The following is a 54,861-nucleotide window of genomic DNA, read 5'->3' as shown; positions in this document are numbered from 1 at the left end:
GCGGCGGGGCGGATGTCGATGGCTTGACCGGGCGTGGCATGCGGGATGGCCATGGCAGCGAGTATGCGCCTCGTGCGAATTCAGGCTGACAGCGAGTCGCGCAGCCAGGCCAGGTACTCGGGCGTCGCGCCGACCACAGGCAGCGCAAAGAGCGCTGGCAGCTCGTAAGGGTGCTGCTCAAGTAGCAGCGCCTCAAGTGCCGGATAGCGTGCGCGGCTGGTCTTGAACATCAGTCGGACCTCGGGCTCACAGGTGACCTCGTCATGCCAGCGGTAGGTGCTGCGGACGGCTTCCGTCTGCACACAGGCAGCGAGGCGCTGCTCGATGGCCGCACGGGCCAGTGTGTCGGCCTGGTCTTGATTGGCCACGGTCGTGAAGACGGCCAGCATGTCCATGCGCTTCAGTGCTCCGGCAGGGTCTCGTGCTCGGTAAGCGGAGTCGCCAGTTTGGCCCATGGCGGGCGCTGACCGGCGAACAGCACGGCCGTGGGCGAGAACAGGGCGGGATCGTCGAGGCTGCCGACATAGATGGTGACCATCTCGGGTGCCGACTCTGGCGTGCCGAAAAGCAGGCTGCCGCAGTCCGAGCAGAAGTTGCGCACCGCGGCCAAGCCGCTGCCGCCGGTGATGCGCGACTGCTTCACGACGCCGGTGTACGAGAAGGACGGCTTGGGGACACCCAGCACCGGCACGCCGCCACTGCCGGAGGCACGCTGGCAGTCGCGGCAGTGGCAGACGACCGAGAACAGGACAGGGCCGGTGGATTCGTAACGGACGCCACCACAGAGGCAGCGGCCGGTCAGCTGGACACTTTCCATCACTTCTTCTGCGCCGGCCGGTGGATCATCGTCCGCTGGAACCATGCTTCGTTCATCCGCGCCAGGAATTGCGCATTGATCGGAAAGCCGCAGCCATCACCCAGCACGGCTTCGGAGCCGCAATGCGGGCACATGGCTGTCTGTTCGCTGATGGCCTTGGGATCGTCGATGTTCTGCACCGTCAGGCCGGTCCAGCCGACGATGTCATCGGGCTTGAAGATCCCGACGCAGTTGCAGCAACCGCAGACCTTGCTGGCCTCGATCTGGGCGTAGTTGTTGGTCGTGTAGCGGTAGGCGGCGAGCAGTTCGTTCATGGCAGGTCCGAGGACAGGTTTGAGCTGGAGTGTGGCGCCGCAGCGCCTGATTCGCCATCGCGCTTGTGTGGATCCGCTTTCAAAGATCGGCCGCCGGCGCCACTGATGGGTGCGGCGCGCTTTGCAGCGCCACCAGCGAAGCGTGGATGGCCTCGGCGACCCAGGGTGTCTCGGCCATGGCTGCCTCGTCGATGCCCGATCCGAGCAAGGAAATGCTGATTGACGCCGCCTCGACGATGACGGCCGACATCGTCCTCAGTGCCTCCTTCAGCGCCGCGTCGGCGTGATGCGCCCGTGGCGACGCATTGAGCACGGCGACCGGCTTGCCCACAAAGGGCTCGAAGCTGACCAGCCAGTCCAGCAGGTTCTTGATGGCGCCGGTGACGCCGTGGGCGTACTCCGGGCTGGCGATCAGCAGCGCATCCGCCGCGGCGACCTGGGCACGCAGCTGGGCGACGCTGGGCGGCAGGTTCGCCTCCAGGTCCGGGTTGAAGAGCGGAAGCTCGCCCACCAATGTGCACACGCTGACCTCCATATCTGGCGGCGCCAGGCGCTGGGCCGTGCGCAGCAGCGCGGCGTTGATGGAGGCGGTGCGCAGGCTGCCGCAAACCGCCAGAATTCTCACGACGCGCTGTCGCGCTTCTTCATGGCGCGCCGACCGGCCATGACAGCGAGCACGGCCAAGGCGAGGGCGTAGCCGGCCACTTCGAGCTTGGCGAACTGCCGGGTTGCCACGAGCGTGCCCACCACGAACACGGCGCAGGCGAAGAACAGGGCCGCGATGACAAACCACAGCCCGGGCGTCAACAGCGAGCCGTGTCGATTGGGCCGATTGAAGCTCATGCGAACGCCCACCGAGACAAAGAAGGCCGACAGGGTTCCGATGACCGCGCAGAAGATCAAGGCCGGGGTCAGCGTCGCGCCGCCGCGCGCCACCAGCGTGAATGTGCTGAAGGCAAGGAGCACCGCGAGCGTGAGGCCCAGGAACAGGGTCACGGCACCGATGGCGCGCTGAACCCACAGGCCGCCGGGTTGATCGGCGATCGGGATTAGGGGGTTGTGGGATGCACGCATTCAATGCTCGCAGCTGTGGTGGAAGGACTATGCCAACAAAGTCAGGGTCGGCCGGATGTTGCCGAGGTGAAAACTCGTCTTGTCGGGCCGCGCCCGGGCCGTGCTGTCCGTCAATGGCGCTGACTTGCAAGCCATGTCGCCGCCGCCCGCTGCTGCTCGACGTCGAACAGGTGCCCACCGGGCGTGGCGCGCGTCTGCAAGCCGGCCCCTCGTCCCCAAGCCTGACCCAACCGTCGCCAAGCCTGCTGCACCGCATCCCACGGAAACAGCTTGTCGTCCGGCGATCCGAACAGCATCAACGGCCTCGGCGCAATCAGCGCTGCCACATCCGGATGATCCAGCTCCGCCGCCAGTCCCGCATGGGCCATGCTGAAGGCGGACTGCCCCACCAGGGTGTGCTCGCCCGGCCGTAGCAGCCCTTCGCGCGTACACATCCAGTGCGCGGCGACGCAGGCCGAGACTTCATCGCAGACGGCCGCCAGCTGCCAGGCGCGCAACGCCCCCATCGAGAAGCCCAGCACCGCGACGCGTTTGCCATCCACTTCGGGCCGCTCGCGCAGCCAGCGGTGCGAGCGCAGGTCGTCGCTGGCGATGAGGCCGGCCCAGCTGTGGCCGAGCTGCATCAGGTGGCTGGCCAGCGCCTGCTGGTCGTCGCGCGCCAGGCCGGGGCGGCTGCGGTCGCCCCAGCCCAATGCGTCAATGGCCAGCACGGCAAAGCCGGCTTCAACCAATGTGTCGCCGACGAAGCTGGCGCCGTAATAGCGCCGTACCCAGGCTTCGGCCGACGGGTTGGGCTGGAGCGGTCGGATCAGCTTTTCCTTGCCGATGTCGAAACGCGCACCGTGGTCGTGCATGACGACGACGGCGGGATGTGGGCCGGCGCCCTTGGGGCGCAGATAGAGCGCCGGTACGCGGTCGCCGAGTGCGCCGCGCAGCGTCAGCGCCTGGGCCGTGTGGCTGCCGCGGTCTTGCTCGCCGAGCACTTCAGTCGCGAAGTCGTTTCCGTTGTCACCCGGCTGCAGGATCAGCCGACGGGCGTTGGCCAGGGCTTCGTCGCGCCAGCCGGGGCCGGGGCGCCAGGCCAGGCGCGGGCGCCAGCGGCGCTGCAGGCCCGCCAGCGTCTCGTCGAGGGCTTCTGCACGGGCGAACACCGGCCACGTGGCCAGTGCAGCAAACAGTTGGCGACGTGCAAGGTTCATGGTCGCCAGGGGCTGCCAAGCAGGCGGCGCTGTGAGAGAGTCGGGCGATGCACCTGCGCCGCCGCGATGCCTGTCTGCTGCTCCTGACCCTGCCTGATGCGATGGCGTGGGCCGACGACAGGGCGCCGCTGCGGATCGGCTGGAGTGACTACCCGCCCTTCCAGAGCAAGGGCGCTTCCGGCAACCCGCAGGGCCTGGACGTGGAACTGCTGGAGTTGATGGCCCAGGCTTGCGGCGAGCATCTGCAATGGTCGCGCCGGCCCTGGGCGCGGCAGGTCCCGGACATCGCCCAGGGCGAACTGGATCTGATGTCTTCGGCCACGCACACCCCGGAGCGGCTGGCGTTTGGCGACTTCACGCTGGCCTATCGCAACGAACGCGTGGCGCTGATGGGCTTGGCGGGTGCAGCGAATCGGCCGCGCCGGCTGGCCGACCTGAAGGGCCGCGCGGTCAAGATCGGCATGATCCGCGGCGTGTCCTTTCCGCTGGCCGTGCGCCGCGAGCTGGAGGACCCGGAGCTGGCGGGCCAGCTGGTGCCGCTGCATGCCAATGACCTGACGCTGTCGGCCCTGCGCGGGCGGCGCGTGGACTACGTCATCGACGACCCCGCCACGCTGCTCTACCGCGCCGCGCGTGAGCCCGGCGAGGCGGTGGAGGTGGTGCTGGAGTTGGCCGTGAGCCCGGTCCATGTCTACGTCAGCCGGCGCACGCTGGAGCGGCGGCCGGACCTGATGCAGCGCCTCAACCTGGGCCTGCAGCGGGCGCGCCAGCAGCCCGAATGGAACCGCGTGCTGGCGCGCTACCCAGGCTATTAGCCGACCCATCCTGGCAGCGCCATCGACAGCGCGGGGATGTAGGTGACGGCCAGCAGTGTGGCCAGCAGCGCGCCGTAAAAGGGTGCGATCGAGCGCATGACCTGGCCGACGCTGACGCCACCGATCGCGCAGCCGACGAACTGTGTGCTGCCCACCGGCGGCGTGTTCAAGCCCAGCGCGCAGTTCAGCAGCATGACGACGCCGAACTGCGTCGGGTCCATGCCGGCCTTCATGCAGATGGGCAGGAAGATGGGTGTGCAGATCAGGATGGTGGCCGCCATGTCCAGGAAGGTGCCGAGCACGAAGAGCAGCACGTTCACCCACAGGAAGATCGCCCATGGTCGGTTGCCGCTGAGTTGCTCCAGCCATTCACCGGTCTTCTGCGGCACCTCATACAACGCCATGAAGTAGCCGAAGGCGGCCGAGATGCCGATCAGGAGCAGCACGACGCCCGTCGTCTTGCAGGCCTTGGCGCAAGCCTCCAGGAAGCCGCGGCGGCTCAAGGATTTGTAGGCCAACCCAGTGACGATCAGCGCCCAGCAGACGGCCGTGGCGGCCGACTCGGTGGCCGTGAACACGCCGCTGAGGATGCCGCCGAGGATGATGACGATGACCAGCAGGCCCGGCAGTGCCGCGACAAAGGCCGAGAACACGGCTCCCCAGCCGGGAAAGGCGCCGTGCGTCGGGTAGCCGCGCTTCACCGCGACGCCATAGGCCGCGGCCAGGTTGGACAGCGTCAGCAGCACCGCCGGGATCAGGCAGGCGAGGATGAGGTTGAAGACGCTGACCGCCGCAATGCCGGCCGTGGCCAGCACATAGATGATGAGGTTGTGCGAGGTGGGCATCAGCGCACCGACCAGGGCGGCGTGCGTGGTCACGTTGACCGCGTAGTCGGCGTCATAGCCCTCGCGCTTCATCAGCGGGATCATCACCGAGCCCATCGCCGACACGTCGGCCAGCGGCGAGCCGGCCACGCCGCCGAACAGCGTGCAGCCCAGCACATTGCTCATGCCCAGGCCGCCACGTACATGGCCCACCAGCCGGTTGGCGAAGTTGACGATGCGCTCGGCGATGCCGCCGTGCAACATCAGCTCGCCGGCAAAGATGAAGAACGGGATGGCGAGGAAAGAGAAAACCTGCATGCCGCCCACCATCTTCTGAAAGACGATGGCCATGGGCAGGTCGGCCGCGAGCGCCGTCGCCACGGACGACAGCCCGATGGCAAAGGCCACCGGCACGCCCAGGAGCAGCAGCAGCACGAAGCTGCCGCACATGATCCAAAGTTCCATGCCCTCCATGTCAGACCCCGGCTTCTTCGACGCTGTGACCGCGCCAAAGCGCGATCAGGTGCTCGATGCAGAACAGCACGATGAGCACGCCCGAGATGACCAGCGGCAGATAGTCCAGCCCCTCGGAGACGCCGAGCATGGGCTTGGGCTCGGCCCATTTCAGCGTCAGCCACTCCCAACCCGCGACGGCCATCAGCACGGCGAAGACGATCACGCAGAGGTGGATGAGCGCCTCGGCCACGCGCTGCGCGCCCTTGGGCAGCAGCACCACGATGGACTCCATGCCCAGGTGGCCGGCATCGCGCACGCCCACCGCCACCGCCAGGGCCGTGATGTAGAGCACCAGCAGCAGCGCAAAGGGCTCGGTCCAGGTGGGCGAGTCGTTCAGCAGATAGCGGCCCACGACCTGCCATTGCACGCAGACGACGAGGACGACGAGCCCCAGCACGGCCGCGCGCAGTGACCAGCGCGACAGCGCCGCGCAGAGCTTGGTGTAGGCGTTCATTTGGTGTCTTGAATCGCTTTGACGAGGGCTTGGAGTTCCGGCGTGTTGACGAACTTGGCGATGACTGGCTGGACGGCCTGGCGGAAGGCTTCGCGGTCCGGCTCGACGATCTGCGCGCCGGCGGCCTTCACGGCGGCCAGGGCCTTGGCTTCCTGCGCGTCCCAGCGTTCGCGCTCGACGGCGACCGAGGCCTTGGCGGCCTCGCGCAGCTGCTTCTGCTGGTCGGGTGTCAGCTTGTCCCAGATGCGCTTGCTGATGAACAGCCCCTCGGGCGTCATCGAATGCTCGGTGCGGCTGTAGAACTTGGCCGCCTCGAAGTGGCGGAAGCCCTCGTAGCTCGGCACGTTGTTCTCGGCCGCATCGATAAGGCCGGTCTTGAGCCCCGTGTAGACCTCGCCGATGGGCATGGGCGAGGGGTTGGCGCTCAGCGCCGTCATGGCGGCCACCCACAGGTCGGTCTGCTGCACGCGGATCTTCAGGCCCTTCATGTCGGCCAGTGCCTTGATGGGCTTGCGGGCATAGACCGAGCGGGCGCCGGAGTCGTACAGCGCCAGGCCCACCAGCCCCGAGTGCTCGCAGGCCTTGAGGATCTCCTCGCCGGCCGGGCCGTCGAAGGCATGGCGCATGTGGGCCGTGTCGCGGAACAGGAAGGGCAGGGAAGGCACCAGCGTCTTGGGGCACATGGCCGTCAGCGGCGCGAGGTTGACTCGTGTCATCGCCAATGCGCCGAGCTTGACCTGGTCGATGGTCTCCTTCTCGCTGCCGAGCGCGCCCTTGTTGAAGACCTTGACCGTCAGCGCGCCGCCGCTGCTCTTGGCGAGCAACTGGCCCAGGTGCTTGACGGCGACGACGGTGGGGTAGTCGTCGCTGTTGTGCACGTCGGCGGACTTCAGCTCCAGGGCCCAGGCTGCGGGGCTGAGCAGCGCCGCAGCGATCAGCGTGGTTTGGATCTTCATGAGGTCTCCTTAGTCGAGAGCGCGATAGCGCAAGTTCGAGAAGCGTGCTTCGCCTTGACCCGCCGCGTAGATCGCCGGGCGCAGGCTGGCGAAGCCGCCCGCTGTGTTGTGGTGGTAGCCGCTGACGTCCATCTGCACCGGGAACTTGGCCCAGGGCTGGCCGGCGTCGGCACGCGAGTAAAGCGTCAGCACATGGCGCACGCAGCGCAACCTCAACTGCATGCGGCGCGAGATGCCAGCGGGCTTGGGCACGGCCCGGATGTCCTGCCCGTAGCGGTGCAACTGCAAGCTCTTCGCATTGGCGCCGATGCCGGCGTACAGGCGCGGGCTGTAGAACATGACGAGGCCGGCTTGCACGCCTTCGTCGAAGTCGAGATCGAACTCCAGCTCGAACGCCGGGTCGCCCTGGATGAAGCCCAGCGGTGGGCTGTCGGCCGGGCCTTTGCCGGTGGCGGTGAGGCGCAGCTTGCCCTCCGCAACGCGGGCGCGCTGCGCCTGGCTGCTGCCGCTGAGGAATTGCCAGTGGGTTTTCAGCGCCGTGCCGGAGAAATCGTCCGACAGCGCCAGGCCATGCGGTACGGCGTCGCCGCCCTTGGGTTTGGGCAGCGGCGCGCCGTCGTCGGCATCGACATGGAACCAGCCATCGGCACTGAAGCGCGCCGGTGCCAGCAGCATCTGTCGGCCCAGCGTGTGGAAGCTGTTCTCGTAGCCGTGATACAGCATCCACCAATCGCCCGCGGGGCCTTGGACCAGGCTGCCATGGCCGCGCGACCACCAGCGCTCTCGCGATGAGCGGGTGCGCATCAGCGGGTTGTGCGGCGCCTGCTCCCAGGGGCCTTCGAGCGTGCGGCTGCGCGCGGCGATGACCATGTGCCCGGTCGGTGGCCCGGCCGTGCCGCCCACCGCCAGCAGCATGTGCCACCAGCCGCCATGGCGCAGCATCTTGGGCCCCTCGGGTGAGAAGCTCTCGACGTCCCAGTCTTCGGGATAGCGCCAGGGGTCGTAGACATGCTCGATGGAGCCGGCGAGCTTGAGCCCGTCCTCACTGAGGCGCACGCGGTCGCCACTACTGAGAAAGAGCCAGCGTCGGCCGTCTTCGCCGACGACATGCGTCGGGTCGATGTGCTTGCTCAGCCCGAGCGGCACAGGCTGGGACCACGGCCCCTCGATGCGATCGGCCCAGCTGACGAGGATGTCGTTGGGCGAGGCCTTGACGGGCAGATAGAGGTAGTAGCGATCGCCGTGCTTGCACAGGTCCGGCGCCCAGACGCTGCCCACCGCCTCGTGCAGCGCGTTGGCCACCGGCCGCCAGTTGACCAGGTCGCGTGAATGCCAGATCAAGAGGCCCGGCACGGCCTCGAAGCTGGAGTGGGTCAGGTAGTAGTCGCTGCCGTCCTTCAGCACCGTCGGGTCGGGCCTGTCGCCGGCCAGCACAGGGTTCAGGAAACGACCATCACCCAGGTCGGCCTTGCGCTGGCCCTCAATGCCCTTGGGCCAGGGCTGGCAAGGCGGCAGGTAGGGCTGGCCGGGCGCGTCGGAGCAGTCGGCGGCGCCCCAGGCCGGTGGGACCGCCAGCAGTGCCAGCAAGCCGCGGCGGTCCAGGCTCACTTCGAGACCTGCGTGAACAGCGATTGCCAGCCCGCCTTCGGCGCCATGTCGGCGAGATTCCAGTCGGCCTCGACAAAGGTGCGCTGCGTCGGCTTGCGCTTGGGCAGGCCCTCGGGGTTGTTCTGGGTCTCGTCGTCGATGAGCTGGCCGCGGTCCTCGGCGATGTCGGACAGCTGCTTGAAGTCCAGCGGATCGCGCGCCCAGGGCCGCGAGCCGACGTACAGCGGCAGCAGCTTCTCCAGCTCGCGCGGCGGCAGCCAGTTCAGGCCGGCAGGCAGATAGGGCTGGCGCACGGGAATGATCTCGGCGCTGGTCGTGTAGCGGCCCGTCATCGGCAGGGGTTGGCCCTGGCGGTCGACGGCGAGGTTGTCCTGTTCGTAGAGCTGCACGTCGCCGACGCCGCCCAGTGTGAAGAAGGGCAGGTTGAGCGCCGTGCCAGGGCCGGCGCGGTAGACGTTGCCGGCCAGCGTGATCTTGCCGACCTGGTAAGGCCGGCCCACCCATTCGTGGGCGATCAGGTTGTAGTGCACCGCCCGCCAGCCGGGGTTGTAGATCAGGTTGTTGACCATGGCGCCCCACACGCCGCCCTTGAACAGCGCGTTGCGCTCGCGGTTGGACGCATAGACGTTGCCCAGCAGCAGGATCTGCGTGGCGTTGTCGTGGATCAGCGAGCCCTTGCTGTGCTCGCCCTTGATGTGCACGGCCTCGTTCAGCCCCTCGTAGATGAGGTTGTGGCTGTAGGTGATGGCATGCGAGGTGTGGGCGCGCCAGTCGTCGGGGGTGGCGCCCTCGAAGCGATGGCCGCCGACGGAGAGGTTTTCGTCCGTTGCCCAGGAGAAGCTGCAATGGTCGACGATGACGCGCTCGGCGCCGTCACCGGTGGAGAAGCCGTCATGGTCGTTGCCGCTGCGCTTGGCCCGCCCGAAGGCGCCGGGGCGGATGCTGATGTGCTGCAGGATGACGTCCTTGGCAAACACTTCCAGTTCGCCCTTGACCAGCGTGATGCCGGGGTCGGGCGCCGTCTGGCCGGCGATGGTGATCTTTCCTTCGCGCAGCTTCCAGCTCTTGCCCGCCAGGTCGATGACGCCGCCCACCTCGAAGACGACGATGCGCGGCCCGGGCGTATCCAGGGCCGCCTTCAGGCTGCCCGGGCCTTCGCCGGCGAGTGTCGTCACGCGAATGATCTTGCCGCCCTGGCCGCCGGTGGTCTGCGCCCAGCCGGCGTGCACATAGGTGGCCGGATGCAGAGGTGCCGTGTTGGTCTGCGCATGGCAGAGCCCGGCCGCCAGGGCCAGCGTCCAAAGAATTCGCATATCGCTTCTTTATCCCATCAGGTCTTGCATCGCCTCGCGCGGGATCAGCGCGCCCGGATGCTGGATGACACGGGCCGCCACTCGGTTGCCGAATGCCGCGCCTGCTGCCGGCGTGGCACCGCGCAGGCGCTGGCTCAGGTAGCCGGCCGCGAAGGAGTCGCCGGCCGCGGTGGTGTCGACGACGCGCGGCACCGCTTCGGTGGCCACGTCCTGCCAGACATGGTTGAGGCCGACGCGGGTCGACAGTGCGCCGCGCTTGATCGCGATCTCGGCCACGGGCAGCGCCTGGGCTGCGGCCACGGCGGTGTCCAGGTCGGCCAGGCCGTGCAGGGCCTGGTGGTCGTCGGCGGTGATGAGGGCGACGCTGGCGGCCGCGAAGGCGCGTTGGTACCAGTAGCGCGCATCGGCCAGCGAATCCCACAGCCGCGGGCGGAAGTTGTTGTCGAAGGCGACCAGCTTGCCCGCGGCACGCATGCGCGCCATCAGCGCCAGTGCACGCTCGCGTCCGGCCTGCGGCAGGATGGCCAGGCTGATGCCCGACAGGTAGAGGGCGTCCAGCCCGTCGGCCTGCTCCTCCAGCGCCGTCGTCGCGGTATCGAAATAGGCGCGGGCTGCGGCCTGGCCGCGCCAATAGTGGAAGCGTCGCTCACCGGCCTCGTCCAGCTCGATCAGGTACAGGCCCGGCAGCCGGCCGGGCAGGCGCTGCACGAGACCGGTCTGCACGCCTTCGGCGGCCCAGCGCTCGAGCAGGCCGGCGCTCAGGGAGTCATCCCCCAGGGCGGTTGCGTAGTGCACGCGCAGGTTCGCCCCGCCGCAACGGGCCAGGTAGACGGCGGTATTCAGCGTGTCGCCGCCAAAGTTCTGGCGCAGCTGGCAGAAGGCCTGGCCCTGCAGTTCGAGCATGCATTCGCCCAGGGCGGCGATGGACACCGGCCGGGAGGCGGGCGAGGAAAAAGTGTTCACGGATAAAAATGAAACAGCGGTTCAATAAAGATAGCTTACCCAGTTCATTCCGGGCCACATGGTTTACCCCGGCTGGCGCTGAGGTCGCCCGGCCTGCCTTAGAGTGCGCGCCGCGCGCTCTAAGGCGTGCCAGATCATGAAGCCAGGGAGAGCAGATGAAGATGAACCAAGTGCGCGCCGCATGGGCGCTGCTGGCCGCGGCCTTGATCGCCGCGCCGGCCTGGGGTGACTGCAAGCTCAGCCAGCTGGAGATCCCGGTCCGCATCGTCAACCATCGCCCGGTCGGCACGCTGAACCTGAACGGCACCGAAGTGCCCATGCTGATCGACAGCGGCGCCTTCTTCAGCTTCCTGACGCCGTCGGTGGCGGCCCAGCTCAATCTGCGGCTGAGGAGCCTGCCCGCCGGCCTGCGCATCTGGGGCTATACCGGCTCCGTCGAAGCGCGGGCGACGCGCGTGGAGAAGGTGATTTTCCAGGGCACCACACTCAACAACGTCGAGTTCATCGTCGGCGGCAACGAGCTGGGTTCGGGCATCCAGGGCGTCCTGGGGCGCAATTTCCTGTCCATGGCCGACGCTGAATATGACCTGGCCCACGGCGTCGTGAGGCTGATGTTCCCCAAGGGCGATTGCGACAAGACCAACTTTGCCTACTGGGCCGGCGAGGCACCCATCATCGTGCTGCCGCTGGAGGGGGGCTCGCGCGGCCATGACACGTCCATCCAGGTGACCGCCCGGGTCAACGATCGCGACGTGAGGGCGCTGCTGGACACCGGCGCACCGCGCACCTCGCTGAAGCTGCGCACGGCCAAGCGTGCCGGCGTGAAGGAGTCCGACCTCACGGAAATCGGCCGCGTCGGCGGCGCCGGTTCGGGCAAGGCAAAGGCGTGGACCGGGCCGATCGAGACCTTCGAGTTCGGGGGCGAGAAGATCCACAACAGCCAGTTCGTCATCGATGAGGCCAGCGGGGCCGACCAGGACATGCTGCTGGGTCTGGACTATTTCCTGTCGCACCGCATCTATGTGTCGCAGCTGCAGCGCAAGCTCTACGCGACCTGGAATGGCGGTGCGGTGTTTGCTCGCACCACGCCCGGACAGTACGACCCGCGCTATGCGGCGCGGCCTGATGACATCTCGCCCGACGACGCGGCCGCCCTGGCGCGGCGCGGCGAGGCTTCGGCGGCCCGCGGTGAGTATGAGCGCGCGCTGGAGGACCTGAACCGCGCCTGCGAACTCGAGCCCCTTGCCGAGGCTCACTTCCTGGCGCGGGCGCGGGTGCATCTCTCCATGCGCCAGTTCGCCAAGGCCCAGGCCGACCTCGACGAAGCCCTGCGGCTGCACCCTGCGCTGGACGAGGCTCTGGCCCTGCGCGCCGCACTGCGGGTGTCCAAGGGCGAACGCGACGGCGCGCTGGCCGACTTGCAGGCTCTGGACGCGGCACTGCCGCCGTCCTCGCATCTGCGTGCCGGCATGGCTGACGTCTACGCCAGGCTGGAGCTGGTGCCCGCGGCCCTGCGCCAGTGGGAGCTGTGGATGCCCAGCCATCGCTCGGACAGCGGCATGGCCCGCGTGTTGAACAACCGCTGCTGGTTGCGCGTGCGCCTGGCACTGGACCTGAAGCTGGCCCTGGACGATTGCAAGGAGTCCGTGAGCCTGGACGGCGGTGCCGTGTCGGCCCGCGACAGCCTGGGCTGGGCCTATCTGCGTCTGGACGACGCGTCGCGCGCCCTCAAGGCCTTCGATGCGGCCATCGAGATCAAGCCCCTGCCCATGGCCCTCTACGGCCGCGCGCTGGCGCAACGCCGCCTGGGCAACGAGGACGCCGCCAGGCGCGACCTCGAGGCGGCGCGCAAACAGCGTCGCCACATCGACGACGAGGTCCGCAAGCAGGGCCTGCCCGTCGCCGAGGACGCGCCGGCCTCGGCGAGCGCGGCAACACCCTAGGCTGATATACCCCGCCAGGCCGCCTCGGCCAGCAGCCCCGCATAGGCCGCCGGCTTGGCCTCGCGCCGCCCGGCCAGCCAGCCGCGGCAGTAGGACTCCGCACCGCCCAGCACCAGGGCCGGGATCAGCTCGGCCGGCAGCTCGGCGAGGAGGCCGGCGCGCACACTCTCGGCCAGGCGGGCATCGATGGGGGCATAGCGCGCCTCCAGCCGCTCGCGCAGTGCATCGCCATGCGGCCCCTGGGCCACGGTCTCGCGGGCCATGAAGAGAAAGGCCGCCAGCTCGGGCAGGGCGGTCACCCAGTCCACGTAGGCGGTCACCAGCTCAACAACCACGGCATGTGCATCGGCGACGGCCTCGGTGCGTGTGGCGATGGCGCGGCTCTGATCATCGAAGCCGGCGAAGAACAGGGCCGCCGCCACGCCTTCCTTGTTGCCGAAGTGGTGGTAGATCGTGCCCACGCTCTGGCCGCTGCGCTGGCGCAGGTCCTCGATGGTGGCGGCCTCGATGCCGCGGGCGTTGAAGCAGGGCAGGGCGTGCGCGAGCACCGCGCGCCGGCTGGCGCCGCGCTCGCCGGGCGAAGCCAGCTTGAAAACCTGGTGCAGGCGGCTGGTGGAACCACGGGGCTTGCTCATTAGAACAATATTCTAGAATCGTTCGGCGTTCACGCGAAGAGGATGACAGGCGATGCAACTGCCGAATCTGCTGGCGTCCCGACGGGGGCGTATCGCGGCGTTCTTCCTGATGTACCTGACCGAGGGCCTGCCCATCGGCTTCGCGTCGACCACCGTTGCGACCCAGCTGCGCCGCCAGGGCGCCAGTGCGGGCGAGATCGGCGCCTTCATCGGCTTCGTGCTGCTGCCCTGGGCCTTCAAATGGGCCTATGGCCCCTTCGTCGACCTGATCGCGTCCAGGCGCCTGGGCCCGCGCCGTGGCTGGATCCTTGGCGCGCAGCTGATGATGGTGCTGACGCTGCTGGCCCTGACCGGGCTGGACCTGACCACCCAGCTCGGCCTCTTCACGGCAGTGCTGGTCGTGCACAACCTGTTTGGCGCCGTGCAGGACGTGGCCGTCGATGCGCTGGCCGTGACGACGCTGCCCGAGCATGAGCGTGCTTTCGCCAGCGGCATGATGTTCGGCGGGCAGTCGCTGGGCGTGCTGATCGGCGGCGGCGGGGCGTTGCTGCTGATCGGGCGCATCGGCTTCCACACCTGCATCGTCGTGCTGGCCCTGGCGATCCTGGCGGTGATGACGCTGGTGGTGTGGCCGATGCGCGAGGAGGTGCCGGCGTCCGCCGCGCGCGGCTCGTTGGCCGCGGCGGGCCGCGAGGTCCACACCTTCCTGCGCGAGGCGCTGCAGGCCCTGCTGGGTTCGCGCCTGGCCTTTGCCGGCCTGCTGTTCGGCCTGCTGCCCATCGCGGCCATGGCTCTGTCGCGTGGGCTGCAGGCCAACCTGGCTGTGGACCTGGGCCTGTCCAACGAGCGCATCGGCTGGCTGGCCACGGTCTCGCAGGCGGCCACCGCCGTGACCTGCATTGCCGGGGGCTGGTTGTCCGACCGCGTGAACCTGCGCCGCGCGATGGCCGTCTACGTGGCGCTGCTGAGCCTGCCGGGCCTGTACCTGATGGCCGAGCTGCAGCGCCACGGCTGGGGGCCGGGCCAGGCCGCACCCGCTGCGCTGGTGACGACCTTCTTCGCCACCGTCGTCATCTACCACCTGCTGTTCGGCTTCATCTACGGCGCGCGGGTGGCCCTCTTCATGGGCATCACCCAGCCCGCCGTGGCGGCCACGCAGTTCGCGGCCTACATGGCGCTGACCAATCTCTCCATCACCTACAGCGTCGTCTGGCAGGGCTATGCCGTCCAGCATTGGGGTTATGCCGCCACGCTGGGCCTGGATGCCCTGGTCGGCCTGAGCTGCCTGCTGCTGTTGCCATTTCTAAGGCCGAAGTCTTTATGAATCTCGTCATCAACGCCCTGGGCGTCCTCGACAACCCCAACATCCGCATCCAGCCCAGCGCCGGCGACCGCAGCGCCATGGCCTACACCAGCACCGGCCAGAGCGTCGACGAGCGCTCCCTGGGTGACGCTCGCGCGGCCGGCCTCACGGCCGTCAACATCACGTTGGGCCATGTGGCCGGCAGCGCCGAACCCTTCGAGGCGACGGTGGCCGACATCGCCGGCTGGGACGCCTTCATCCGCGCTAGGCCTGCGGTGCTGCGCAAGGTACATACGGCGGCAGACATCGACGCGGCACGCGCGGGCGGCCAGATCGGCGTCATCTACGGCTTCCAGAACACCGAGATGCTGGGCGACAAGGCCGAGCGCATCGCGCTGTTCGCCAAACTCGGCGTGCGCGTCATCCAGCTGACCTACAACGGCCGCAACGCCGTCGGCTGCGGTGCGACGGTGCCCGACGACACCGGCCTGAGCGGCTTTGGCGCCGAGGTCGTCGAGCGCCTGCAGGCCGAGAGTGTGCTGGTGGACCTCAGCCACAGCAGCGAGCAGACCTGCCTGGACGCGCTGCGTGTCGCGCGCCGGCCGCTGGCCATCACCCACAGCGGCTGCCGCGCCGTGGCCGACCACCCGCGCAACAAGAGCGATGCCGAGCTGCGCTTGCTGGCCGACAAGGGCGGCGTCGTCGGGCTGTACTTCATGCCCTATCTGCGCCTGGCCGGCCAGCCCATGGCATCGGATCTCATCAATCATCTGGAGCACGCCATCGACGTCTGCGGCGAGGATCATGTGGGCCTCGGTACCGACGGCGGCGCCACGGCCATCGACGACCTGGACGCCTACCGCGCCATGCTCGCCGCCGAGACCGAGCTCAGGCGCAGCATGGGCATTGGCGCGCCGGGCGAGACGCCCGATGTCAGCCTCTTCCTGCCCGACCTGTGCGGGCCGATGCAGTTCATCGAGCTGGCGCAATTGCTGGCCGCACGTGGACACCCGGCGAGCCGCATCGACAAGATCCTGGGCGGCAACTTCCGCCGCCTGATGGGCGAGGCCTGGCAATGAAGTGGTTCGCCGTCGCGCTTGTCTTCATCGCCGCGTCGGTCAGCGCACGTGACGACCAGGTCCAGATCCACGGCAACCCGGCCGGCACGCAGACGCTGACCCAGCCTGAGCCCGGCGTCACCGCGGCTGACTACCGCTTCAACGACCGCGGTCGCGGCGACGCCATCCAGGCGCGCTGGCGGCTCGACGCCGTTGGCCTGCCGACACGCTACGAGGCCAGCGGCAACGACTACTGGAAGGTCGAGTTCAGCGAGCATTTCGAGCGCGATGCGGCCGGCCTGGCGCGCTGGAAGAACCGCATCGAAACCGGTGAAACGCGCTCGGCCGGTTTCTACCTGCCGGCCAATCCACCACCCGAATTCATGGGCGTGCTGACCCGCGCGCTGCTGAAGGCGCCGGGGCGTCGGCTGAAGCTGCTGCCCGCCGGCGAGGCCTGGCTGGAAGGCGGCGCCGACGTCGACGTGGTGGGGCGCAAGCTGACGCTCTATCGCATCGGCGGCATCGAGTTCACGCCGGTGCCTGTCTGGCTGGACGACAAGGGCGATACGGCCGGCGTCATCGATGACTGGTTCGAGGTGCTGGAGACCCCGCTGCTACCGGCGCTGGCGGAACTGCAACGCGCCCAGCAGGCCGCCGACCAGGCCTGGCATGCGGCGCTGGCGCGGGCGCACACGCACAAGCCGCCGGGCGCGCTGCTGATCCGCGGTGCACGCCTGTTCGATCCCGTCACGGGCGGCGTGCGCCCCGGCATGAGTGTCCTCGTGCGCGGCGAGCGCATCGTGCGTGTTGAGCCCGATGCCGATCTCGACGTGCCGCCCGGTGCCGAAGTGATCGCCGCGAATGGCCGCTTCCTGATGCCCGGGCTGTGGGATGTGCACCAGCACTTCGGCAATGTCGATGGCGTCTTCGACCTGATCGCCGGCGTGACCAGCGCACGCGACATGGCCAACGACAACCTGCCGATGCTGGCCCGCGTCAAGCGCTTCGACGCCGGCACGGAGCTGGGCCCGCGCGTGACCCTGGCCGGCATCATCGAAGGCATCGGTCCGCTGGCCGGCCCGACTGACGTGAAGGTCGACACGCCCGAGAAGGCGCGGGCTGCGGTCGACTGGTACGCCGACCACGGCTATGCCCAGGTCAAGATCTATTCGTCCTTCAGCCCGGCGCTGGTGGCGACGGTGGCTGACCGCGCCCACGAGCGTGGCCTGCGTGTCAGCGGCCATGTGCCGGCCTTCACCTTTGCACGCGCCTTCGTCGAGGCCGGGGCCGACGAGATCCAGCACCTGAACTTCATCCTGCTGAACTTCTTCCCCGATGTGAAGGACACGCGCACGCGGGACCGCTACACGGTGCTGGCCGACCGCCTCGCGCAGTTCGACTTCAACGACGGCCGCTTCACGGATTTCGTCGCCTTCCTGCGCCAGCACCAGACCGTGCTGGACCCGACCATGGTCGTACTGGAGGGCCTGTTCTCCGGCGAACCCGCGCGCGCAGCGCCGGCGCTGCGGCCCGTGGTGCAGCGCTTCCCGACGGTGGTGAAGCGCCGCCAGCTGTCGGGTGCCGTCGCCGTGCCAGCGGGCAAGGAGGCCGTCTATGCCCAGGCGCTGCCGGGCCTGCTGCGTATGCTCAAGCGCCTGCACGACGGTGGCGTGACCATCATGCCGGGCAGCGACGGCTTTGCCGGCTACAGCCTGCACCGCGAGTTGGAGCTGTACTCGCAGGCCGGCATCGCCAACGCCGAGGTGCTGCGCATCGCCACGCTGGTGCCGGCGCGCGTGCTCGGCGTCGAGAAGGAGCGCGGCAGCATCACGCCGGGCAAGCTGGCCGACATGATCCTGGTCGACGGTGATCCGCTTGCCAACATGAGCGACATCCGGCGTGTCTACCGCACCGTCAAAGGTGGCCAGGTCTATGACCCGGCTGCACTGGAGCAAGCAATGGGAATGACGCCACGATGAAGATCGAACGATTCAACAGCGGCCAAGTCGTGCCTGCTACCGTGCCCTTTCCCGAGGGCGTGCGCGTCGGCAACATGCTCTATCTGTCGGGCCAGCTCGGCAACGTGCCCGGCCAGCTCAAGCTCGTCGACGGCGGCCTGCGGGCCGAGGCGCGCCAGACGCTGGAGAACATCCGCACCGTGCTGCGCGGCCAGGGGCTGGACTTGCAGCACCTGGTTCGCTGCACCGTGATGCTGGCCGACATGGCCGACTGGCCGGCCTTCAACGAGGTCTACCGCGAGTTCTTCGGCAGCACGCCGCTGCCGGCGCGCAGTGCACTGGGCTGCAACGGTCTGGCCTTGGGCGCGCGTGTCGAGATCGAGTGCATCGCGGCGGACGAGTCCTGACGACTTAGGGGTCATCCTCAAGTCAGCTATTGGTCCCGGGCGGCGCCGGGTTCATGCTGAGCGGGCTGCAATGGGCAGTGACGCTCGATGGAGGCATCCATGGCAAGCAAGCCGAAAACAAACAAGTCAAAACTGGCCGCGCGCCCGGCACCCAGGCCGCTGTGCAACACGCCGCCGCGCATCAAGCCCAGCCTGCCGGCCGTCATCGCCAACGATCCGCGCCGCGCACGTGCCATATTGAATACCCGAGGCAAGTGGCTCAACGGCACGGTGCTGCACTATTGCTTCTTCAAGAGCGGCCACTACGCCGTGGCCAAGAAGCAAGCCGATGCGGTGCGCGCCGCCTTCGCCGAATGGAAAGCCGTCGGCATCGGCCTGGTGTTCCAGGAGGTCACGCAGATGAGCGAGGCCGAGGTGCGCATCGGCTACTCCGAGCCGGATGGCAGCTCGGCGTCGGCCGTCGGGCGCGACGTGCTGCATGTGCCGACGACCGAACCGACCACCGTCTATGGCTGGGACCTGACCACGCAGTATGGCCGCGGCACCGCATTGCACGAACTCGGCCATGTGCTGGGCATGGAGCACGAGCACCAGAACCCCTTTGCCGGCATCAAGTGGCATGAGGAGGCCGTCTACACCTCGCTGGGCAAGCCGCCCAACAGCTGGACGCGCGAGACGACCTTCCACAACATCCTGGAGAAGCTCGAGCCCAGCCAGGTGCAGGGCTCGAGTTGGGACCCCGACTCCATCATGGAGTACGAGTTCGAGCCTGGCCTGATCGACGAGCCCGAGCAATATGACGTCGACGGCCTGGTGCCGCCCGGCAAGCTGTCCAAGGCCGACAAGGCCTGGTTGCTGAAGTGGTACCCGGCGCAGGCGGCCCAGACGCCGACGCTGGAAGCCTTCAAGGCCGTGGCCGTGCCCCTTGCGGCCGGTCAACAGGTGGACTATCTGTTCAAGCCCACCGAGTCGCGCAGGTACACCATCGCCACCAAGGGCGCATCGGACACGCTGCTCGGCCTGTTCGAGGACGTGAACGGCACGCCGCGCAATTTGGCGGCCGACGACGACAGTGGCGAAGACCGCAATGCCAGCATCGTCTACAAGCTCTTTGCCGGTCGTCGCTACTTCGTGCGCCTGCGGCTCTACCACCCGGGCCAGACCGGCATCACTTCGTTGATGGTGTCTTAGGGCCTGTCAACGCTACGGCACTGCGGCCGTGACGACGTCCGACGCGCAACTCAGCCCTCGGTCGTCAGGCTCAGCGGGCCGTCGGCAATGAGGCGGTACTGGCCCCGGCCGGCGCGTTCGATGTGCAGGCCGAAGTCGCGCTCGGCCAAGCGGCGCTCCAGCAGCAGGAGGCGTACGCCGAGGTTGTCCTGCACCTCGGGCAGGCGCAGGTCGCCGCCGGCCAGGCGCAGCTCGCGCGTGCTGAAGGCCTCGCGGCCGCTGTCGATCTGGTCGCGCACGAGCTTGGCAATGATGGCGCCGGCAACGCCCTTGATGAGGTACTCATCGTTGATGAAAACGCTGTGGTCGCGCGGGTAGTGGCGCAAGCGCAGCGGCGTGCCGCCGGCCGCCTGTTCGGCCGCGGGGGCCGCCGCCACGGGCTCTTCCACGAGCTCCGTCGTGCGCAAAGCTGCCAGGCCTTGCGCCAGCTGAGCGCCAACGGCCGTCAGTGCGTCCTCGTCGTCATAACTGAAGAACTGGTCGTGCTCGCTTTCCACCAGCAGCGCACCGACCGTGCGGCCACGGGCGCGCAGCGGCACGGCGAGCTGGCTGCGCGGGCTGGCCAGGCCAGGCATGGGGATGGTGTCGGCCATGGCGGCCTGCAGGCCAAGCTGCTCGGCCTTGGCTCGCCAGGACATGCCGTAGCTGTACATCTGGCTCATGTGGCCAATGCGGATGGGCACGTTCTCGCGCAGCGCGACGCCGGCGAGGCCGGCTTCCGCCAGCGGCAGCTCGGCGCCGCTGCCGGCCTGTTCGTAGCCGATGCTGGCCAGCGTATAGAGGCCCTGGCGCTGCTCGTCCAGCAGCCAGATGATGGCGTGGCCGATGCACAGGTCGCGCTGCAGGCCGGTGGTGAAGGCCTGCAGCAGGCTGCGCAGGTCGGGCGCTTCGGCGAGCTGCTCGCTCAGGCGCCGCACACCGGTGGCGAGATCGCAACGCGGCGCCATGGCCGGCAGGGGGTGCACCGGGTCGAGTTTGCGCAGCGATTCGACGCGGTAGACGTCGGCGCCGCGCAGGTGGAAGACCTTCTCCATGCCCGTCTGCGCGGCGATGCCGGCGAGCTTGGCGCGCAGGCGCTCAAACACCGGGCCCTCGGTGTCCGTGCGCTCATACCGGAGCTGAAGCAGCACCGACACGCCAGTGATCGGGTCCTCGACGCTGAGCGCGACGCGGCCGGTAGCCAGGATGTTGACGCGGGCGCGGTTGAGGAACTGGTAGGTCAGCGCGACATGCTCATCGTCGATGTACTCGGCGTGCGACAGGTAGTTGACGTGCGGCATGCCGTCGGCGCCCACCGAGCACATTGCCGGCGGGATGACGCCTTCGAGCAGGCGGCGCACGTCGCGCAGCTTGAGCGCACGACGTTCCGTTTGAGGAGTGGGGGTGTCGGTCATGGCAACAGGTCGATGGCTTGGCCGGCGCCGGGGCCGGGGGTCTGGTCCCAGGCGGCCAGCGGCGTGAAGCGCACGCAGCTGAGGTCGGCCAGGGTGAGGTCGCCGAGCACGGCGTTGACCTGTCGGCGGTCGGCGCCGAAGAGTTCGATCTGTCGCAGCCAGGCCTCGAAGCAATGCGCGAACTTCGGCCCCTGCTCGGCATAGGCGGGCAGCACTTCGGCGTCCACGCCCTTCACATGCAGCACGCGGCAGGTGCTGGGCAGGCCAGCGGAGACAGCGACGCGGCCGGTGGCGCGGATCGCGTCGAGCAACTCGGCGCCCGCCTCGCTGCGTGCGAGCAGTTCGATGCGACCGTCGGCCAGGGCCCAGGCGCCGTGCGCGAAGGCCAGCTCGGGCTGCCCCTCGGGCGTGCTCGAGCCCACGCGCAGCGTGACGCCCTGCTGCAGGTGATCGATCCAGATGCCGGGAAGGCGGGCCATCAGCGCAGCAGTTCCACGGGGTTGCCGGCACCTGGGCCGGGCGTCTGGTCCCAGGCGCCGCAGGGCGTGAAGCGGATGCCGGCCAGGCGCTGCACGCCCAGGTCGTACCAGATCGCCATGATGGCTTCGCGGCTGAAGCCGTAGGGCTCGACCTGGGCGATGAATCGTTCACGGCAGCGCTCGAACAGCGGTGCATGGCCGGCCGTGGGCGTGAAGACCTCGGCGTCCAGCCCTTTCACGTGCAGCGTGCGATGGCTGCCCGGCTGCGCCGCGACGTAGGCGATGCGCCCGCTCGCCTGGACGGCGGCCAGCAGCCGGTCGGCGATGTCGGCCGCCAGCAGCACTTCGACGCGGCCGTCCGCCAGCGCTTGAGCGGCCAGGCCGCGGCAGATCTCGGGCTGGCCGTCGGCATGGCTGCCGCCGAGGCGGTGGGAGACGCCGCTTTCGAGATGAGCGGCCCAGTCGGGGGGGAGTTGCGGCAAGGTGCGGCGCGGTGGTTGGGTCGAGGTCGGAATGATAGGCAAGCAGGCCATCGCGTCGCTGTTAGCAAAGACTTAACAAACCCTTAGTGGAGAACTAGCAGCGCGAAAAGCGCTCGCCGACCACAGTACAGCCCATGCCGGACAGACCCGGCGCGAGACACGCATCCCCCAAGGCATCAACCGGCCGAAGCCCACCAGGCAGCGGCGCGGCGCAGCCTTGCCCGAAACCGCCGAATCAGGAGAGCTATCCATGAAAGCATGTTCCGACCCCTCGCTGAGCGCCCAGGCCGCCGCCGCGCTGCTCGCAGGGTTGGTGCTCGCCGCTGGCACCGCCCAGGCCGGCTGCTGGGCCGTCAACGCTGCCGAGCCGATCAGCAGCGACGGCCTGCCCATCAGCCATGCGTCGTTCAAGCCGCTGCATGCGGTGATGGATCACTTCGAGGCGCAGGCCCGGCTCAACCCCGGCCTGCTGGCCCTGCCCGAGGTGCGGCTGCGCATGACCCGTCAGGTGATGGATTCGGACGAACCCAGCCGCCGCCCGCGCGAGGCTGTCGTCCATGCCCAGGGCTTCGGCCCCAAGACCTGGATAGGCGAGCAAGGCTGCGGCATCCACGCCGAGGCCGCCCAGCGCATCGGCCCGCGCGCCGGCTTCAGTCTCTTTATCAACTCGCCGCTGACGACGCTGAACCGCTGGGCCCATGACGAGCAGCTCAGCGCCTACCTCGAAGGCGAGCGCGGCGAGGCCATGCAGGGCTGGCCGGTGTTTCGTGGCTGCGCCGTCATCGGCCCCGAGCGTCGCCTGCCCTGGGTGCCCGTGACGGTGGGCGAGATGCTTGGCTACTTCGAGCGCGAGCAGCAACGCAAGATCGAGGACTGGGACCACCGCAACGAGCGCGCGCTGCAGCCCTTTGACCTTGCCGCCGCCGAGCGCCAGGCCGAGCAGATCCGGCCGCAGAACGCCAAGGCCGCCGACGCCTTGCTGATGGCGGCCCGCCAGCGCAAGGCTGGCGAGGCGAGCTATCACGCGCAACTGGCACGTGGCCGCCAGAGCCTGGTCGACGAGCTGGAGAGCCTGCGCACCACCCGTTCCGCAATGGACGCCGGCCAGCTCGGCGAGCCCTACCGCCTGGGCAGCGGCCGCCATCGCCTGCCCGGGCCTGGCGACGCCGGACGGCCGCTGAAGCGCCTCGTCAAGCTGGACCCGGGCTTCCCCTGGGACGCCCGCCACCGCACGCGCATCCAGCTGCTGACCGTCTGCGCCAGCACCCACCCCAACAACCCCGCCTATGCGGCCCCGATGCGCGACGCCGTTGCCGCGCTGGATCTGTCGCGGCTTGCCGCACTGCTGAACTGAGAAAGACCGACATGAGTACGAACACCCTTCCCACGCCGCGCGAACTGCCAGCAGCACCCGTTGGGAACGCCGCCACCGCCTCGACCGTGTCCTCCCGCCTGGACGCCATGCTGCAGATCCGTGCCTACGAGCAGCAGCTCATCGCTGCCGCCTCGCCCAGCAACCCCGGCACCTGCACCTCGGTCGGCCAGGAGGCCTGCGCCGCCGGCGTCGTCGCCGCCCTGGGCCCGCAGGACAAACTGCTCACCAACCATCGCAGCGCCGGCCACCTGCTGGCGCGCGGCGCCGACCCCGAGCGCCTGTTCGCCGAGGTGCTGGGCCGCGCCAGCGGCTATTGCGGTGGCCACTCGGGCTCGTTGCACATCTCGGTCAAGGCACTGGGTGTGGTGCTGACGTCCACCATCGTCGGCGGCGGGTTGTCGCTGGCGCCGGGCGTGGCGCTGGCGCAGAAGCTCGGCGCCCAGCCCGAGGGCATCACAGCCGTGTTCTTCGGCGACGGCGCGGCCTGCCAGGGCATCTTCCACGAGGCCATCAACCTGGCCGCCACCTGGCGCCTGCCGATTCTCTTCGTCTGCGAGAACAACCAGTGGCAGGCCTATGTGCACCGCCGCGAGACCATGCCCGGCGAGCACGTGGCCGACTGGGTGCAGGGCCATGGCCTGGTGGCCGAGGTGGTGGACGGCAATGACGTCGAGGCCGTTCACGCCGCCGCCGTGCAGGCCGTGGCCGCCATCCGCGACAGCGGCCGCCCGCGCCTGCTCGAGCTGACGACCTACCGCCAACGCGGCCACTTCGAGCCCGACGACCAGGCCTACGTCTGTGCCACCGAGCATGCCCAGTGGCTCAAGCGCGACCCCATCCAACGCCAGGCCGAGCGGTTGATGTTGAGTGCCGATGACCTGGCCCGCCGCGAGGCCGGGGTGCGTGGCGCCATCGAGCAGGCCTATGCCGCCGCGCTTGCGGCCCCCTGGCCCCAACTGGCCTGAAGGAGTACGAGAGATGCAAACAATGACTTCCCAGCAAGCGCTGATGGCAGCGCTGCGCCGCGCGATGGCGGCCGACGAGCGCGTCATCTTCATCGGCGAGGGCGTGGCCACCAAGAGCCCCGAGCTGCTGGCTGCCTTCGGTGCCGAGCGCGTGCGCAACACGCCGCTGGCCGAGGCCAGCATCGTCGGCTGTGCCGTGGGTGCCGCGGCCATGGGCCTGCGCCCTGTCGTGGACCTGCTGTTCTCGCCCTTCCTGATGCTGGCCATGGACGCGTTGGTCAACAGCGCCGGCAAGCTCGGGGCGCTGAGCGGGGGGCAGTTCGAGTTCCCGATGGTGGTGCTGGCCCAGACCGGCGCCGGCTGGTCCATCGGCGGCCAGCACAACCACAACCTGGAGGCGCTGTTCGCCCACGTGCCCGGCCTGCAGGTGTTGATGCCCAGCACGCCGGGCGACACCGCCGGGCTGCTGACCGGTGCCTTGGGTCAGCCCCTGCCCAGCCTGCTGTTCAGCGACATCGGCCTGGCCCATGCGCCGGGCGAAGTGAATGGCGACGAACTGCTGCTGCCCGGGCGCGCCGCGGTGCGCCGGCGCGGTGACGCGCTGACGCTGGTGGGCTACGGCAAGACCGTCGGCCATTGCCTCACCGCTGCGCAGGCCTTGCAGGCGGAGGGTGTGGAGGCCGAAGTCATCGACCTGCGCAGTCTCAAGCCGCTGGACACGGCCAGCGTGCTGGCCTCGGTGCGCAAGACCGGCCGCCTGCTGTGCGTGACCGAGGCCAGCGGCCTGTGCGGCCTGGCGGCCGAGCTGTGCGCCGTCGTCGCCGAAGAGGCCTTTGCCGAACTGAAGGTCGCGCCCCGGCGCCTGACCGGTCCCGACGCCCCGGCGCTGGCCAGCTGGCCGCTGGAGCAGGCCGCCGTGCCCCGGCCCGAACAGATCGCCGCCCGCGCGCGGGCACTGATGAACACCCAACCCCTGAATGTCTGAACTTGAGACCACCATGAACAAGACCTCGATGACTCTCGCGCTGGCCCTGGCCAGCGCCACCCTGCTGACCTTCACCGCGCAAGCCGCGACGCCCAACTACGGCAGCTACGCCGGCACGACGGGCGGCACCCGCAGCGGTGGCGAGGGCAGCTTCTCTGCCATGGCCAACACGCCGTCGTATTACAAGTACTCCTATGCCTGGGGCATGGCTGCCTTGAGCGACGGCACGCTGCACGCGGCCTCCAGCGCCACACCATGCCCGGGCTGCCATGCCCAGACGGGCGCCGAATCGTTGGCCCGTTTCTGGGACACGGTGGCCTTCCACAACGGCCAGAACCTCGGCCTGGCCAACCTCAGCGTCAGCATCGACGGCACGCTGACACCCGGTGGCAATGCGCAGGCCTGGGCGCGCTTCTATGTCGGCGATCCCAAGGCCGACTTCTTCGATCGCCTGAACGACTACGCCCCGGCCATGCAGCTGAAATCCGGCACGACGGTCCTGGGCGATGAGCTGGCCATCCCCCTGGGCAACAGCAAGGTCTTCATCTATGCCGAGCTCCACACCTCGGCCGTGGCGCTGCCCTATGCCGGCAGCCCCAACACCAGCGCCGACTTCGGCAACACCCTGCACTTCAACTGGACCCTGCCCGACGGCGTCACCACGAGCTCGGCCTCGGGCCAGTTCATGACGGCGGCGGCCGTGCCCGAGCCGTCGAGCTGGATGATGGCCGGCGCCGGCCTGCTGGTGCTGGTCCGCTTGCAGCGCCGCCGCGCTGGCCCATCGACCGCCCGGTAAGGCCTGGACTCGCAGCCCGTGCCGGATTCAGCGGCAGGCGGATGCCGCCAGCCAGTCGGCCAGTTGGGGCAGCATTTCGTCCACCGCCTGGGCCATGGCGCGCACGGCGCCGGGTGCGTCGGGTGTAGCGGCGGCGCGTTCGATGCGCCAGTGGCGTTGCACTGGCGGGCTGGTGGCGCCGGCGGGCCACAACGTCGCATGCAGGCGCAGCACGACCTGGCTGCTGGCCGGGCTGGCGAACACCTGCTCGAACTCGTCCAGGTTGATGGCCAGCAGCGCCGCCGGCCGGCCCGCGCAGGCGGGCGGCGTGACGAGTTGTTCGCGCAGCCGCTGCGTCAGCAGGGCCGCGGGCGGTGCGGCCCAGAAACTGTCGCGGTAGTGCTCCAGGCGCTGGGCCTGCTGGAAGCTGAGGCGATAGGCGATGCCGTCGCCCGACAGCCAGGGCGGCGCCGTCACGTCGGCCACGCGCCAGGCCAGGGCGTCGCCTCCGGTGAGAGCGGCGGGCGCAGGGCCGAGGTCGTAGACGGCCCGGGGTGACGCCGTCGGTGCGAGGGAGCAGGCACTCAAGGCCAGCGCGACGGCCAGCAGGATCGATGCTGTTTTCATTTCTTCAGCCGTTCGGCAAAACCCGTCTCGCCGGGCCCGGGCGGCCGCGCGCTGCGGCCGAACAGCAGGCTCTGCGGCTGGTCGCCGAGGTCATTGGCGGCACGCTCGATGCTGCGGCTGGCGGCCGAGACATCGGCCAGCACAGGCCGGTTGCGCGGCGGCGTGTCGCCCACCAGCGCGAGTTCGAGGCTGCGGCTGGTGGCCTGCACCTGAGCGGCGGCCGCCTCCAGCTGGTCCAGCGCCTTGGCGCGGGCCTTCAGATCCTGGGCGAGCAACTGGCCATCGGCGGCCAGCGCCTCGATGCGGGTCAGCGCGGCCTGGGCGCGCTTGGCGGTGGCATCAGAGTCTTTCAGCAGCGCCGGCAGTTCGCGGGCGCTGGGTTGCAGGGCAGCCATCAGCTTGCTGGTGTCGCCGGCGGCCTGTTGCAGCTCGGCGAGCGTCCTGCCGAGCTGGATGCGGTTGTCGTCGCTGAGCAGGGCATTGAGCCGGGTGGCCGTCTCGGCAAAGCCGGTCACCAGGCCCGGGCCGCTCTCGGCCAGGCGATCCAGCAGCGTCGGCCGTAGCGCGAGGCGGGTGCCGGGTGCGGCGCGCTGCAGGGTTCCCTTGGTATCGGCCTCCTCCAGGCCGACAAAGGACAGGCCGGTCACGCCCTGCAGGCCGAGCTGGGCATAGGTTTGGGTCGACACGGGCGCGGCCACATCGACGGCAATGCCGACGAGGATCTGGCGCGGGTCGGCCGAGTCGAAGCCAATGGTCTCGACGTAGCCCACCTCGACACCGCGCAGCTTGACCGGTGCCTTCAGATTCAGGCCGGGAACGCCGCTGCGGGCGACGACGGTGTAGCGCACGCGCTCGGTGCGGTCGCCCTGGAACCAGGCGACGCTGGCTGCCAGCATGAGGCCGAGCAGCAGCAGAAAGAGGCCGGCGGCCAGGGCGTGGGCTTTGTTTTCCATGCGGCTTTTCAGGCGGTTTGTTCTTCGCGAAGGACGGCGGGAATGCCGCCCTCATCGCTCGTGTCGTCCAGGCTGAGGCGGAAGCGCCGCACATCCTCCTCGGCGCAGCGCTCGACATGGCCGAGGAAGAAATTGCGCACAAAGGAATGCGGCAGTCGCGCCACCTCGGACAGTGGGCCGCTGGCGATGATGCGCTGGTCGGCCAGCACGGCGACGCGGTCGACGACGGCGAACAGGGTGTCGACATCGTGCGTGACCATGACGACGGTCAGGCCCAGCTCCTGGCGCAGGCGCCGCAGCAGCTTGACGAACTGCTTGGCGCTGTCGGGGTCCAGGCCGGCGGTGGGTTCGTCCAGGAACAGCAACTGCGGGTCAAGGATCAGCGCCCGCGCCAGCGACACGCGCTTGACCATGCCGCCCGACAGCTCGGCCGGGCGCTTCAACGCGTCCTCGGGCTTGAGGCCGACCTGGGCCAGTTTCAGCATGACCAGCGGCTTGACGAGGTCGGCCGGCACGCTCTTGAGCTCGCGCAGCGGCAGGGCGACGTTGTCGTAGACGCTCAGCGCCGAGAACAGCGCGCCGGCCTGGAACAGCACGCCCCAGCGGTAGCGCACGCACTCCAGGTCGCGCACCGCGCAGCGGCCCAAGGGGTGGCCGAAGATCTTGACGCTGCCGGCCTGCGGTACCTCCAGGCCGAGCAGCAGGCGCAGCAGCGTCGTCTTGCCCGAGCCCGATCCGCCGATCAGCGCGACCACCTCGCCGCGGTGCACGGTCAGGTTGAGGTTGCGATGGATGACATGGCCGCCATAGGCCGTGGTCACGTTCTCGACTTCGATGATGGGTTCTGGGTTGTCCATTTCAGACCCCGAGGTTGGAGAAGAGAACCGCAAACACCGCGTCAACGACGATGACCAGCGTGATGGCCGTGACGACCGACTGCGTGACGCTCTGGCCCAGGCTCTCGGTGTTGGGTTTCACGCGCAGCCCGAAATGGCAGGCCAGCAGCGCGATCAGCCCGCCGAAGAGGATGGACTTGACCCAGCCCAGCCACAGGTTCACCGGCTCGACGACACTGGGCAGGATGTGCACGAACTGCATCGGGTCGAGCTTGAGCTGGGCGCTGGCCGCCGTCATGCCACCCAGTAGCATCAGCCCGCTTGTCCACAGAGCCACCAGCGGTAGCGAGATGGCCAGCGCGATGACCTTGGGCGCCACCAGGCGCACGGTGTGCGAGATGCCCATGACCGACAGCGCGTCCAGCTCCTGCGTGACTCGCATGACGCCGATCTGCGCCGTCATCGCCGAGCCCGAGCGGCCGGCCACGATGATGGCCGCCAGCAGCGGCCCCAGTTCGCGCAGTACCGCCAGGCCGAGGATGTTGATGACGAAGATGTCGGCGCCATAGGCCTTCAGCTGGCGCGAGATCAGGTAGGACAGCGTCAGCCCGACGAGAAAGCCCACCAGGGCGGTGATCGGCAGCGCCTGGGCACCGGTGCGGTAGACATTGGCCGAGATCTCGCGCCAGCCGATCAGCGAGGGGTGGCGCAGCATCTGCACGAAGTCCAGCAGCAGGCGGCCGATGAGGGCGACGATGTCGACGCCATGGCGGGCGAAGGCCAGGGTCTTCAGGCTGGCCAGTTCCAGCCCGGGGCCGAGGCTGCGCTTGCGCTTCGGGAAGGCGCCGGGCTGCATGAACTGCGAGAACAGCGTCACATGCTCGGGCAGCCACAGCAGCCGCCGCGGCGGCTTGCGGCCCCAGCCCTGCCACAGCGTCAATGCGCCGGCGGTGTCCAGCCGCCCCAGGGCACGCAGGTCCCACAGCGCATCGGGGGTCTCGGTGACGGCGGCGGCCACGCGCTGGCGGAATTCCACATAGCGCTCGCGCAGGGCCAGCACCGTCCAGTCACCGCTGACCCGCCATTCACGGCCGCTGCCGGTCTCGCCACCGCCGGATTGCAACTGCGGCTCGGCGTCGGATGCGCCGCCGGCCCAGGCCGAGGTCAGGGTGTCCAGGGGCAGGGCGCCGGCTTCGCTCATGGTGCAACGATAGCGCCTCCCAAGGCTTGATGAGGCGGCGGGGGCCGGGGCTTGATAGCGTCCGGCCGTTGATCCGCCCTGCGAAAGACCTTATGGACCGCTTCATCCGCCGCGCCGACCCCCGCACCCTGAGCGTGCGCGACCTGCTTGAAGCGCGCGACCAGTACCACGTCCACATCGCCAACCTGCCGACCGTCATCGGCACGGCCATGGGCCGCTACCGCATCCGGCTGGACGACCCCAACTACGCCGACGAGCATGCCGAGCAGACCGGCAAGGAGCTCGGCCCCCGCACGCTGGACAACAGCAATTTCCGGCCCTGGTCCTGGCCCTGCGTGCTGGTCTTCGTCACCGAATGGCTGGACCGCAAGACGCTGTCCCGCCACCCCGAGCTGGCGGTGCCGCCGGTGCTCTACCTGCCCGACGGCCGCCAGGTGCGCACCTGCCCCGTGCTCGTGCAGCGGCGCATGGCCAACCTGCCGCCGGCCGACACGGCTCTCTATGCGGCGGACAAGTTCGGCCCCAATTTCCAGGTCCATGTGGCCGACCAGGGCGCGACGCGCATGGGCGTCGCCTCGGCCATCGTCGAGGACGGCGCCTGCGCCTTCGCCCTCGTCAGCCGCCACGTGACCTCGGGCACCGAGCCCGGCGCGCCAGTCTTTGCGCTGCCGCGTGGCAAGAAGGTCGGCATTGGGCACATCACGTCGCGCAGCGTCGACGCGCTGCCGCTGGCCGACATCTACCCCGGCTTTGCCGGCCGCGATACCCGGCTGACGCTGGACGCCGCCCTCGTCAAGCTCGACAGCATCGGCTCGACCAATTCCCAGTACCTGGGCGTCGGCGGTTTCGGCCCCGTCATCGACCTGAGCTCCGACAAGATGAGCCTCAACCTGATCGGCTGCCCGCTGTTCACGGAGCTGCCGGGTGGAATCCGCACCGAGGGCTGCGTGCACGGGCTGTTCTACCGCCATGCCAGCGTGGGCGGCGTGGACGCGCTGGCGGAATTCCTCATCGGCCCGCGCCGGCCGGGCCAGACCGTGCAGACGCGCCCGGGCGACTCCGGTGCCGTGTGGTTCTGGGACGAGGTGGCCGACCGCACCGCCAAGGACCAGGGCGCCCCTGCGCCGGTGAACTTCCGGCCGCTGGCCGTGCAATGGGGCGGCCATGGCTTCGGCGCCCTGCATTCGAACCGCGCCACCGAATTCGCGCTGGCCACCGGCTTCAGCTCGCTGTGCAAGGCGCTGAATGTCGAGCTCGTCGAGGACTGGCGCAGCGGCCAGAGCCGCTACTGGGGCAAGGTCGGCCACTACAACATCGGCTATGCCGCCTGCTTCGCGCTGCAGACGGCCAAGGCCAAGGCCGTCTTCAAGGCCAATGCGACGGCCATCGGCGTCAGCGACGAGGACATCACCGCCGGCAAGCTGCCCGGCGCCACGCAGACATCGAAATTCATCGCCCTGGCCGATGTGCCCGACCTGGTCTGGCGCAGCACCCGAGGCAAGGACAAGGCCAACCACTTCGCTGACATGGACGAGCCCGGCCGCGGGCCCGCCTTCCAGGGCAGGACGCTGATCCAGCTCTGGCAGCAGGACCCGGCGTCGCGCGACCCGCAGGTGTGGGACCAGTTCTACAGCAGCATCGACCCCGCCCGCAAACCCGCGCACCGTGGCGCGCTGCCGTTTCGCGTTGCCGAGCTCTACAAGGTCATGGTGCAGGCCGCTGCCGCCAAGCAGCTCGACGCCTACGTCTGTGCCGCCGGCGTGCTGGCCCACTACATTGGCGACGCCTGCCAGCCCCTGCATGTCTCGCAGCTGCACCATGGCCAGCCGGACGACGCCGACGACGACAAGGTGCATGCCGTCTACGAGGACGACATGCTGAACCAGGCCGCCGACGAGGTGGTGGTCGGCGTCAAGCAGCGCGTGGGTGCGGCGGTGAAGCGCCCGTTGTTCACAGGCCCCATGGCGGCGGCGGACGCCGTCGTGCAGCTGATGCGCCGCACCATCGAGGAGTTGCCGCCCGAGGAGGTGCTCGAGGTCTACCGCCGGGTGCATGGCCGTGGCCAGTCGGCGGCGATGTGGGCCGCACTGGGTGAGCGCACCATGAACCGCATGGCCGACGGCGCCGTCACGCTGGCGACGGTCTGGCAGTCGGCCTGGAAGGAAGGCAAGGGCGAGCAGAACTTCACCGCGGCCACCTGCAAGCTGCCCGTACCCACCGTGCGCCTGAAGAAGCTCTATGACACCAAGGGCTTTGCCGAATCGCACTGGCTGCATGAGATGACGTTGGCCGGCCTGGCCTAGCCCCCTGAGCCGGGGGCTCGCTACCATCGCTTTGAACCTCCTGGCACCGAGCCGGGACTCATACGCAATGGAACCCCGTGTGGCGAGCATGTTGAAGTGGCCCAGCATCAGGAAAAAGCGCGATGACGCCCCGTCGGCCCCGGCTGCTTCTGCCCGCGGGCCGGCGGCCGAGGTGCTGGAACTGGCCTTGCTGGAGGGCATCAAGCGCGGGCAGCGGGCGGAATTCGACGCCCTCTATCGGGTTTACCACCCCCGGCTGTGGCGCTTTCTGTCGCATCTGATGCGCCAGCCGGAAGCCATCGAGGAGGTGCTGAACGACACCCTGATGGTCGTCTGGCAGCGCGCCGACAGCTTCGACGGGCGCAGCAAGCTGTCGACCTGGATCTTCGGCATCGGCTACCGCAAGGCGCTGAAGGCCCTGAGCCGCCAGGACCTGCCGGTGGACGGCGACAGCGTCGAGGAGCCGACCGACCCCGGGCCAGGACCCGAGCAGCGCCTGGGGCTGGAGCAGCTGCGCGGCCGGCTGCGCGCAGCGATGGCCGAGCTGTCGCCGGAGCACCGCGCCGTCGTGGAGCTGTGCTATTTCCATGACATGGCCTATGCCGAGATCGCCGATGTCGTCGGCTGCCCGCCCGAGACCGTCAAGACACGGATGTTTTATGCCCGGCGCCGGCTGCGCCTCCTGCTCGACGATCTCGCCGGGTTGGAGCAAGGAGAACTGTGATGAGTGTGGTGATTCCGATGGAACATGACGAGCATGCCGCCGTGCAGGCGCTGCTGCCCTGGTATGCGCGCGGCCAGCTGGGCGAGGATGAGACCGGCCAGGTGCAACGCCATCTGCTGCATTGCACCGCCTGCCGCAACGAGCTGGCAGCCGAGCAGCCCATGCAGACGCTGCTGAACGTGGCCGGTACGCCGCTGCAGGGCGGTGACGTCGAGGCGGGGCTGGCGAAGATGCATGCGCTGATGCAGCTTGCCAAGCCAAAACCTGCCCGTGCGGCGCGTTGGATGCCCTGGGCCCTGGGCCTGCAAGGTGCGGCCGTCGCGTTGTTGCTGGCCCTGGTGCTGGCGCCGCGCTCCGACGAGCCGGCCTACCAGGGCCTGTCCGCCAGCGGCAGCGTGCCGGTCGTGGCGGATGCCTTGGTGATGTTCAAGCCCGGCACCACCGAGAAGGCGGTGCGGGAACTGCTGCAGGCCCAGGGCGCCGGTGTCGTCGCCGGGCCCACCGAGACCGGCGCCTGGCTGCTGCGTGTCGACGCCCGGGGCCTCGCCGCCCTGCGCACGGCTCCCATCGTCGCCCTGGCCGAGCCGCTGCAACCGGGGCCGGCTCAATGAGACTCTGGCTGCGCTTGCTGGTGCTGCTGGCCTGCTGCCTGACCGGCGGTGGCGCCCATGCCCAGGCCGAGGACGCCCAGCGCCAGGTCCTCGTCATGCTGCAGTTGCCCAAGGCTCATTACCGGCCCGACGGCAGCTATGCGGGCACCTATGGCGAGGGCGTGGGCCGGCAGTCGCGCCAGCAGGTCGCCCAGTCGCTGGCCCAGGCCCACAAGCTGGAGATACGCAGCGAATGGGCCATGCCGCTGGCCGGCGTGGACTGCTTCGTCATGCGCCTGCCCGAGGGGGACACGCGCAGTTCGGCGAAGGTCGCCGAGGCTGTGGCCGAGGACAGGCGTGTCGCCTGGGCCCAGCCGGTCAGCCTCTATCGCGCCCAGAGCAGCCAACAGGAGCCCCTCTACCTCGCCCAGCCGGCCGCGCGCCAGTGGCATCTGGCCGAGTTGCACCAGTTGGCCACCGGCCGCGGCGTGCGTGTGGCCATCGTCGACAGCGGCGTGGAGGCCGGCCACCCCGACCTCGCCGGCCAGGTCGCCCTCAACGAGAACTTCGTCGACGACAAGGCGCCGCCGGCTGAAGGCCACGGCACGGCGGTGGCCGGCATCATCGCGGCGCGGGCCGACAACGGCCTGGGCATCGCCGGCATCGCGCCCCAGGCCCGGTTGCTGGCCCTGCGTGCCTGCTGGCAGGCGGCTGGCACTCAGACGCTGTGCACGAGCCTGGGCCTGGCCAAGGCCTTGTACGCGGCCATCCAGCAGGGTGCCCACATCATCAACATGAGCCTCGGCGGGCCGGACGACCGCCTGCTCGCGCTGCTGCTGGACCAGGCCCAGGCGCGCGGCGCCACCGTGGTCGCGGCGATGCCGAGCGAGAACGGGCCCTTTCCGGCCAACCATCCCGGCGTGCTCGTCGTCGGCCTCGCGCCGCCACTGCCCGCAGGCGCCGTGATCGCGCCGGGGCGTGACGTGCCCAGCACGGCCGTGGGCGGTGGCTGGTCGTTGGTATCGGGATCGTCCTTCGCGGCCGCGCATGCGACCGGCCTGCTCGCCCTGGTGCGCGAGCTCGACGGCACGCGCGGCACCCTGGCGCTGAAGACGGCCCTGGTCAACACCACCCAGGGCCGCATCGACAGCTGCGCGACGCTGGCCCGCCACGCCGGCACTCGCGGCCCAACCTGCACGATGCTGGGGCAAACTGCCGATTGATGTTTCCCCCCGCGCACCTGGCCCGACTGACGACGCTGGTCGCCACGCTGCTGGCCGGCGCGGGCGCAGCCTGGGCCGACGTGGGCGGCACGCTGTCGCTGCAGACGGATGCGCGGGAGCGCGGCATGTCCTACAGCGCCAACCGTCCCAGCGCCCAGCTTGGCCTGGCCTGGGACGGCGAGGCTGGCTGGTATGGCGGCGCACAGCTGGCGCATGCCCGCTTTTCCCAGCGGCGTGGCGCCGCGCTGCAGCTCTATGGCGGCCGGGTCATCGGCCTGGCGCCGGGCCTGGACGGCGAGGCCGGCATCGTCGCGCACGCCTACGAGAACGTGTCGCGCTACGACTACCAGGAGGTCTATGCCGGCCTGCTGGGGGAGCGTTGGAACCTGCGCGCCTATGTCTCGCCCGACTACTACGGCATCGGCCAGCGCAGCGTCTATGCCGAATTCAACCTGCGCTGGCCATTGGCGCGGGGCGTGGCGGCCTTGGGGCATGTCGGCCTGCTGCACGGCCGCGGCGGCCGGGCCTCGCCCTATGCCGAGCCGCATGGCGCGACGCGTGCGGACCTGCGCCTGGGTGCGTCCTGGCAACTCGGCGCGAGCAGCGATCTGCAGCTTGCCTGGACAGCAGCCGGCCGCGGCGGCCCCTACACCTGGACGGACGCGACACGCCGGCGCGCGCTGGTGCTCGGCCTGACGACCGCGTTCTGAATCCCTAGCTTGCCTTGAACCTGCGCTGCAGGCGCTGGCACTCACGCCGCAGTGAAGCCAGGAAAGGGCAGTGATGAGGATCTCGAAACCATGGGTGGCTGCGCTGGGCGCTGCAGCCGCTTTGATCGCGGGCTGCGGCGGCGGCAGCGGTGAAGGGCTGGACGCCAACGGCCGGCCGCTCGGCGAGGGCGACGACCCCAGCGGCCCGATGACGGCCAGCTTCAGCTCCATCCAGTCGCATGTCTTCACGCCCGTCTGCACGGCCTGCCACGCCGGCGCAGCCGCGCCCCGCGGCCTGCGGCTGGACGCGACCAACAGCTTCTCGATGCTGGTGGGTGTATCCAGCGGCGGCGTGCCGGCGCTCAAGCGCGTGGCGCCGGGCGATGCGGACAACAGCTACCTGATCCACAAGCTCGAAGGCCACCAGGCCGTCGGTGCGCGCATGCCGCTTGGCGGCCCTTATCTGGATGCCCAGACCATCGGCCTGATCCGCCAATGGATCAACAACGGAGCCCAGAAATGATGGCCGCACGACTGCTTCTCGGCCTGGCCCTCGCGCTGCTGTTCTCGGCCGTAAAGGCCGAGCCCTATCTCGCCATCCGCGCCGGCCTCAAATGCGTGGCCTGCCATGTGAACCCCTCGGGCGGCGGCCTGCGCAATGCGGTGGGCAACACCTTCGCGCAGAACGTCATCCCGGCCAACGCTTTGCCCGACGCACTGCAGGGCTGGACCGGCTCGCTGCTGGACGATCGCCTGCGTCTGGGCGGCGACCTGCGCACAGCGACAACGCGCACCTCCGTCTCGGGCCAGCCCACGCGCAGCGTCGGCGGTACCGAGCAGGTGCGCCTGTACGCCGACGTGCAGCTCATCAAGGACTACCTCGGCGCCTACCTCGATCAGCAGGTCGCGCCCGGCAAGTCCGAGCGCCAGGAGGCCTATGTGCGCCTGCAGACGCCCGGCCTGGGCTGGTATGCCAAGGCCGGCCAGTTCTACCTGCCCTTTGGCTGGCGCCTGCAGGACAGCCTGGCCTTCGTGCGCCAGCTCAGCGGGGTCAGCATGACCGTGCCCGACAAGGGCCTTGAGCTGGGGCACGAGAGCGATGACTGGTCCCTGCAGCTCGTGCGCAGCAACGGCCCAGGCAACACGGGCAATTCCAACGGCCACCAGACGACGGCCCAGGCCATCTGGATGCAGCCCTGGGGCCGCGTCGGCGCAGCGGCCGCGCAGGTCAAGTCGGCGGCAGGCAACCGCCAGGCTTACGGCCTCTTTGCCGGCACGACGACCGGGCCGGTGGCCTGGCTGGCCGAGATCGACATGGTCAGCGACGCCGGCTACCCCGAGGGCAAGCGCAAGCAATACGCGACGCTGCTGGAGGCCAACTGGCTGGTGCAGCAGGGCCACAACCTCAAGCTCACCGGTGAGTACCTCGACCCTGACCGCCGTGTGGCCCACGACAACAAGGTGCGCTACAGCCTCGTCTACGAGTACACGCCCTTCGCCTTCGCGCAGCTGCGCGCGGGCTATCGCAAGTTTGGTGGCATCCCGCAGAACGCCATCGACAACCGGCGGCAAAGCTTTGTCGAACTGCATGGAATGTTCTAGCGTCATCGGCCCAAAGACGGCGGGCGTGAGTGCCGATCCCGAGGTGCAAGCGGCGGTGGGTGTGCCGATGCATTTCTACGGGAGGCGCAAAGGCTCGTCGCCGGCGGTTGGGGGTGCCGCTGCCTCCGCCGCCGTCCCGACGCTGCGGCCTAAGCCAGCCATTCTGCTGTTTAACCCCTGGGCGACCCGCACAGGCCGCGTACCCAACAGCTTGCTGCACATTGCGGCGGCGCTGGGCGACGGCTATGACGTCGAGCTGGTCGACGGCAACCTCGAGCCAGATCCCTGGGTGGTGATCGAGAGGCTGCTGGCTTCCGGGCGATTCGGTTTTTTCGGCTGTACGGTGATGCCTGGACCGCAGTTGCGGCAGGCGGTGCCGATCACTCGCCAGGTTAGCGAGCACTTTCCCCTGGTCGTCACGATCTGGGGCGGCTACTTTCCATCCAACCATCCGCAGGCCGTCCTTCAGTCGGGCTGGGTGGACTACGTCGTGCAATCGGCCGGCGAGGGTTCACTGCCGGCATTGCTGGCGGCGTTGTGCGCGGGCCGTTCGCCCGACCAGATCCCCGGGCTGATTTTCCAGCGGAGTGGCGAAGTGGTGCGCACCGGCAAGGCCCCGCTGCCGAACCTCGACAGTCAGCCATCACTGCCGCTGAAACTGCTGGCCCGGCGTCATCCGATCAAACGCTATCTGCCGCGCACCTTCCTTGGCCGCCGGACCCATGCCATGCACACCAGCATGGGCTGTCCGTTCATGTGCGCGTTCTGCGCCGTGGTACCGCTCTACCAAGGCCGCTGGGTGGCGCGCTCGGCCGAGCTTGTCGCCGACGACGTGCTGCAGATGCGCGACATGCATGGCGTGGATGCCATCGAATTCACCGACAACAACTTCTTTGTTGCCGAGAAACGCGTGCGCGCCTTCGCCGAGCGCATGCGTGGGCAGGGCGTGACCTGGTGGGGCGAAGGTCGCATCGACACGCTGGACCGCTACAGCGACGAGACGTTGTCGCTGATGCGCGAAGCGGGCTGCCGCATGATCTTCTTCGGCGCCGAAAGCGGCGACGACGAAGTGCTGGCCATGGTCGATAAGGGTGGGCGCCAGTCAGGCGAGCAGATCCTGCGGTTCGCCGCCCGCCTGCTGTCGTTCGGCATCATTCCCGAGTATTCGTTCGTGCTGGGCTTTCCCCGGCCCACCGAGGCCGAGGTCTGGGCGCAGATCCACCGCGACATCAGCTTCATCCGGCGCCTGAAAGACCAGAGCCCGGCGACCGAAATCATCCTCTACATCTACAGCCCGGTGCCCACCGAGGGCAGCACGCTGCAGCAGCACAGCCAGGCCGCGGGATTCCGCTTCCCGAGCACGCTGGAGGAATGGGTCAGCCCGTCATGGGAGTCCTTCGACTTGCATCGCAATCCGCTGACACCGTGGCTGACGACCGCAATGGTGCGCCACATCCATGATTTCGAGACGGTGATCAACGCCCGCTACCCGACGCGCACGGATTTCACCCTGGGCGAATGGGGCCGCCGAATGATGCAGTTGGCGTCACTGCCGCGGTACTGGAGCGGCCTGTACAGGCGGCCGCTGGAATTGAAGGCGCTGCAGCGCCTGCGCCGATACACGCGTCCCGAGGTGGAGGGGTTCTATGCTGAAGCCAACTGAAGCCGTGACGGCACAGATACCCTCGCTGGATGCGGCCCAGCAAGCGGTGCTGAGGGCACTGGCATATCGCCAGGTGTTCAACAGCCCGCTGTCCGCCGATGAGGTCTGGCGATTTCTTGACACGCCGGGCGTGCCGATCAGCGAGGTGGCGAGTGCGCTGCAGCGGTTGCAAACGGCTGGCCTGGTGGCCAGCCATGACCGATGGTTTTGGATCGCCGAGATGGACGATCCGATTGCGCGCTGGTCAGCCAACCGCGACCGTGCCGACGCGGCCATGCCTCAAGCGCTGGAAGTGGGCCGTGGCCTGATGCGCCTGCCCTTCGTGGATGGCGTGGCCATTTCCGGATCCTTGTCCAAGCGGTCGCTGGCCGAGGACGGGGACTTTGACTTCTTGATCATCACGCGGCCGGGGCGGTTGTGGCTGGTCTACGTCTTGTTGCGCTTCTACCGCCAGAAGTTGCCCGCACCGCAGATGCTGTGCTCGAACTACCTGCTGGCTGGCCACAAGCTGGCACTTGAGCGGCGCGACGCCTTCACGGCGATGGAGCTGGCCACGCTGTATCCCGTGGCGGGGTGTGATTCGCTGACGCACCTGCAAAAGGCCAACTCTTGGGTGGACGACTACCTGCCGAACCGGGCAGTGCTGCAGAGGCCGGCAGAGCCAGCGCGTACGACTGGTCGCCGTTTCAGCGAGATGGCATTGGGAGGGGTGCTGGGCGCGTTGCTGGACTGGTGCGCGTGGAAGCTGATCCACCGACGGCTCCGTCGCAATATTGCGCAGCTGTCATCTCTGACGGCGCGGCGGAGCATGGAGCTCAGCCGCGATGTGGCCAAGCTCCATACCTCGGAGTGGAAGTACCGCATTCTTGAGCGCTATCAGGCGAATCTGGACCGATTGCAGCGGCAGGCGGGCGGGGCCATCACGCGCCACACCGTCGACGACACCGTATTGGTCGCCTCGGCCTACTACTACCGGCTCGATCCCAAGCAGTGGCAGGCGGGCAAGCCGTATCCGCCCCTGGGCACCTTGTACGCGGCCGGGCTGGTGCGCAGTTTGGGCTTCAAGACGCATGTGTTCGATGCGGGGCTCGCTGAAAGTGAACTGTCCTTCCTCTGTCGGTTAGAGCAGGAACGCCCGGAGTTCGTGGTGCTGCAGGAGGACGGCTTCAACTATCTGACCAAGATGTGCCTGGACCGCATGCGCGAAGCGGCCTTGCAGATGGTGCGCCTGGCGCGTGCCTTTGGGGCACGGGTCGTCGTTTGCAGTTCTGATGCCACCGACTTCCCCGAACCCTATTTGCGCGCCGGCGCGACCGTTGTGGTGCGCGGCGAAAGCGAGGCCACGCTGGCTGACGTTCTGGGGGCCTGGCGTGACGGCCGACCGTGGGCCGACATCCCAGGGCTGGCCTATCTGGAGGACGACCGTCTGGCGAGATCGCCGGTGCGCGCACCCATCACCGACCTCGATCACCTGCCTCCTCCGGCATGGGACCTGGTCGATCTGGAGCCTTACCGGGAGGTCTGGGAACGTCGGCATGGCCACTTCTCGCTGAACGTCGCCACCACACGCGGTTGCCCCTACGCGTGCAACTGGTGCGCCAAGCCGCTCTATGGAAAACGCTACACCGTCCGTTCCCCGGAGCAGGTGGTTGATGAGCTGGAGCTGCTGGTGCGACGCTACGGTGCCGACCACTTCTGGATCACCGACGATCTGTTCGGGCTGAAGCCGGGCTGGGCGCAGCGCTTCGCCGCGCTGGTGCAGGAGCGCCGCCTGAAGCTGCGCTACACCATCCAGACCCGCGCCGATCTGGTGCTGCGCGATGCCGACGACCTCCAGGCATTGTCCCGCTCTGGCTTGGAGACGGCCTGGATCGGCGCCGAGAGCGGTTCGCAGCGCATCCTCGATGCGATGGACAAGGGCATCAAGCGGCCGCAGATCGACGGCGCTGTGCATGCGCTGAAGCAGCAGGGCGTGAAGCCCGCGCTGTTCCTGCAGTTTGGCTACCTCGGCGAGACGGCCGACGACATTCAGCTAACTCACCAGATGCTGGACGATCTGCAGCCCGATCAGATTGGCATTTCGGTGTCCTACCCGCTGCCGGGCACCGTCTTCCACGACCGCGTCAAGGCCCAGATGGGACATAAGACCCACTGGCTTCACAGCAATGACCTCGCGCTGATGTTCCCCGGGACCTTTTCTCCGGCGTTCTACCGGCACTTGCATGTCTACACGTCGCGGCGCTTCCAGATCGGGCGTTGCTGGGCAGTGTTGCGCGGGCGGCTACCGGCGCCCAGCCGCGGGGGCAGGCTTCGTGCGCTGGCCTCGCTGCTGCGCGCCACGCCCGCGCTGCTTACCGCCCGAATCGGCATGGGGCGCGAACAGCGTCTGCCGGCACCTGCACCGGCGGTGGCACCATGAGTGCAGCCGCCTTCGACGTGATGGCGGTCGACTACGACCGTGATTTCACCCACAGCCTGGTGGGCGCCGCGCAGCGCCGCATGGTCTGGGAGGTTCTTGACGACTGCCTGCGCCAGCACGGTCGGCCCTGCTCGGTGCTTGAGCTGAACTCCGGCACGGGCGAGGACGCTCTGCACATGGCCCGCGCCGGTCATCGCGTGGTAGCCACCGACGTGTCGGGCGAGATGTTGCGAGTGGCCCGCGACAAGCTCGAACGTGGTGGTCTCGGTCTTCTGGTGCAGACGCGGCAGCTGGACCTGCAAGCGCTGGCGTCCGGTGAGGTGAGGGCGCAGGACCTGGGTGGCCCGTTCGACCTCGTGTTCTCCAACTTCGGCGGCCTGAACTGCGTGTCGCCCGAGGCGCTGCGGGCGCTGGCCGCGCCGCTGGCTGCCTGCCTGGCGCCACAGGGGCAGGTCATCGTCGTCGTGATGCCGCGCTTGTGCCTGTGGGAAACCGCGTGGGCCTTTTTGCACCTGCAGCCGCGCCGCGCCATGCGGCGTTGGCGCGGCGGGCCGGTGCCGGCCCAACTGGGCGCCGGCCAACCGCCGCTGTCGGTCTGGTACCACGGTGTGGGCGACATGCAGTGCGCGCTGGGTGAGCACTTCCGGCAAGAACGGGTGCGCCCGGTCGGGCTGGCGGTGCCGCCGTCCTACCTGGAGCCCCTGGCCCGCCGTGCACCGCGCTGGCTGGCGCTGATGGAACGGATCGAGCGCCGCTGGCTCACGGCGGCCTGGGGCGCCCATCTGGCAGACCACGCGTTGATCCAATGGCGCAGGCGGTGACGATGAGCCTGATCCTCACTCACGGGTATTTCATCGCCGATGACGCGATTGAGCAGCGCATCATGCGGCCTTATCCGCCGCTGGGCCTGCTTTCCATCTCGGCATGGCTGGACCGCGAAGGCGTCGACCACCATGTCGTCGACGCCACGTTTCTCGATGCCGACACCTTCGTCCAGCGTGTGCGGGCGCTGCGCCCGCGCATGATGGCCTTCTACGTGACGTTGATGACGCGGCACTCGGTGCTGCGCCTGATCGCGGCGCTGGGCGGCGCAGAAGATAGCCCGGTCATCGTGCTGGGCGGGCCCGACGTGCGCCACAACGCCGCCGACTACCTCAGCCATGGTGCTCACCTGCTGGTGGTCGGCGAGGGCGAGCAGACGATGGCCGATGTAGCACGGCTGCCTGCAGCCGCCTGCAGGGATGCCGCGGCGCTGGCGGCCATCCCCGGCCTGATCCATGCCGATGCGCAGGGGCAGCCGGTGTTCACCGGCGAACGCCGCTTCGTGCCTGAACTGGACGAACTACCCGAGCCGGCACGGCATCGCATCGATCTGCGGCCATACCTCAAGGCTTGGCGCGATGCCCATGGCCAGACCTCGCTGAACGTCAGCACCCAGCGCGGCTGTCCCTACAAGTGCGCCTGGTGCAGCCGGGCCGTGTACGGCACCAGCTACCGCCGCCGTTCGCCGCAGCATGTGGTGGCCGAGCTGCGCACGCTGGTGGATCGCTACGCACCCGATCAGTTCTGGTTCGTCGACGACGTGTTCACGATCAACCACAACTGGCTTGCCGGGTTTGCCGAAGCGCTTGATGCCGCGGGCCTGCGCATCCGCTACGAATGCATCACGCGGGCCGACCGCATGAACGAGCGCGTCGTGGAGTTGCTCTCGCGCACTGGCTGCGTGCGCGTGTGGATCGGCGCCGAGAGCGGTTCGCAGCGCATCCTGGATGCCATGCAGCGCCAGGTCCGCGTCGAGCAGGTCACCGCCATGATCCGCGCGGCCTCGGATGCGGGCATGCAGACCGGCACCTTCCTGATGCTCGGCTACCCGGGCGAGACTGAGTCGGACATCGTCGCCACCGAGCGCTATTTGCGCGATGCGCGGCCGGACCTGTTCACCGTGACGCTGGCGTATCCCATCCGCGGCACGCTGTTCCACGACCAGGTGGCAGACCAGACCACGTCGCCGCCGTTCGATCAGGGCAGCGACCGCGACCGGCGCTACCCGCGCACCTACAGCGATGACTACTACCGCCATGCCGTGCGCCTGCTCACCCACACCCATGCCGTGAGCACCGCGCCGCGCCCCTTCGGCGCCCGCGCACTGGCCCATCGCGTGGCGTGGTGCCGCTCGCGTCTGGGCATGTGGTGGCATCGTCGCAATGGGATGCAACCCGCGTGAGCGGCCCCGAAACGCGCTGGGGCCTGCCGCCCCATGGCCTGCTGGCACGCCTGCTGCGCGGCCCGGTGCGGCGGGCCGTCTCGCCGTGGCTGCGGGGCCGCATGGCGCGTGCCGGTCGCACCGCGCGGCATTGGCGCCTGGGCCGCTTGCGGCTGCGCATCGACCCGGGCGTCTTCCCACCGGGGCCGACGCTCAGCTCGGCCGTCTTCGTCCGCTGGCTGCTCTCGGACGAGGGTCCTGGCCCATGGCCGGGCCGGCGCGTGCTCGACATGGGATGCGGCAGTGGCGTCATCGGCCTGGCACTGGCGCAGGCCGGCGCTCGCGTCATCGCGTCGGACATCAATCCCGTTGCGGCGGCGAATGCCACAGCCAATGCGCAGGCCAACGGGCTGGCGCTGACGGTGGTGGTGGCCGACCTGCTGGCAGGCATCCGCACGTCCACGCTGGATTGCGTGGTGATCAACCCACCCTACTACGCACGCTCACCGCGCTCGATGCCGGAGCGCGCTTGGTTCTGCGGGGTGGGGTTCGAGTACTTTCATGCGCTGTTCGAGCAGTTGGCGGCACTGGACCTGACGCACACGGAGGTGCTGATGGTGCTGTCAGAAGATTGCCAGGAGGATGGCATTCGCCAGGCGGCCAAGGTGCATGGGCTGCAGTTGAAATTGCGGGGTAGGCGCCGGAGCTGGCTGGAATGGGCGGCCATGCTGCAAGTGGTGCCGGCGTTGGAGGACGTCCGGTGAGCGCACGCGGGCTGATCATCCAGATCCACGTGGTGTTGTCATGCGGGGCGATGCTCTGCTGGCTGGCCGCGCTAGCGGCCTATGCCGGTGCCTGGCGCCGGCATCACAGGCTGATCGGCCGCACCTTCATGGGGTTGGTCGTGGCCAGCATGGTGTTGGCCGTGGGCATTGCCGTGGACGCCCGCAACCCATTTGGCGCCGTGACCTCGTTGCAACCTCTGGTGCTGTGCCTGAGTGCCGGTGCTCAGTTCCTTCGTTCGCGCTGGGTCGTGCGCGCACTCGGCTGGGTGGGTTTGTTGGTGGCGGCCGGCGTGCTGGCAGGCACTTGGGGCCTGCTGAACTCGCACCGGCTCATTGACGTGATCGCCTTTCCCTGGTCTGCACTGACGCAAGGTGCACTTGCGGTCAACGATCTGCGCACGGCGCCGGGGCCGCGCTGGCGAGCCCACGGCCATCGCATGCTGGCGGCGGGTTGGTTCTACCTTGCGGAAGTGGGCATCTTGACCCTGGATCCGCATCCCAGCGTCATTGCCTGGATGATCGCGGCCATCGTGCCGATCGGCGGGGTGTTGTGGGTGCGCCGGCAACCGAGGAGCTTTGGACCGGCTGGGCCGGCCTTGACAGCAGGAGGGGCAAATGGAGCCTCGACTTCATCGCTCAGCGCCTAGCCCGGACCTCGTCGATGAGCTGCACCGCGCGGTGCAGACTGGTGTGATCCCGGTACACCCGCTCCAGCGCGCGACCGGCGACGCGTTCACGCGCCGGGCGATCATCCAGCCAGCGATCAAAGGCATCGCGCATCGACGTCGGTCCTCGCGGCACGGCAATGAGTTCATCCTCATCGAAATGCTGTCGGGTCAGGGGACTGAGTTCGGTGATCTGGAAGGTGGCGCTGGCCGCCGCTGCATAGACGCGCTGGGTCAAGTCTGCGGCGCTGTCGAGCAGCGGAGCAACCAAAGGGGCAAGCGACACGCGAGCCATCGCTTGGTGGCGAGCATGCTCATCGACCGGCAGCCGCGGCACGCCGAACCCCCACGTCTCGAGCTCACCGAACAGGCCGTGGTGCCGCGCGAGGATATGGCGCATCGTGTGCCACACGGCACGGACCCGCTGTGGATTGGCCACCGACAAGTGCGCGTAGTCGAACACGCGCTCGCAGGCATGTGGCCGGTCGCGGAACGGGCTGGCCGCCTGAGGCAGCCACACGAAAGGCTTGCCCAGGCGCATCCATGCAACCGCCGAACGCTGCATGAAGGGCTCGGCATGCAGCGACAGCAGCAGGTCTGCGCCGGCACCGCTGGCCGTGCGATCAAGCCGCCGCGCCTCGGCCGCACTCAGCGGTGCGCACGATTCGGCCACGTCGCGCGCGGGAATCAGCAGCCGCGTGCAACGCGACGGGTGGTCCATGCCGGTGGCCTGAAAGCGTTGATGCAGCCGGTCGGTGTCCAGCCCCAGCAGCAGCGTCGGCCGGAAGTCGGCCGCCAACGCCGGCGTCAGCCTCTGTTCATCGTCGACGCGCAGCACCACCACACCGATGTGTTGCAGCGCGCATCGCAGATCCTCGAACCACACCCACCCGGCCGGCGATGGCGGCGTCACCAGCAACACCCGTTCGCCGCAGGCGGCCCGAACCCGGCTGAAGCGGGCCAGCGTCTGCGCTTGCAGTTCAGCGCCGCGCTGATGCAGTCCGGCATCGGGATGTTCGGGTGGCCGGGGCTTGTTGCGCCATTGGCCAGCGGCGAGGCAGGCCTGGATATGGCGGCGCATGAAACGCAACTGCACTTTGCCGCCCATGTCCTGCCATCCCACTGTCTTGTCCGCCTCGCCCAGCTGTTTCCACTATGCCATCGCCGAGCCCGGCCTCGGGCCGAGATTTGATGTCCGAGCACTCCTTCAATGCGCAGACGGCGACGCCACCCGACGTCGCCTCGCTGGCTCGCCGCCCCCGGCAGGTTGCGCCGCAGCCCGCCTGGCAGCCGGGGCGGGTGGTCCGCTCGCTGTGGCGGCTATTCGCGGTGCGACCGGTGGCCTTGTGTGGTGGGCTTTTGGCCACCTTGCTGCGGGCGGGCACGCTGCTGCTGGTGTCGATCGCCATCGGCCGCGCCGTCAGCGGCAACGCAGTCGCGGTCTGGGCGGTGGTGGCCTGCCTGGCCTTGCTGGCGGCAGCAGCACTGGGCTATGTCGGGCAGCGTCTCGTCATCGATGCCGTGCAGGACGGGCTGACCCATGTGCGCGAGCGGCTGGTCGAGCGGCAATTGGACTTGCCGGTGGACATCGTGCATCAACAGGGCGTCGAGCCTTTCGTGATGGCGATGACGCGCCATGGCGAGCTGCTCGGTCAGATGGCCCGGGCCTGTTTCGGCACCCTGCTGCCCGGAGCCATGCTGGTGCTGCTGTGCCTGGGCGGCATCGCGGCGATGCTGCCGGCGCTGGCCGTGCCGCTGATCCTCGCACTGGCGCTGCTGGGGCTGACACGGCGACAGCTTTCACGTCGCCTGGCAGGCCAGATGGCTGGCGCGCACGTTGCCATCGACCAGTTGTATGAGCAGTTGGGCGGCACCGTCCTGCGCCACGAGCTGGCGGTCAGCCAGGCGAACGAACATCACGAGCGTCAAGCCTGCCGGCAGAGCGTTGCGCGCACCCATGCGTTGACGCGTGCGCTGGCCAGGATGCAGACCTTTGCAGCCGAGCTCGACGCGCTGGTGCTGGGCCTGGCGCTGCTGGGCCTCGTCGTCTGGTTGACCATGGCCGGCGGTGCCGCAGTGTCGGGCGCGCAGCTGGCGTCGGTGCTGTTCCTGCTACTGGCGCTGCGCGGCGCCTTGCAGAGCCTGTTGCGCGCGTCGCAGGAGATGGCTCAGGGCGTGCCGGCGCTGGACAGCATCGAGCAGCTGCTGGCCATGCCGCCTGGGCCGGCGCATCACGGCCGTGTGCCGCCGACGCACTGGCGCATGACGCTGGAAGGCGTGAGCCACCGCGCCGGCAAACGAATGCTGGTTCGCGACGTCGATCTTGCCCTGGAGCCCGGGCGCGTGACCGTGGTGACCGGCGCCAACGGCGCGGGCAAGACGACGCTGTTGCGTCTGCTGCTCGGTCTGGCCGAAGCCGATGGCGGCGCGATCCGCGTCGATGGTGTGCCGTGGGCGCAGATTGATCGGTCGGCGTTCCGGCGCGGCGTGGGCTACCTGCCGCAGAACGCCGTGCTGTTCGCCGGCACTGTCTACGACAACATGGCCTATGCGGCGCCCGGTGTCACGCCACAGGCCGTGCAAGGCATGGCGCATGCGCTGGGTCTGGACGCGCGGCTGAGCGCGTGGGCCGACGGTCTGCACACCCGGTTGGGCCCGGGCGGCAGCCCGCTGTCCGGTGGCGAGCGCCAGCGGGTGGCCCTGGCCAGGGTGCTGCTGCGCGCGCCGCGGCTGCTGATCCTGGACGAGCCGACCAACCACCTCGACGGCGCCAGTTCACAGGCCCTCGTCAGCCTGCTGCGCCAGGCGCCCGGCCGCCCCGTGGTGTTCATCGTCAGCCACGATCCAGCCCTCATCGCCCAGGCGGACCAAGTATTGGAGATGGTCGCCGGGCGGTTACAAGCGCGAGGTCCCGTGCCCGGCACTTCGCCAGCCGGGTAGCCCGTGCCGCAATGCATCTCCGGCTCGCCAAAGTGACGAACTTCCTTCCCGTTGTGGCGCTCTACAACGGCGCCAGCACTTCGCAGCCCCGCTGACTGCGCCGCAGCCATTCAATGTAGGTCCCGCTCATGTGGGCGAGCTGCCGCCTTGAGAGCCCGGCTTCATGCTCGATGCGAGCAATGAACAATACATGCGAGCCGATTCGCTCGACCCTCTCAACGGAGAGTTCACGAACGAGCCCTGCCTGATCCAGCACGGGAAGCCCGAATAGCGGCGACGACGAGATCGGCACGGTCAACTTGTTCAGGTCAAGCGTGGGCTGGCGGTGCCGGTTTCCGAGGGCGTAGACGGCCTCAAGCAGCTCGGCGGGCGCGCTGCTCATGGCAATGCGCTTGGAGGCTTCCATGAGCGCAACGCCCGGACTCGTTGCGCGCAGGGCCAGCAGGTACTCGCCCGACGACAGCGCGCCCACGAGGTCCATGGGGAACAGGTCCTCCCGCTCGTCGTGTCCCACGCCCACGAGAAAAACCGGCCTCGCCACGATGTAGTAGGCATTCAGCGCGCGCAGGTCTTGCGCAGACATGCGAAGCGCATCACCTCGCCGAGCAGCGGTCCGGGCGTTTTGCCAGGCCAGCAAGTACCGGAGCCACAAGGTGGGTCGCGGCAGGCAGCGGTTCATCGTGCGCGCCACTTCGAAAAGGTACAGGGCGCCCTGCTTCATCGGCAGCATTCCGACCGATTTCAATGCCAGCCGCGCCAAGGGTGTGGTTTCAGAATTCGGCGGGTAGATCTCCAGCCATGGGCACGGCGCAAGGGCACCTTGATCGACATTTTCCGCCGCCAAGCGGACCCCCAGAACGAAGGGGCGCATGGACACGGGACAGTGGTCGCCACTGACGTCAATGGGCCCGCTGGGCAGCCCTCGCAGCACCACTCGAAGCGCAAACTCCGCAGAATCGGCATACACCACAGGCGCGTAGCGCAGGCCCTTACCGCTGCGCAACAAGGACAGCAAATGCCTCATGGCCGCCTGCGGAGAACGACAAACAGGAAGTTTGAATCGAACGCCCCTAGCAGCGCGCTACGACTGGCTGCGCGAACCTCCACAAGGGCGAAATGAGGTTCCGCCGCTTCGCGTATGGCGCTGACGAAATGCCGGTAGGACGTGACCTTGCCCTTCAACTCGATCGCTCCCGTCCGGACCGAACGCAATGCGCTTCGCCACCACCAGGCGTGCCGCATGTCTTGTCGGTAGAACGGATTGAGGACACTCGCCACCAGTGCCCCTTCCGGTTTCACATGCGACGCGAGCCGTTGCAGCAGCGGCTTGAGCTCGCGCACGTGGCTCAGCACGGCAAAGTTGGCGGAAATGGCTGCAACCGGAGGGCTTCCCTGAAGCGCGGTTTCCATTGCGGCCAGCGGGCCCACCGCCGGCGTGATGCGCCCAGCCGCAATCTCGTTGATACAACGCGCTCTCAGCACATCCACCATGCCGGGCGAGACGTCGTAGGCGATGACGCGGTGCCCACGCGCGGCATACCACGCCGCATCGGTGCCAGTACCGCAACCGAAATCCAGGATCACCCCGCCCGGCCCAGCGATGGACACCACGCGCTCACAGAACGACAACCGCACCGCCACGTTGTCGTCTCGGCCATCAACCAGGGCATCGTAGCCAGCCGCCGCACCATCGTAGAAGCGGGCCGTCGCGTCGGCGGGAGCGCCGCAAGGTGATGACAAGTCGGTTTTGAGTCGCGCCATGCGGGACATTTGGAGAGGAGCGTTGGGGGCGTGGGTTCCGCCGCGTTGACCAATGGTTCAACGCCTCGTGATGGAGAAGCCGCCGCCGCGCGCAAAGGCTTCGAAGGCGCGCTGCACTTCGGCGGGCCAGCCCGCCTTGCTGCCCACGTTGTTGTAGCCAGAGGACCACATCGTCCGTTACTTGACTGGTCGGAAACGCCGGACGGGATTCCGGCGTCCACCCTTCGACGAGGCAAAGTGCTAGTGATGGTCCACCTCACGAACGCCGTGACCGACGCTTCACCAGCCACGGCAGCAGTGCTCCACCGGCCGCGAGCAGGGCCCACGAGCCGGGCTCGGGCACGGGTGAGATGCTGACGATGAAAGCCACGCTGTCGATGCTGGCACTGCCGGTCCCGTACGACAGCGCCGTGCCGTCTTCTCCCTCGACATAGCTGGCCGCGACCGTGAAGCCGGTCTGGAAGTCAGCGGCGGCCGGATCGAGTGGGACCATGGCGGTGAAGTTCTGGTCGACCCACTGGAGCGGGCCGGGCAAGGACAGTCCCCCATAGCCGTTGCCCACCAGGGAGAAGCTGCCCTTCACCACGGCCTGAAGGCCGGTGATCTGGTAGCCCGGTTCAGCAGTGAATGACAGACCGGTGAACTGCAGCGTGGCTGCGACTTCAAACAATCCCTGGATACCACTGCCACCCACGCTGGCGTACATCTGCGGCAGGAATGTGAAGCCGTCGCTGCCCGCCGTGTGCGTGACCTGCAGCGTTGGCAGGAACTGCGGGTTCACGCCGTAGTAGGCGTCCGTGCCATTCACCAAGACTGCCTCCGCGTAGTAGGACGCAGCGCCGGTTGCGAAGTTTGCCGACGCACGGCCGAGGTCGATGGTGCAGGGGTCGCTCGACCCGTCGCAGGGCGCTGCCGCTGCTGAGGACGCCACGAATTGCAAGCTCAAAAGCAGGGCGATTGAGGGCAGTCTCCAGGATCTATGCATATGAATTCCTTCGGTTGCGGCGTTACGGTCGGGCCGAGGGAATCTAGTCAAATCGCGCGCCGGGCGCGAATTCAATCGTGGTGGGTGCCATTACCCGAACAGGGTGGTTGGCGCCATCAACAGTGACGATGAGGGCCGGGCTGGCGCTAGGCGGGGCGGTGTTTCCATGCGTCAATCCGCCGCTTCAGCGACATCGGAGATTGGCATGGCCCGTTCAACCGCACTCGTTCTGGCCGCCTGCCTGTTGTCGATCGGGGCTGCCGCGCAAGCGGCGACCCCAAAATTCTCGGCCACAGCTTCGGCGGGCAGCGGCACCATCAATATTCCTGGCCCGACCGACTACCACTCCAACGCGGACGCGGTGCCCGTCAGTTTCACGGCCACGTCTTCGCAGTTCGAAGCGGCCGGCGGCGGGGCGGCGGTGTCCACGGGGCTGGGCCGTTCCAATGCCTCAGCCTCCGCCGGGCTGGGCGCCTTGCATCTGCTGGCCGAAGCCAGCGCCAACCTGACCAGCACGAACGGCGCCGCGATGTACGCGAATGGCAGCAGTTCGGCCAACGGCAGCATTGACGACGCATTCACGATCAATGCCGTCAATTGCCAGAACCTGAGTCTGTGCGGCCCCGGCGCCTTGGGGCTGCTGACCTTCTCGATCGGCGCCTCGGGGAGCATCGGCGGCAACGGCAACGTGAGTGGCAACTGGTCCGTCATCGGGCAGTGGACGGCCGACGTCACATTGAACGCGGGCTATCTGCCAGGATCGCCCCTCTCACCCAGCGCCGCCTGGCATGGTGATCATTCGATCTCCCGCAACGGCAACGGCGCCCTGTTCGAGTCCAGCAATGGAGAGTTCGGCAACCAGACGTTCGCTGTCAGCTTTGCCTTCGGCACGCCGATCGCGCTGCACTTTGCCGGCACCGTGAGCGCTTCTGCCTCAGCGGGCTATGTGTTCGGCGCCAGCTCGGCCACCGACGCCGCTTTCCGCACCGATTTGTCTCACACCGTGGCCTGGGGCGGCATATCGAGCCTGACGGATGCCAACGGCAATGCCGTCGCCTTTACTGCGCTGAGCGAAGGCAGCGGCGCCGATTTCGCCAAGTCCTTTGCCAGCCCGGTTCCTGAGCCGGGCAGCGTGGGTCTGCTGGCATTCGGGCTGGCCGTGCTGATGCTTCGGGKGCGCCGCTCACAGCGTTGACTTGGCTGGCATGCAATCCGACATCGCACCGTAAAGGGCTGGGTCTTCACCGGCTCGTCGATCGTGGTGGTTCGCATGCTGGCGCAGACCGGATTCAGGCTGTATTCGGCTGCTCCCTGCGACGCCGGGTGACTTGATTCATCGCTGCATAGCACATCAGCTGGTGCACTGACATCTGGCCAGACAGGTCGTCGGGCCCAGGCCATCCGCGGCCTCAAAAGCCGCCAGTTCCAGTCATCAGCAAGCCACCGCTGCTACCGACCACCCAACCCGTGCGGGTATCGACGAACTGGAGCTTGCTGACATATTGGCCGCTTCCCGTGACTTGGCGCTTCCAGGTCTTGCCGCCGTCCACCGTGGCGAAGATCTCGCCCTGGGAGCCTCCGATCCAGCCGTGCTGCGCGTCAATGAACTGGACGGCCAACAAGAGCGCCGACTCATCGACGACCTTTGCCGTCCAGGTTTCGCCGCCGTCCACGGACAGCAGTGCCCGCCCGGACGGCCCCAGCACCCAGACCGTGCTGGCGTCCGCATAGGAGGCCTCGCTGAAGCGGAAACCGTCCGCTGAGGTATAGCGCAGCACCCAGGTCTTGCCGCCATCGCGGGTCTCGTGGATGCGGCCGGAGCCGAGCGCAATGCCACGGGTGGCGCTCTGGAAGCGAACATCGGTCACGCCGCTCGGCAGCGGCGCCGGCTCGCCCCAGCTCACGCCGCCGTCGAGGCTCTGAGCTAGGACGCGATCGGGGTAGGCACCGTAGCGGACCGCCCAGCCCAGGCGATCGTCGATGAACTGAATGCTCGCAAAGTCGTTACCGATGGGCGTGGCGCTCCAGGAGTCACCGGCATCGGTGGTCCGGTACAGGCTGGCACCTGCCAACAACCAGCCCAGCTTGTCCGAGGCGAATTGGAAGTCCGCGTCGTAGTTGCAGTAGGGGCTGTCCATGCCCAGGTCGGTCCGCCTCGTTTCCCAGGTCTTGCCGCCGTCCGTGGAGGATTTCAAGGTGCGATCCTCGACGCGCAGTTGCCGGTTGGCACCCAGCGCCATGAAGGCGAGAAGCTTGGGCCCGCCGTTGCAGTAGCGCCCGCCATGGGTTTGCTTGTCGAGGATATCCCAGCGGCTGCCCATGTCCGTCGACACGTAGGTGGCCAGGGTGGACGGATAGCCGATGTCGGTTTCGATGCTGCCGTAGGAATAGGCACTCACGTGAATGACCACCCGGGCTGTCGGGAAGTACTGCACCGTGCTGATCGAGTAGTCGCTGTGATCGAGCCGCGCTGGCACGGGCAGCTCCATCGGGGCCCAGGTGTTGCCGTTGTCCGAACTGATCGCCGCGGTAGACCTGAAAGGCTTGACCACCAGTACCGATGCGCCCAGGCGGATCGGCGCCTCCGTGAGGGTCCAGTTCACCGCGCTCCAGGTATCGCCCGCATCGGTGCTGCGATAGTTGCTGATGAACAAGGTGTCGCTGGCGTTCACGGCGAGCAGGTTCGATGCCTGCAGGCTCGCCGGCAGCCCCTGCGGCGTCACGGCCTGCCAGCTGGCGCCGCTGTCCCGGCTGCGCAACCAATCGGTGGTCACAACACCCTGGCCATTGACCAGCGCCGTGTGGATGCGCTGGATCAGGACGCCTTCGCTGTCGAGCAGCTGCATCCGATAGCTGCTCGTGCCTTCGGTCGGGCGCAGGTCCAGGACGCGGGTCTCGTTGAGCCCGAAGTCTGCCGACCTGTAGACCTGCCCGTCACGCAGCGACCAGAGTATCTTGCCCTGGCTGACGCCGATGACCGGATAGCCGAGGGTGCGCCAGGTCTGCCCACCGTCCGTGCTGGTGAATGTCGCCGACGAACCGCCCTGGCCTTGGGCCAAGACGAGGTTGTTGGCGTCGTAAAAGAGCAGCGGCAGCGAGCTGGCAGCGGCCGGCCTTGTGGACGCCTTCCAGCTTGCGCCGCCGTCGTTCGTGCGCAGCAAGCTGTTCTCCGCGCCGAGAACATAGCCCACGTCGGCACTGGCGAAGCGCACGCTGTACAGCGACACATTCACACCGGAGTTCTGCCGGGCCCAGGCCACGCCCGCATTGACCGTCTTGAGAATCTCACCGGCCTCGCCAACCATCCAACCCAATGTGGGGTTGACGAAAAATGTGTCGTAGCGCAGGTTGCCCGTCGGTTGTGGCGAGTTCCAGCACCAGCCGGCGGCGCTCTGCTCGCCGCTGCAGATGAGGCCGGCGACGAAGGCATGGTTGCTGATGCTCAACCCGACCTTCACTTCGCGCACCACACCCGCGCCGTTGGTGACCTTCAGCGTGACCTGGTAGTCGCCGCCCTTGGCGTAGGCGTGGCTCGGACTGGGGCTGTCGCTGACCGCGCCGTCGCCGAAATTCCAGCTGTACTGGAAGTCGACCGCCGTGCCTCCCGTTTGGTTGAACTGAACGGCGCTGGCCATCTCGGCCGCGGACGGCGCGGTGATGGCGAGGCTGTCGGGGATCGGCGTGACGACCTTGGGCGTATCGTCACCGGAGCCGCCACCTCCGCCACCGCAGGCACCCAGCATCACCGCGGCCAAGAAGCCGGCCAGACAGGCGCGCATGCGCCCGCCGCACAGAAATCCGCTCATCGTATTCGCCCCTGAAAGTGCTTATTTGCTAACGAAATGATCTCACGGCGGACGTCCACAATACCACTCCGAGGCCAGCCGCTCCAGGATGTAGATCTCCTTCACCGCCGTCTTGCCCGTGCGCCGGCAGCTGAAGTCCGCCGTCTTGCGGTGGGCGTCCATCTCCACCATCTTCAGGCACTGCACCGGGTCCAGCTCCACGTTGTGCACGTGCTTGTGCCAAAGGGCGTGCGGCCGCAGGCCCGTCACCGGGTCCGGCTGCGCAAACCGCATGATCTCGGCCTCGGCCACCGAGGCATGCTCGCGCCGCACCGCAGCGCTGAGCCTCACGCCCGACCTTCGGCCGCGCCGCCCTGCTGCGCCTGGTGCTCCAGCAGCACCGGGTCCTTCGCCGCCACGGGCGGGCTTCAGCTCGTCGTCAAGCAGGCCCTGCCAGATGGTCATGGGCCGGCCACGGTACTCGGTGGCATTGCCCAGCGCCAGCGCCAACATCGAGGCTTTCGCCACGTTCAGTTGCACGTCGACGGCGAGGTACTGCAGCTCCTCGCTATGAGTCACCACGCTCACGCCGATGTCACTGCCCAGGCCGTGAGCGCGTCTGCCTCGGTGGGCTATGTGTTCGGCGCCAGCTCGGCCACCGACGCCGCTTTCCGCAGCGATCTGTCGCATACCGTGGCCTGGGGCGGCATATCGGGCCTGACGGATGCCAACGGCAATGCTGTTGCCTTTACCGCAATGAGCGAAGGCAGCGGTGCCGATTTCGCCAAGTCCTTYTGACCTGCTCCCTCCCCGCCGTACCAATCTAAACGAGAGTGAGTCCGTCCTTTTGGAGAATGACGGATATGAGAACCAGCAAGTACAGCGAGCAGCAGATCATTGGCTTCTTGAACCAGGCCACAGCCGGGATGGGCATCAAGGAGCTGTGCCGCAAGGAAGGCTTCAGCGAGGCCACCTTCTACAAGTGGCGGGCCAAGTACGGCGGCCTGCAGGTCAGCGAGGCCGTGCGGCTGCGTGAGCTCGAGG

Annotated in this window: 55 protein-coding genes (1 of these 55 only partly in view); 28 read left to right on the top strand and 27 right to left on the bottom strand. The window is 68.5% G+C overall.

Annotation, left to right across the window (positions count from 1 at the left end):
- From ACXJKM_RS20040 to ACXJKM_RS20010, 7 genes are all read right to left on the bottom strand, one after another.
- Window positions 1-53, bottom strand: the 5' portion of a protein-coding gene (locus ACXJKM_RS20040; RefSeq protein WP_457354654.1) for a cupin domain-containing protein. Its footprint begins 274 nt before the window's first position; the window shows 53 of its 327 coding nt (coding positions 1-53); its start codon is at window positions 51-53; the stop codon falls past the left edge of the window.
- A 27-nt stretch (window positions 54-80) separates the two neighbouring features.
- A complete protein-coding gene (cutA, locus tag ACXJKM_RS20035; RefSeq protein WP_457354652.1) occupies window positions 81-395 on the bottom strand; it encodes a divalent-cation tolerance protein CutA in 315 nt (104 codons plus the stop codon).
- Window positions 396-400: 5 nt separating this feature from the next.
- The gene (locus tag ACXJKM_RS20030; protein ID WP_457354650.1) at window positions 401-817 is read right to left on the bottom strand and encodes a GFA family protein; all 417 of its coding nucleotides are present in this window, start codon (window positions 815-817) and stop codon (window positions 401-403) included.
- Complete coding sequence (locus tag ACXJKM_RS20025) at window positions 817-1,131, bottom strand: hypothetical protein (RefSeq protein WP_457354648.1); 315 nt, start codon at window positions 1,129-1,131, stop codon at window positions 817-819. The genes ACXJKM_RS20030 and ACXJKM_RS20025 overlap by 1 nt, the downstream gene beginning before the upstream one ends.
- Before the next feature lie 79 nt (window positions 1,132-1,210).
- Window positions 1,211-1,756, bottom strand: a complete 546-nt coding sequence (locus ACXJKM_RS20020) for an NADPH-dependent FMN reductase (protein WP_457354646.1) — start codon at window positions 1,754-1,756, stop codon at window positions 1,211-1,213.
- On the bottom strand, window positions 1,753-2,205 hold the full coding sequence (locus ACXJKM_RS20015; protein ID WP_457354644.1) for a hypothetical protein: 453 nt from the start codon (window positions 2,203-2,205) through the stop codon (window positions 1,753-1,755). The genes ACXJKM_RS20020 and ACXJKM_RS20015 overlap by 4 nt, the downstream gene beginning before the upstream one ends.
- Window positions 2,206-2,315: 110 nt before the next feature.
- Window positions 2,316-3,404 carry a dienelactone hydrolase family protein gene (locus ACXJKM_RS20010; protein WP_457354642.1) on the bottom strand — a complete coding sequence of 363 codons (1,089 nt, stop codon included), beginning with the start codon at window positions 3,402-3,404 and terminating at the stop codon, window positions 2,316-2,318.
- A 47-nt stretch (window positions 3,405-3,451) separates the two neighbouring features.
- Here ACXJKM_RS20010 and ACXJKM_RS20005 point away from each other — a divergent pair, with 47 nt between their 5' ends.
- The gene (locus ACXJKM_RS20005) at window positions 3,452-4,219 is read left to right on the top strand and encodes a substrate-binding periplasmic protein (RefSeq protein ID WP_457325595.1); all 768 of its coding nucleotides are present in this window, start codon (window positions 3,452-3,454) and stop codon (window positions 4,217-4,219) included.
- On the opposite strand, the gene ACXJKM_RS20000 is transcribed toward ACXJKM_RS20005, so the two are convergent.
- From ACXJKM_RS20000 to ACXJKM_RS19975, 6 genes are read right to left on the bottom strand one after another with little or no spacing between them, the layout of a single operon-like run.
- Window positions 4,216-5,508 (bottom strand): TRAP transporter large permease, encoded by a 1,293-nt coding sequence (locus tag ACXJKM_RS20000; RefSeq protein WP_457354640.1) that lies wholly within the window; start codon window positions 5,506-5,508, stop codon window positions 4,216-4,218. The genes ACXJKM_RS20005 and ACXJKM_RS20000 overlap by 4 nt on opposite strands.
- A gap of 10 nt (window positions 5,509-5,518) precedes the next feature.
- Window positions 5,519-6,013, bottom strand: a complete 495-nt coding sequence (locus tag ACXJKM_RS19995) for a TRAP transporter small permease (protein ID WP_457354638.1) — start codon at window positions 6,011-6,013, stop codon at window positions 5,519-5,521.
- Window positions 6,010-6,969: a TRAP transporter substrate-binding protein gene (locus ACXJKM_RS19990; protein WP_056197347.1), complete on the bottom strand. Its 960-nt coding sequence runs from the start codon at window positions 6,967-6,969 to the stop codon at window positions 6,010-6,012. The genes ACXJKM_RS19995 and ACXJKM_RS19990 overlap by 4 nt, the downstream gene beginning before the upstream one ends.
- Before the next feature lie 9 nt (window positions 6,970-6,978).
- The gene (locus ACXJKM_RS19985; RefSeq protein WP_457354636.1) at window positions 6,979-8,577 is read right to left on the bottom strand and encodes a family 43 glycosylhydrolase; all 1,599 of its coding nucleotides are present in this window, start codon (window positions 8,575-8,577) and stop codon (window positions 6,979-6,981) included.
- Window positions 8,574-9,890 (bottom strand): pectate lyase family protein, encoded by a 1,317-nt coding sequence (locus ACXJKM_RS19980; protein WP_457354634.1) that lies wholly within the window; start codon window positions 9,888-9,890, stop codon window positions 8,574-8,576. Before ACXJKM_RS19980 ends, ACXJKM_RS19985 begins: the two co-directional genes overlap by 4 nt.
- 9 nt (window positions 9,891-9,899) lie before the next feature.
- A complete protein-coding gene (locus ACXJKM_RS19975) occupies window positions 9,900-10,853 on the bottom strand; it encodes a sugar kinase (RefSeq protein WP_457354632.1) in 954 nt (317 codons plus the stop codon).
- Between the two features lie 155 nt (window positions 10,854-11,008).
- On the opposite strand from ACXJKM_RS19975, the gene ACXJKM_RS19970 reads away from it, so the two are divergent.
- Window positions 11,009-12,796: an aspartyl protease family protein gene (locus ACXJKM_RS19970; RefSeq protein WP_457354630.1), complete on the top strand. Its 1,788-nt coding sequence runs from the start codon at window positions 11,009-11,011 to the stop codon at window positions 12,794-12,796.
- Here ACXJKM_RS19970 and ACXJKM_RS19965 read toward each other — a convergent pair.
- The gene (locus ACXJKM_RS19965) at window positions 12,793-13,431 is read right to left on the bottom strand and encodes a TetR/AcrR family transcriptional regulator (RefSeq protein ID WP_457354628.1); all 639 of its coding nucleotides are present in this window, start codon (window positions 13,429-13,431) and stop codon (window positions 12,793-12,795) included. The genes ACXJKM_RS19970 and ACXJKM_RS19965 overlap by 4 nt on opposite strands.
- Window positions 13,432-13,483: 52 nt before the next feature.
- On the opposite strand from ACXJKM_RS19965, the gene ACXJKM_RS19960 reads away from it, so the two are divergent.
- The 5 genes from ACXJKM_RS19960 to ACXJKM_RS19940 all read left to right on the top strand — a co-directional run bounded on the left by ACXJKM_RS19960 (window position 13,484) and on the right by ACXJKM_RS19940 (window position 19,348).
- Window positions 13,484-14,755 carry an MFS transporter gene (locus ACXJKM_RS19960; RefSeq protein WP_457354626.1) on the top strand — a complete coding sequence of 424 codons (1,272 nt, stop codon included), beginning with the start codon at window positions 13,484-13,486 and terminating at the stop codon, window positions 14,753-14,755.
- The gene (locus tag ACXJKM_RS19955; protein WP_457354624.1) at window positions 14,752-15,813 is read left to right on the top strand and encodes a dipeptidase; all 1,062 of its coding nucleotides are present in this window, start codon (window positions 14,752-14,754) and stop codon (window positions 15,811-15,813) included. Before ACXJKM_RS19960 ends, ACXJKM_RS19955 begins: the two co-directional genes overlap by 4 nt.
- Entirely contained in the window at window positions 15,810-17,771 is a 1,962-nt protein-coding gene (locus ACXJKM_RS19950) for an amidohydrolase family protein (RefSeq protein ID WP_457354622.1), read from the top strand. Before ACXJKM_RS19955 ends, ACXJKM_RS19950 begins: the two co-directional genes overlap by 4 nt.
- The gene (locus ACXJKM_RS19945) at window positions 17,768-18,157 is read left to right on the top strand and encodes a RidA family protein (RefSeq protein WP_082532658.1); all 390 of its coding nucleotides are present in this window, start codon (window positions 17,768-17,770) and stop codon (window positions 18,155-18,157) included. Before ACXJKM_RS19950 ends, ACXJKM_RS19945 begins: the two co-directional genes overlap by 4 nt.
- A gap of 99 nt (window positions 18,158-18,256) precedes the next feature.
- Entirely contained in the window at window positions 18,257-19,348 is a 1,092-nt protein-coding gene (locus ACXJKM_RS19940; RefSeq protein WP_457354620.1) for a hypothetical protein, read from the top strand.
- A gap of 50 nt (window positions 19,349-19,398) precedes the next feature.
- Here the strand turns inward: ACXJKM_RS19940 and ACXJKM_RS19935 are convergent, their stop codons facing one another.
- From ACXJKM_RS19935 to ACXJKM_RS19925, 3 genes are read right to left on the bottom strand one after another with little or no spacing between them, the layout of a single operon-like run.
- On the bottom strand, window positions 19,399-20,781 hold the full coding sequence (locus ACXJKM_RS19935; RefSeq protein ID WP_056197332.1) for a GAF domain-containing protein: 1,383 nt from the start codon (window positions 20,779-20,781) through the stop codon (window positions 19,399-19,401).
- The gene (locus tag ACXJKM_RS19930; protein ID WP_056197330.1) at window positions 20,778-21,260 is read right to left on the bottom strand and encodes a hypothetical protein; all 483 of its coding nucleotides are present in this window, start codon (window positions 21,258-21,260) and stop codon (window positions 20,778-20,780) included. The genes ACXJKM_RS19935 and ACXJKM_RS19930 overlap by 4 nt, the downstream gene beginning before the upstream one ends.
- Window positions 21,260-21,742 carry a hypothetical protein gene (locus ACXJKM_RS19925; RefSeq protein ID WP_457321914.1) on the bottom strand — a complete coding sequence of 161 codons (483 nt, stop codon included), beginning with the start codon at window positions 21,740-21,742 and terminating at the stop codon, window positions 21,260-21,262. Before ACXJKM_RS19925 ends, ACXJKM_RS19930 begins: the two co-directional genes overlap by 1 nt.
- 250 nt (window positions 21,743-21,992) lie before the next feature.
- On the opposite strand from ACXJKM_RS19925, the gene ACXJKM_RS19920 reads away from it, so the two are divergent.
- Genes ACXJKM_RS19920 through ACXJKM_RS19905 form a run of 4 tightly spaced genes read left to right on the top strand, consistent with a single transcriptional unit; the run spans window position 21,993 to window position 25,863 of the window.
- Window positions 21,993-23,096, top strand: coding sequence for a hypothetical protein (locus ACXJKM_RS19920; protein ID WP_457354618.1), 1,104 nt, complete (start codon window positions 21,993-21,995; stop codon window positions 23,094-23,096).
- Window positions 23,097-23,107: 11 nt separating this feature from the next.
- A complete protein-coding gene (locus tag ACXJKM_RS19915; protein ID WP_457354616.1) occupies window positions 23,108-24,082 on the top strand; it encodes a thiamine pyrophosphate-dependent dehydrogenase E1 component subunit alpha in 975 nt (324 codons plus the stop codon).
- Window positions 24,083-24,095: 13 nt separating this feature from the next.
- Window positions 24,096-25,067 (top strand): alpha-ketoacid dehydrogenase subunit beta, encoded by a 972-nt coding sequence (locus ACXJKM_RS19910; RefSeq protein WP_457354614.1) that lies wholly within the window; start codon window positions 24,096-24,098, stop codon window positions 25,065-25,067.
- A gap of 13 nt (window positions 25,068-25,080) precedes the next feature.
- A complete protein-coding gene (locus ACXJKM_RS19905; protein WP_457354612.1) occupies window positions 25,081-25,863 on the top strand; it encodes a PEP-CTERM sorting domain-containing protein in 783 nt (260 codons plus the stop codon).
- A 27-nt stretch (window positions 25,864-25,890) separates the two neighbouring features.
- Here ACXJKM_RS19905 and ACXJKM_RS19900 read toward each other — a convergent pair whose 3' ends face one another.
- The 4 genes from ACXJKM_RS19900 to ACXJKM_RS19885 are packed head-to-tail and all read right to left on the bottom strand — an operon-like array spanning window position 25,891 to window position 29,459.
- Window positions 25,891-26,469, bottom strand: coding sequence for an ABC-type transport auxiliary lipoprotein family protein (locus ACXJKM_RS19900; protein ID WP_457354611.1), 579 nt, complete (start codon window positions 26,467-26,469; stop codon window positions 25,891-25,893).
- Window positions 26,466-27,422, bottom strand: coding sequence for an MlaD family protein (locus tag ACXJKM_RS19895; protein ID WP_457354609.1), 957 nt, complete (start codon window positions 27,420-27,422; stop codon window positions 26,466-26,468). Before ACXJKM_RS19895 ends, ACXJKM_RS19900 begins: the two co-directional genes overlap by 4 nt.
- A gap of 8 nt (window positions 27,423-27,430) precedes the next feature.
- Window positions 27,431-28,279, bottom strand: a complete 849-nt coding sequence (locus tag ACXJKM_RS19890; protein ID WP_457354607.1) for an ABC transporter ATP-binding protein — start codon at window positions 28,277-28,279, stop codon at window positions 27,431-27,433.
- Between the two features lies 1 nt (window position 28,280).
- Complete coding sequence (locus ACXJKM_RS19885) at window positions 28,281-29,459, bottom strand: MlaE family ABC transporter permease (protein ID WP_457354605.1); 1,179 nt, start codon at window positions 29,457-29,459, stop codon at window positions 28,281-28,283.
- A 92-nt stretch (window positions 29,460-29,551) separates the two neighbouring features.
- Here ACXJKM_RS19885 and ACXJKM_RS19880 point away from each other — a divergent pair, with 92 nt between their 5' ends.
- The 13 genes from ACXJKM_RS19880 to ACXJKM_RS19820 all read left to right on the top strand — a co-directional run bounded on the left by ACXJKM_RS19880 (window position 29,552) and on the right by ACXJKM_RS19820 (window position 44,328).
- Window positions 29,552-31,762 carry a hypothetical protein gene (locus tag ACXJKM_RS19880; protein ID WP_457354603.1) on the top strand — a complete coding sequence of 737 codons (2,211 nt, stop codon included), beginning with the start codon at window positions 29,552-29,554 and terminating at the stop codon, window positions 31,760-31,762.
- Window positions 31,763-31,850: 88 nt separating this feature from the next.
- Window positions 31,851-32,486, top strand: coding sequence for an RNA polymerase sigma factor (locus ACXJKM_RS19875; protein ID WP_457354601.1), 636 nt, complete (start codon window positions 31,851-31,853; stop codon window positions 32,484-32,486).
- Window positions 32,486-33,097, top strand: coding sequence for a zf-HC2 domain-containing protein (locus ACXJKM_RS19870; RefSeq protein ID WP_457354599.1), 612 nt, complete (start codon window positions 32,486-32,488; stop codon window positions 33,095-33,097). Before ACXJKM_RS19875 ends, ACXJKM_RS19870 begins: the two co-directional genes overlap by 1 nt.
- Window positions 33,094-34,299, top strand: a complete 1,206-nt coding sequence (locus tag ACXJKM_RS19865) for a S8 family peptidase (RefSeq protein ID WP_457354597.1) — start codon at window positions 33,094-33,096, stop codon at window positions 34,297-34,299. Before ACXJKM_RS19870 ends, ACXJKM_RS19865 begins: the two co-directional genes overlap by 4 nt.
- Window positions 34,299-35,009, top strand: coding sequence for a TorF family putative porin (locus tag ACXJKM_RS19860; protein WP_457354595.1), 711 nt, complete (start codon window positions 34,299-34,301; stop codon window positions 35,007-35,009). The genes ACXJKM_RS19865 and ACXJKM_RS19860 overlap by 1 nt, the downstream gene beginning before the upstream one ends.
- 73 nt (window positions 35,010-35,082) lie before the next feature.
- On the top strand, window positions 35,083-35,532 hold the full coding sequence (locus ACXJKM_RS19855) for a hypothetical protein (protein WP_457354593.1): 450 nt from the start codon (window positions 35,083-35,085) through the stop codon (window positions 35,530-35,532).
- Window positions 35,529-36,611, top strand: coding sequence for a hypothetical protein (locus ACXJKM_RS19850; RefSeq protein ID WP_056197306.1), 1,083 nt, complete (start codon window positions 35,529-35,531; stop codon window positions 36,609-36,611). The genes ACXJKM_RS19855 and ACXJKM_RS19850 overlap by 4 nt, the downstream gene beginning before the upstream one ends.
- A gap of 25 nt (window positions 36,612-36,636) precedes the next feature.
- On the top strand, window positions 36,637-38,274 hold the full coding sequence (locus ACXJKM_RS19845) for a B12-binding domain-containing radical SAM protein (RefSeq protein WP_200955280.1): 1,638 nt from the start codon (window positions 36,637-36,639) through the stop codon (window positions 38,272-38,274).
- A complete protein-coding gene (locus ACXJKM_RS19840) occupies window positions 38,258-40,693 on the top strand; it encodes a radical SAM protein (protein WP_457354590.1) in 2,436 nt (811 codons plus the stop codon). Before ACXJKM_RS19845 ends, ACXJKM_RS19840 begins: the two co-directional genes overlap by 17 nt.
- A complete protein-coding gene (locus ACXJKM_RS19835) occupies window positions 40,690-41,514 on the top strand; it encodes a class I SAM-dependent methyltransferase (RefSeq protein ID WP_457354588.1) in 825 nt (274 codons plus the stop codon). Before ACXJKM_RS19840 ends, ACXJKM_RS19835 begins: the two co-directional genes overlap by 4 nt.
- Window positions 41,515-41,516: 2 nt before the next feature.
- Window positions 41,517-42,917, top strand: a complete 1,401-nt coding sequence (locus ACXJKM_RS19830; protein ID WP_457354586.1) for a B12-binding domain-containing radical SAM protein — start codon at window positions 41,517-41,519, stop codon at window positions 42,915-42,917.
- Entirely contained in the window at window positions 42,914-43,660 is a 747-nt protein-coding gene (locus tag ACXJKM_RS19825) for a methyltransferase (RefSeq protein WP_457354584.1), read from the top strand. The genes ACXJKM_RS19830 and ACXJKM_RS19825 overlap by 4 nt, the downstream gene beginning before the upstream one ends.
- On the top strand, window positions 43,657-44,328 hold the full coding sequence (locus ACXJKM_RS19820) for a hypothetical protein (protein WP_457354582.1): 672 nt from the start codon (window positions 43,657-43,659) through the stop codon (window positions 44,326-44,328). Before ACXJKM_RS19825 ends, ACXJKM_RS19820 begins: the two co-directional genes overlap by 4 nt.
- On the opposite strand, the gene ACXJKM_RS19815 is transcribed toward ACXJKM_RS19820, so the two are convergent.
- Entirely contained in the window at window positions 44,318-45,454 is a 1,137-nt protein-coding gene (locus ACXJKM_RS19815; protein ID WP_457354580.1) for a glycosyltransferase family protein, read from the bottom strand. The two genes, ACXJKM_RS19820 and ACXJKM_RS19815, sit on opposite strands and share 11 nt — an antisense overlap.
- An 83-nt stretch (window positions 45,455-45,537) precedes the next feature.
- Between ACXJKM_RS19815 and ACXJKM_RS19810 the strand changes: the two genes are divergently transcribed.
- Window positions 45,538-47,286 carry an ATP-binding cassette domain-containing protein gene (locus ACXJKM_RS19810; protein ID WP_457354578.1) on the top strand — a complete coding sequence of 583 codons (1,749 nt, stop codon included), beginning with the start codon at window positions 45,538-45,540 and terminating at the stop codon, window positions 47,284-47,286.
- 61 nt (window positions 47,287-47,347) lie between these two features.
- On the opposite strand, the gene ACXJKM_RS19805 is transcribed toward ACXJKM_RS19810, so the two are convergent.
- The 3 genes from ACXJKM_RS19805 to ACXJKM_RS19795 all read right to left on the bottom strand — a co-directional run bounded on the left by ACXJKM_RS19805 (window position 47,348) and on the right by ACXJKM_RS19795 (window position 49,855).
- On the bottom strand, window positions 47,348-48,310 hold the full coding sequence (locus ACXJKM_RS19805; RefSeq protein WP_457354576.1) for a hypothetical protein: 963 nt from the start codon (window positions 48,308-48,310) through the stop codon (window positions 47,348-47,350).
- Window positions 48,307-49,047: a class I SAM-dependent methyltransferase gene (locus ACXJKM_RS19800; RefSeq protein WP_457354574.1), complete on the bottom strand. Its 741-nt coding sequence runs from the start codon at window positions 49,045-49,047 to the stop codon at window positions 48,307-48,309. The genes ACXJKM_RS19805 and ACXJKM_RS19800 overlap by 4 nt, the downstream gene beginning before the upstream one ends.
- Before the next feature lie 256 nt (window positions 49,048-49,303).
- Window positions 49,304-49,855 carry a PEP-CTERM sorting domain-containing protein gene (locus tag ACXJKM_RS19795; RefSeq protein ID WP_457354572.1) on the bottom strand — a complete coding sequence of 184 codons (552 nt, stop codon included), beginning with the start codon at window positions 49,853-49,855 and terminating at the stop codon, window positions 49,304-49,306.
- A gap of 343 nt (window positions 49,856-50,198) precedes the next feature.
- On the opposite strand from ACXJKM_RS19795, the gene ACXJKM_RS19790 reads away from it, so the two are divergent.
- Window positions 50,199-51,227, top strand: a complete 1,029-nt coding sequence (locus ACXJKM_RS19790) for a PEP-CTERM sorting domain-containing protein (protein WP_457354570.1) — start codon at window positions 50,199-50,201, stop codon at window positions 51,225-51,227.
- 214 nt (window positions 51,228-51,441) lie between these two features.
- On the opposite strand, the gene ACXJKM_RS19785 is transcribed toward ACXJKM_RS19790, so the two are convergent.
- Window positions 51,442-53,778, bottom strand: coding sequence for a YCF48-related protein (locus ACXJKM_RS19785; RefSeq protein ID WP_457354764.1), 2,337 nt, complete (start codon window positions 53,776-53,778; stop codon window positions 51,442-51,444).
- Between the two features lie 102 nt (window positions 53,779-53,880).
- Complete coding sequence (locus ACXJKM_RS19780) at window positions 53,881-54,396, bottom strand: hypothetical protein (RefSeq protein ID WP_457354568.1); 516 nt, start codon at window positions 54,394-54,396, stop codon at window positions 53,881-53,883.
- On the opposite strand from ACXJKM_RS19780, the gene ACXJKM_RS19775 reads away from it, so the two are divergent.
- Both ACXJKM_RS19775 and ACXJKM_RS19770 read left to right on the top strand, forming a co-directional pair.
- A complete protein-coding gene (locus ACXJKM_RS19775) occupies window positions 54,388-54,615 on the top strand; it encodes a hypothetical protein (RefSeq protein WP_457354566.1) in 228 nt (75 codons plus the stop codon). The two genes, ACXJKM_RS19780 and ACXJKM_RS19775, sit on opposite strands and share 9 nt — an antisense overlap.
- 65 nt (window positions 54,616-54,680) lie before the next feature.
- Window positions 54,681-54,861 (top strand): transposase (locus ACXJKM_RS19770; RefSeq protein ID WP_457354564.1); only part of this gene is annotated, 181 nt, incomplete at its 3' end.

The organism is Roseateles sp. P5_D6 (assembly GCF_054049415.1).
This window is presented reverse-complemented; position numbering and strand designations above follow the sequence as displayed.

What these genes read in the sequence shown, in the direction of transcription:
- cutA (WP_457354652.1), bottom strand. Translation starts at nt 395, where the DNA reads ATGGACATGCTGGCCGTCTTCACGACCGTGGCCAATCAAGACCAGGCC.
- ACXJKM_RS20030 (WP_457354650.1), bottom strand. Translation starts at nt 817, where the DNA reads ATGGAAAGTGTCCAGCTGACCGGCCGCTGCCTCTGTGGTGGCGTCCGT.
- ACXJKM_RS20025 (WP_457354648.1), bottom strand. Translation starts at nt 1,131, where the DNA reads ATGAACGAACTGCTCGCCGCCTACCGCTACACGACCAACAACTACGCC.
- ACXJKM_RS20015 (WP_457354644.1), bottom strand. Translation starts at nt 2,205, where the DNA reads ATGCGTGCATCCCACAACCCCCTAATCCCGATCGCCGATCAACCCGGC.
- ACXJKM_RS20010 (WP_457354642.1), bottom strand. Translation starts at nt 3,404, where the DNA reads ATGAACCTTGCACGTCGCCAACTGTTTGCTGCACTGGCCACGTGGCCG.
- ACXJKM_RS20005 (WP_457325595.1), top strand. Translation starts at nt 3,452, where the DNA reads ATGCACCTGCGCCGCCGCGATGCCTGTCTGCTGCTCCTGACCCTGCCT.
- ACXJKM_RS20000 (WP_457354640.1), bottom strand. Translation starts at nt 5,508, where the DNA reads ATGGAACTTTGGATCATGTGCGGCAGCTTCGTGCTGCTGCTGCTCCTG.
- ACXJKM_RS19995 (WP_457354638.1), bottom strand. Translation starts at nt 6,013, where the DNA reads ATGAACGCCTACACCAAGCTCTGCGCGGCGCTGTCGCGCTGGTCACTG.
- ACXJKM_RS19990 (WP_056197347.1), bottom strand. Translation starts at nt 6,969, where the DNA reads ATGAAGATCCAAACCACGCTGATCGCTGCGGCGCTGCTCAGCCCCGCA.
- ACXJKM_RS19980 (WP_457354634.1), bottom strand. Translation starts at nt 9,890, where the DNA reads ATGCGAATTCTTTGGACGCTGGCCCTGGCGGCCGGGCTCTGCCATGCG.
- ACXJKM_RS19970 (WP_457354630.1), top strand. Translation starts at nt 11,009, where the DNA reads ATGAAGATGAACCAAGTGCGCGCCGCATGGGCGCTGCTGGCCGCGGCC.
- ACXJKM_RS19965 (WP_457354628.1), bottom strand. Translation starts at nt 13,431, where the DNA reads ATGAGCAAGCCCCGTGGTTCCACCAGCCGCCTGCACCAGGTTTTCAAG.
- ACXJKM_RS19960 (WP_457354626.1), top strand. Translation starts at nt 13,484, where the DNA reads ATGCAACTGCCGAATCTGCTGGCGTCCCGACGGGGGCGTATCGCGGCG.
- ACXJKM_RS19955 (WP_457354624.1), top strand. Translation starts at nt 14,752, where the DNA reads ATGAATCTCGTCATCAACGCCCTGGGCGTCCTCGACAACCCCAACATC.
- ACXJKM_RS19950 (WP_457354622.1), top strand. Translation starts at nt 15,810, where the DNA reads ATGAAGTGGTTCGCCGTCGCGCTTGTCTTCATCGCCGCGTCGGTCAGC.
- ACXJKM_RS19945 (WP_082532658.1), top strand. Translation starts at nt 17,768, where the DNA reads ATGAAGATCGAACGATTCAACAGCGGCCAAGTCGTGCCTGCTACCGTG.
- ACXJKM_RS19940 (WP_457354620.1), top strand. Translation starts at nt 18,257, where the DNA reads ATGGCAAGCAAGCCGAAAACAAACAAGTCAAAACTGGCCGCGCGCCCG.
- ACXJKM_RS19935 (WP_056197332.1), bottom strand. Translation starts at nt 20,781, where the DNA reads ATGACCGACACCCCCACTCCTCAAACGGAACGTCGTGCGCTCAAGCTG.
- ACXJKM_RS19930 (WP_056197330.1), bottom strand. Translation starts at nt 21,260, where the DNA reads ATGGCCCGCCTTCCCGGCATCTGGATCGATCACCTGCAGCAGGGCGTC.
- ACXJKM_RS19920 (WP_457354618.1), top strand. Translation starts at nt 21,993, where the DNA reads ATGAAAGCATGTTCCGACCCCTCGCTGAGCGCCCAGGCCGCCGCCGCG.
- ACXJKM_RS19915 (WP_457354616.1), top strand. Translation starts at nt 23,108, where the DNA reads ATGAGTACGAACACCCTTCCCACGCCGCGCGAACTGCCAGCAGCACCC.
- ACXJKM_RS19910 (WP_457354614.1), top strand. Translation starts at nt 24,096, where the DNA reads ATGCAAACAATGACTTCCCAGCAAGCGCTGATGGCAGCGCTGCGCCGC.
- ACXJKM_RS19905 (WP_457354612.1), top strand. Translation starts at nt 25,081, where the DNA reads ATGAACAAGACCTCGATGACTCTCGCGCTGGCCCTGGCCAGCGCCACC.
- ACXJKM_RS19900 (WP_457354611.1), bottom strand. Translation starts at nt 26,469, where the DNA reads ATGAAAACAGCATCGATCCTGCTGGCCGTCGCGCTGGCCTTGAGTGCC.
- ACXJKM_RS19895 (WP_457354609.1), bottom strand. Translation starts at nt 27,422, where the DNA reads ATGGAAAACAAAGCCCACGCCCTGGCCGCCGGCCTCTTTCTGCTGCTG.
- ACXJKM_RS19890 (WP_457354607.1), bottom strand. Translation starts at nt 28,279, where the DNA reads ATGGACAACCCAGAACCCATCATCGAAGTCGAGAACGTGACCACGGCC.
- ACXJKM_RS19885 (WP_457354605.1), bottom strand. Translation starts at nt 29,459, where the DNA reads ATGAGCGAAGCCGGCGCCCTGCCCCTGGACACCCTGACCTCGGCCTGG.
- ACXJKM_RS19880 (WP_457354603.1), top strand. Translation starts at nt 29,552, where the DNA reads ATGGACCGCTTCATCCGCCGCGCCGACCCCCGCACCCTGAGCGTGCGC.
- ACXJKM_RS19875 (WP_457354601.1), top strand. Translation starts at nt 31,851, where the DNA reads ATGTTGAAGTGGCCCAGCATCAGGAAAAAGCGCGATGACGCCCCGTCG.
- ACXJKM_RS19870 (WP_457354599.1), top strand. Translation starts at nt 32,486, where the DNA reads ATGAGTGTGGTGATTCCGATGGAACATGACGAGCATGCCGCCGTGCAG.
- ACXJKM_RS19865 (WP_457354597.1), top strand. Translation starts at nt 33,094, where the DNA reads ATGAGACTCTGGCTGCGCTTGCTGGTGCTGCTGGCCTGCTGCCTGACC.
- ACXJKM_RS19860 (WP_457354595.1), top strand. Translation starts at nt 34,299, where the DNA reads ATGTTTCCCCCCGCGCACCTGGCCCGACTGACGACGCTGGTCGCCACG.
- ACXJKM_RS19855 (WP_457354593.1), top strand. Translation starts at nt 35,083, where the DNA reads ATGAGGATCTCGAAACCATGGGTGGCTGCGCTGGGCGCTGCAGCCGCT.
- ACXJKM_RS19850 (WP_056197306.1), top strand. Translation starts at nt 35,529, where the DNA reads ATGATGGCCGCACGACTGCTTCTCGGCCTGGCCCTCGCGCTGCTGTTC.
- ACXJKM_RS19840 (WP_457354590.1), top strand. Translation starts at nt 38,258, where the DNA reads ATGCTGAAGCCAACTGAAGCCGTGACGGCACAGATACCCTCGCTGGAT.
- ACXJKM_RS19835 (WP_457354588.1), top strand. Translation starts at nt 40,690, where the DNA reads ATGAGTGCAGCCGCCTTCGACGTGATGGCGGTCGACTACGACCGTGAT.
- ACXJKM_RS19830 (WP_457354586.1), top strand. Translation starts at nt 41,517, where the DNA reads ATGAGCCTGATCCTCACTCACGGGTATTTCATCGCCGATGACGCGATT.
- ACXJKM_RS19815 (WP_457354580.1), bottom strand. Translation starts at nt 45,454, where the DNA reads ATGGGCGGCAAAGTGCAGTTGCGTTTCATGCGCCGCCATATCCAGGCC.
- ACXJKM_RS19810 (WP_457354578.1), top strand. Translation starts at nt 45,538, where the DNA reads ATGTCCGAGCACTCCTTCAATGCGCAGACGGCGACGCCACCCGACGTC.
- ACXJKM_RS19805 (WP_457354576.1), bottom strand. Translation starts at nt 48,310, where the DNA reads ATGAGGCATTTGCTGTCCTTGTTGCGCAGCGGTAAGGGCCTGCGCTAC.
- ACXJKM_RS19800 (WP_457354574.1), bottom strand. Translation starts at nt 49,047, where the DNA reads ATGGCGCGACTCAAAACCGACTTGTCATCACCTTGCGGCGCTCCCGCC.